This window comes from Streptomyces sp. NPDC004134 (assembly GCF_042874195.1).
Lineage (GTDB): Bacteria > Actinomycetota > Actinomycetes > Streptomycetales > Streptomycetaceae > Streptomyces.
Map to the genome: position 1 here is coordinate 452,051 of NZ_JBIAMS010000001.1, position 55,603 is coordinate 507,653.

Here is a 55,603-nt window from a genome sequence, read left to right on the forward strand (position 1 = left end):
TCGCCGACCTTCTGCTTGTCGATGCCCTCGACGCTGAAGTGCGTCGGGTTCTCGACCTTGAAGGTGATGCCCTCGGGGGCCTCGATGAGGATCGGGTGGCTGTAGCCCAGCGCGAACTCCAGGTTGGAGCCCTTCGCCTGGACGCGGTAGCCGACCCCGCTGATCTCCAGCTTCTTCACGTAGCCCTGGGTCACACCGGTGACCATGTTCGCCACCAGCGTGCGCGACAGGCCGTGCAGCGCCCGGCTCTTGCGCTCGTCGTTCGGGCGGCTGACGACGATCGTGCCGTCGTCGCCACGGGCGACGTCGATGGGCGCGACGACGGTGTGCGAGAGGGAGCCCTTGGGGCCCTTCACGTTGACCGTACGGCCATCGATGGTGACGTCCACGCCGGCGGGAACCTGGATGGGCAGCTTGCCAATACGCGACATGGCTTTACCTCCGTTCCCTTCCGTTACCAGACGTAGGCGAGGACTTCCCCGCCCACGCCCTTCTTGCCTGCCTGCTTGTCGGTGAGCAGCCCGTGGGAAGTGGAGATGATCGCCACGCCCAGGCCGCCGAGCACCTTCGGCAGGTTGGTGGACTTTGCATAGACCCGAAGACCCGGCTTCGAGATCCGCTTGATGCCCGCGATCGAGCGCTCGCGGTTCGGGCCGTACTTCAGCTCCAGGACGAGGCTCAGGCCCACCCGGGCCTCCTCGGTCTTCCAGCCGCTGATGTAGCCCTCCTGCTGGAGGATCTCCGCGATGTGCGTCTTGATCTTGCTGTGCGGCATCGTCACGGTGTCGTGGTACGCCGAGTTCGCGTTCCGCAGACGGGTCAGCATGTCTGCGATCGGATCGGTCATGGTCATGTGATGGCCTTCGGCCTCTCTCGCCGCGGTTTCCTGTCTGCACCGTCCCTCTCCCTCGGTACGAGGACGGGTGTGGTGCGGGGACCTACGGCGTAGTAGTCGGTCAAAGCGTCCCGGTGATCCGGCGGATCACCAGGAGCTCTTGGTCACGCCCGGCAGCTCGCCCCGGTGCGCCATCTCACGCAGGCACACGCGGCACAGGCCGAACTTGCGGTACACGGAGTGCGGACGGCCGCAGCGCTGGCAGCGCGTGTAACCGCGCACCTTGAACTTCGGCTTACGGCCGGCCTTCGCGATCAGGGCCTTCTTTGCCACGGCTCATGCCTCCTTGAACGGGAAGCCGAGGAGACGAAGCAGGGCGCGGCCCTCGTCGTCGTTGCTCGCCGTGGTGACCACGGTGATGTCCATGCCCCGGACCCGGTCGATCTTGTCAGGGTCGATCTCGTGGAACATGACCTGCTCCGTGAGACCGAAGGTGTAGTTGCCCCGGCCGTCGAACTGCTTCGGCGACAGGCCGCGGAAGTCGCGGATGCGCGGCAGCGCGAGCGACAGCAGCCGGTCGAGGAACTCCCACATCCGGTCGCCGCGGAGCGTGACGTGGGCGCCGATCGGCATGCCCTCGCGCAGCTTGAACTGCGCGATGGACTTCCGGGCCTTGGTCACGGACGGCTTCTGGCCGGTGATCGTGGCGAGGTCCTTGATGGCCCCCTCGATCAGCTTGGAGTCGCGGGCGGCATCGCCCACGCCCATGTTGACCACGATCTTGGTCAGGCCGGGGATCTGCATGACGTTCTCGTACGAGAACTCGTCCTTCAGCTTGGCCTGGATCTCGTCCCGGTAGCGCTGCTTGAGGCGCGGGGGCGTACCCGCGGCGGTCGCAGTGGTGGCAGTCATCAGATGTCCTCACCCGTCCGCTTGGCAACGCGGATCTTGTTGCCCTCGTCGTCGAAGCGGTAGCCGACCCGGGTCACGACCTTCTGGCCGTCCTTCTCCACCACCAACTGAACGTTGCTGATGTGAATCGGGGCCTCGGTCGTGATGATCCCGCCGGTCTTGGACCCGCGGGCCGTCTGGCCGGCCTTGGTGTGCTTCTTGACCCGGTTGACACCCTCGACCAGGACCCGGTCCTCGCGCGGGAAGGCCGCGATGACCTTGCCCTGCTTGCCCCTGTCCTTGCCGGTGATGACCTGAACCAGGTCGCCCTTCTTGATCTTCATGTGCTACAGCACCTCCGGCGCGAGCGAGATGATCTTCATGAACCTCTTCTCGCGCAGCTCACGGCCGACCGGGCCGAAGATACGGGTGCCGCGGGGGTCACCATCCGCCTTGAGGATGACGGCGGCGTTCTCGTCGAAGCGGATGTACGAACCGTCCGGCCGGCGGCGCTCCTTGACGGTGCGCACGACGACCGCCTTGACGACGTCGCCCTTCTTGACGTTGCCACCCGGGATCGCATCCTTGACGGTGGCGACGACCACGTCACCGATACCCGCGTAGCGGCGGCCCGATCCGCCGAGCACACGGATGCAAAGAATCTCCTTTGCACCCGTGTTGTCGGCGACCTTGAGTCGCGACTCCTGCTGGATCACGTCTATCTCCTGATCGTCTGCCGGTTCCCGGCGGGACCCGTGTTGCGCGGGGACCCGCCGAGCCTGGCGGAACCGTCCTGGGGGCTCCCCCCAGGAATACTTACTTGGCCTTCTCGAGGATCTCGACGACGCGCCAGCGCTTGGTCGCCGACAGCGGCCGGGTCTCCATGAGGAGGACGCGGTCGCCGACGCCGCAGGCGTTCTGCTCGTCGTGCGCCTTGAGCTTGTTCGTACGGCGGATGACCTTGCCGTACAGCGCGTGCTTGACGCGGTCCTCGACGGCGACGACGACGGTCTTGTCCATCTTGTCGCTGACGACGAGACCCTCACGGGTCTTGCGGAAGCCGCGTTCGGTCGTGGTCTCTTCGGTCACATTCGTCTCGCTCATGAGGCGCTCTCCACCGTGTCGATGCCCAGCTCACGCTCGCGCATCAGGGTGTAGATCCGGGCGATGTCCTTGCGGACGGCCTTCAGCCGGCCGTGGTTCTCAAGCTGTCCGGTCGCCGCCTGGAAGCGGAGGTTGAACAGCTCTTCCTTGGCCTCGCGGAGCTTCTCCACGAGGTCATCGTTGGAGAGCTCACGCAGCTCGGTCGCCTTGGTACCGGCGGCCATCACGACTCACCACCCTCGCGCCGGACGATCCGGCACTTCATCGGAAGCTTGTGAGCCGCACGGGTCAGCGCCTCACGAGCGGTCTTCTCGTTCGGGTACGACAGCTCGAACATCACGCGCCCCGGCTTGACGTTCGCGACCCACCACTCCGGCGAGCCCTTGCCGGAGCCCATGCGGGTCTCGGCGGGCTTCTTCGTCAGCGGACGGTCCGGGTAGATGTTGATCCACACCTTGCCGCCACGCTTGATGTGCCGCGTCATGGCGATACGCGCGGCCTCGATCTGCCGGTTGGTGACGTAGGCGGCCGTGGCGGCCTGGATGCCGTAGTCGCCGAACGCCAGCTCGGTGCCGCCCTTGGCGAGACCGCGGCGCTTCGGGTGGTGCTGCTTGCGGTGCTTGACCCTGCGAGGGATGAGCATGGGTCAGCCCTCCGTTCCGGTGCTTTCGGCAGCGGGAGCGGCGGTGCTCGCGGCCTCGGCCTTGGGGGCCTCGGCAGCCGGAGCCTGCTGCTGCTCGCGCTGCGGACGACGGCCGCGGCCACCGCGCTCACCGCCGCGACGCGGACGGTCGCCGCCACCGCCGCCGCCCCCACGGGACGGGCGGTTGCCGGCGCGGGCCGCGGCGTTCTCGGCGCGGACCTCGGCGATGTTCTTCACGTCGCCCTTGTAGATCCAGACCTTCACACCGATGCGGCCGAAGGTCGTACGGGCCTCGAAGAAGCCGTAGTCGACGTTGGCGCGCAGGGTGTGCAGGGGCACACGGCCCTCGCGGTAGAACTCCGAGCGGGACATCTCGGCGCCGCCGAGCCGCCCGCCGCACTGGATCTTGATGCCCTTCGCGCCCGCCTTCATCGCGGACTGCATGCTCTTGCGCATGGCCCGGCGGAAGGAGACACGCGAGGAGAGCTGCTCGGCGACGGCCTGGGCCACGAGCTGCGCGTCGGTCTCGGGGTTCTTGACCTCAAGGATGTTGAGCTGCACCTGCTTGCCGGTGAGCTTCTCCAGGTCGCCGCGGATACGGTCGGCCTCCGCGCCGCGGCGGCCGATGACGATGCCCGGCCGGGCGGTGTGGATGTCGACGCGGACGCGGTCACGGGTGCGCTCGATCTCCACCTTGGAGATGCCGGCGCGCTCCATGCCCTGCGTCATCATCCGGCGGATGGCGACGTCTTCCTTGATGTAGTCCTTGTACAGCTTGTCGGCATACCAGCGCGACTTGAAGTCGGTGGTGATGCCAAGCCGGAACCCGTGCGGGTTTACCTTCTGGCCCATTACCGGGTCCCTTCCTTGCTGCCGACGACCAGCGTGATGTGGCTGGTGCGCTTGCGGATCCGGTACGCCCGGCCCTGCGCGCGGGGCCGGAACCGCTTCCAGGTCGGGCCCTCGTCGACGTACGCCTCCTTGACGAAGAGGCTGTCGACGTCGGTGTGGTCGTAGTTGTGCGCCGCGTTGGCGATGGCGCTGTCCAGCACCTTGCCGACGGGCTCGCTCGCGGCCTGCGGGGCGAAACGCAGGACCGCCTGAGCCTCCGTGGCATTCATGCCACGGATGAGGTCCACCACACGGCGGGCCTTCATGGGCGTGACGCGCACATAGCGCGCGGAGGCCCTGGCTTCCATGGTTGTCCCTTCGGTGTGAGTCATGGTCTTCGCACTCCGCAGGTCAGCGACGACGCGACTTGCGGTCGTCCTTGACGTGGCCCTTGAAGGTGCGGGTAGGCGCGAACTCGCCGAGCTTGTGCCCGACCATCGACTCGGTGACGAACACCGGGACGTGCTTCTTGCCGTCATGCACCGCGATCGTGTGCCCCAGCATGGCCGGGATGATCATCGAGCGGCGGGACCAGGTCTTGATGACGTTCTTGGTGCCTGCTTCGTTCTGCGTGTCCACCTTCTTGATGAGGTGGTCGTCGACGAAGGGCCCCTTCTTCAGACTGCGCGGCATCTCTACTCCACCCGCTCCTAGCGCTTCTTGTTCGTCTTGCGGCGGCGGACGATGTACTTGTTGCTCGCCTTCTTCGGCGAGCGCGTACGGCCTTCCTTCTGGCCCCAGGGCGAGACCGGGTGGCGACCACCGGAGGTCCTGCCCTCGCCACCGCCGTGCGGGTGGTCGATCGGGTTCATCACGACACCGCGGACGGTCGGGCGCACGCCCTTCCAGCGCATGCGGCCGGCCTTGCCCCAGTTGATGTTCGACTGCTCGGCGTTGCCGACCTCGCCGATGGTGGCGCGGCAGCGGATGTCGACCAGGCGAATCTCGCCGGACGGCATCCGCAGGTGGGCCATGCGGCCCTCCTTCGCCAGCAACTGCACGTGCGCACCGGCGGAGCGGGCGAACTTGGCGCCGCCGCCGGGCTGCAGCTCGATGGCGTGGATGACGGTACCGACCGGGATGTTGCGCAGCGACATCGCGTTGCCCGGCTTGATGTCCGCACCCGGACCGTTCTCGATCCGGTCGCCCTGCTTCAGGCCGGCCGGCGCGAGGATGTAGCGCTTCTCGCCGTCGGCGTAGTGCAGCAGCGCGATGCGCGCGGTGCGGTTCGGGTCGTACTCGATGTGCGCGACCCGGGCGGGGACGCCGTCCTTGTCGTGCCGACGGAAGTCGATCACGCGGAAGGCGCGCTTGTGGCCACCGCCCTGGTGGCGGACGGTCACACGACCGGAATTGTTTCGGCCGCCCTTGCTGTGCAGCGGGCGGACCAGCGACTTCTCCGGCGTGGACCGCGTTACCTCGACGAAGTCGGCGACGCTGGCGCCACGACGGCCAGGAGTCGTCGGCTTGTACTTGCGGATACCCATTTCTTCAGTCCTCGTCCGTGACGGACAGCCTTGTCGGTCCCCGTCAGGAGACCGGGCCGCCGAAGATGTCGATGCGCTCGCCCTCGGCGACGGTCACGATGGCGCGCTTGGTGTCGGCGCGCTTGCCGTAGCCGGTGCGGGTGCGCTTGCGCTTGCCCTGGCGGTTGATCGTGTTGACCCCGATGACCTTGACCTGGAAGACCTTCTCCACGGCCTGCCGGATCTGGGTCTTGTTCGCCCGCGGGTCGACGATGAACGTGTACTTGTTCTCGTCGAGCAGCGCGTAGCTCTTCTCCGAGACGACGGGCTTGAGCAGCACGTCGCGCGGGTCGTCGTAGGTCTTGCTGGTGACGGTGAACCCGGTCGCCGTCTCGTCCGCGGCCTCGGCCTCGGTCTTGTCCATGTCGACCATCAGGCGTCGCTCCCTTCAGCCTTCTGGAGCTCGACCTCGTCGGCCACGGCCTTGCCGCCCTTGACGGGGCCGGACACGAACCGCTCGAAGGCGGCCTGCGTGAAGACCACGTCGTCGGAGACGAGCACGTCGTACGTGTTGAGCTGACCGGCGTCCAGGATGTGCACGTCGGGCAGGTTCCGGGCGGACAGCATCGACAGGTCGTCGTCCCGCTCGATGACCAGCAGCACGTTCTTGCGCTCGCTGACCTTGCCGAGGAGGAGCCTGGCGGCCTTCGTCGAGACCTCGCCGTCGACCACGCCGGTGACGACGTGGATCCGGCCGAGGCGCGCCCGGTCCGAGAGGGCACCGCGCAGCGCGGCGGCCTTCATCTTCTTCGGGGTCCGCTGCGAGTAGTCGCGCGGCACGGGGCCGTGCACGACGCCGCCGCCCGCGAACTGCGGGGCGCGGATCGAGCCCTGCCGGGCGCGGCCGGTGCCCTTCTGGCGGTACGGCTTCTTGCCGCCGCCGCGGACCTCGCCGCGGGTCTTCACTTTGTGCGTGCCCTGGCGGGCAGCGGCCAACTGGGCGGTGACGACCTGGTGGATCAGCGGAATGCTGACCTGCGCGTCGAAGATCTCCGCGGGGAGTTCGACGGTCCCGGCCTTCTCGCCGGCCGGCGAAAGGATGTCAACGGTGCTCATTACCTCAGGCCCCCTTGGCCGCACTACGGACCAGGACGAGGCCGCCGTTCGGACCGGGGACGGCGCCCTTGATGAGCAGCAGTCCCTTCTCCGCGTCAACGGCGTGGACGGTCAGGTTCTGGGTGGTGACCCGCTGGTTGCCCATCCGGCCGGCCATCCGCATGCCCTTGAACACGCGGCCCGGGGTGGCGCAGCCACCGATGGAGCCCGGCTTGCGGTGCACGCGGTGGGCGCCGTGGCTGGCCTTGCCGCCGGCGAAGCCGTGGCGCTTCATGACACCGGCGAAGCCCTTGCCCTTGCTCTTGCCGGTCACGTCGACCCGCACGCCGGCCTCGAAGGTCTCGGCGGTCACCTCCTGGCCGAGGGTGTACTCGGAGGCATCCGCGGTGCGGATCTCCACCAGGTGGCGGCGGGGAGTGACGTCGGCCTTGGCGAAGTGGCCCTTGAGGGGCTTGTTCACCTTGCGCGGGTCGATCTCGCCGAAGGCGATCTGGACGGCGTCGTAGCCGTCGGAGTCTGCGGTGTGGACCTGGGTGACGACACAGGGGCCGGCCTTGACCACGGTCACGGGGACGACACGGTTGTTCTCGTCCCAGACCTGGGTCATGCCGAGCTTCTCGCCCAGGACACCCTTGATCTGCTTAGCCATCTCTTCGCGACCTCTCAGAGCTTGATCTCGATGTCGACGCCGGCCGGGAGGTCCAGCCGCATCAGCGAGTCAACGGTCTTGGGGGTCGGGTCGAGGATGTCGATCAGACGCTTGTGGGTACGCATCTCGAAGTGCTCGCGCGCGTCCTTGTACTTGTGCGGCGACTTGATGACGCAGTACACGTTCTTCTCAGTGGGCAGCGGCACCGGGCCCGCGACCGACGCACCAGTGCGGGTCACCGTCTCGACGATCTTCTTCGCCGAGGAGTCGATGACCTCGTGGTCGTAGGCCTTGAGCCGGATGCGGATCTTCTGTCCCGCCATGGCTTCTCAGCAGTCCTGTTCTCGTAGCGCTCCGGCGCCCGGCGGTCTCGCTGCGTACCCGTTCCCCGACCCACGCGGTCGGGCGTGTCGCAACCCTCCCCGCATTTCTCCCGCGAAAGCATTCCTCCCACGGACGTCCGCGGGGGTCCGCGGTCCGCAGGGGTTTTCCTTGCAGGAAGAGGGGGAAGATCCCACCGAGTGCCCTGGCCTGCACCCCGCTGACGCTTCCCGGAAGATTCCCGTACTTCCGCCCCTGATGAGGGGCGACGAATACGTGGGACTCGCTTCCGGTCCTCCCGGCGGGAGGCGCGCAGCATCGACGCTCAGCCGAGCAACCCGGATAGTGTGCCATACGGCGCTCGGCTCGCGCCAATCGGCCCAAATACCACACGGCCCCGGCGGCCGCCCCGGGACCGGGCGCGTGCCTGCGCCTGGGGCGCTCCTACGTACTGACCGGGCCCCGGCCGCGTACCGGCGCGTGGTAGCACTCGACTTCCCAGTATGCGTCCTGCGGGGAGCGCCCGCGGGGCAGGATGCGGATGCCGGAGGCGAAGGTCACGTTGCGGTCGGCGGACAGGGCGAGGAGCACCGTGAGGTGCCGGTGGGTGAACTCGGTCTCCTCCTCGTAGTCCCAGTCGGAGACGACGCCGTGGGAGTCGCCGTGCAGGAAGGGGCGCTGGAGGAAGTCCTGTACGGCGGGGGGAAAGTTCCCGAGGACGGCGGTGGTCTCGGCGTCGAGCCCGAGGTCGGCGGTGGGGAGGGAGCCGGCACCGCGGGCGCCGCCTGCGCCGGGGGGCGGCGCCGGGGGCGTACGGGTGTCGAAGGTCTGGCGGCGCAGCGCGCGGGGTTCGAGCTGGAGCCGCTCGACGAGGTGGGCGTGCCTGCCGTGCCGGATGAGGGGCTTGGCCTTGCAGAGCCCGTTGGGCCCGAGGACGACGGCGCGGGGCCGCCCGGTGTGGTCGAGGCGGGCCCACCACTCCAGGATGGTGCCGGCCTTGGCCTGGAGCCGGGCCCGTACATCGGAGCCGAGCATGTCCCAGCACTCTTCGCGGGTGGGGCCGTCTTCGAAAGGCAGCTCGCCGGGCGGGTGGATCCGGGCGGCGGCTTCCTCGCCGCCACGCCGGGCGGGGAGGGAGACACCGTCGCGGCCGGCTAACTCTCGCGGTGCCCGGCCGGACACCTGCCGGGGCACCAGCCGGTGCCGCTCACGGTCGGAATTCCCGGGGATCTCTGCCCGCGCCATCTCTGTTCCCCCCCTCGAATGGACACCTACGTGCAGTATCCACCGACGAGCGGTACGCAGCCACGGCGTGCCGGAAGCCGGGAGCCGAACACAAAAGCAAGCGGCCGCACGCGAACACGCATGCAGCGGCGCTCCTCCCCCGCGCTCCCGGCGGTCCCCCGCCCCTCGGCACACCCGGAACCCGCTACTCGACCGCCGGCGGACCCGCCTCCACCCGACGCAGCACCGCGGACAGACTGTCCAGACCGGGGCCGGTCTGAACCTGGCGCTCGTCCCACCACGTGGCGCCCTCGTCCCTCAGGGGGCCGACGATGTCCTTGGCCTTGGCCCCGTCCGGCGGCGTGGCACCACCGAGTACGTACTCGAAGGGCCCTTCGGCCCCGGCCGCCGCGCGGTGTTCGCGCACGTACGCGAAGAGATCCCGCACCTCGGCGGGATCCGGTACGTATCCGTGGCGGGCCGACTCGAACAACGGCACCGCGCCGTCCCACCGCGCTGCCCGGCGCATGGGAGGGCGGCGGGGCCAGAAGCCGCCGATCCACACCGGCGGACGGGGCTGCTGGACGGTTGCGGGCAGGAGGGTCACGTCCCCGGCCTCGTAGTGCCGGCCGTGGTGGGTCACGGACTCACCGGACCAGAAGCGCTGGAGCAGGTCCAGGCCCTCGTCCAGGCGCTCGCCGAGCACCCGCGGCTCGGCGGTGTCGCCGAAGCTGCGGTACTCGTCCTCGATGGGACCGCCCAGGCCGGCGCCGAAGATCACGCGCCCGCCGCTGAGCTGGTCGAGGGTGGCGACCTGGCGCGCGAGTTGCTGCGGGAGGTAGCGGGGGACGGGGGTGAGCAGGGGACCAAGCCGGAGCCGGGAGGTCGCCAGCGCCGCCGCGGTCAGCAGCATCCAGGGGTCGCCGAAAGGACGGCCCAGGTGGCGTCGGTGCAGGACGTGGTCCCAGACGAAGAGCCCGTCCCAGCCGGCCTGTTCGGCGGCTGCCGCGACGGTGGCGACGTTGCGGGGGGCGGCGAAATCACCGAAGTTCGGGATGTTGACGGAGAAGCGCATCCCCGCAGGATGCGCAGCGTACGGCGCGGTGGCAATGACCTGGCCTACGAGTCGGCCGCACGACGGACCGGCGACGAGCGTACGTGCAGTCGTCCCGCTCGTAGACGTGCCGCGTGGCCTGCCGCCCGTCCCGCAGGCCGGACGGGCGGCAGGTCGGAGCCCGCGAAAGGTGCGCGACGCCCATCAGAAAATGACATCAATGCAGGTCGGAATCGAGTCAGCCGGGCCGGAGCCGTAGCCGGTGGTACGTTCTCGGCGAGATTTTCGTGCTCCCGAGGAGATGGCGATTGCCGTGAGCTTCAGCGAAACTCTTCCACTGGCTTTCGTGATGATCGCGGGACCGCAGATCGTCACGTCGTTCTTCCTGGCGACGAGCGGGCGCTGGGCTGCGAATTCCCTTGCTTATGTCCTCGGCGCCGCGATCTCCGTCACCACGACGGTCACGGTCGCCTACTTCGTCGCCAAAAGCGTCAACAACTCGGCCAGCGGGCACAAGGCGACCTTCGACCGCAGCATCGACGGGATCGTGCTCGTACTGATGCTGTTCCTGATCGTGCGCGTATACCTCACCCGCGAAAAGTCCCAGCCGCCGAAGTGGATGGGCAAGCTGCAGGCGGCAGAACCGAAGTTCGCCCTTCTGATGGGCGTCGCCCTCATGGGCGTCTTCCCGACGGACATCGCAAGCTCAGTCGCCGCCGGTTTCCATGTCGAACGCAGCGGCGACCCCTGGTGGCAGTGCCTTCCCTTCGTGGCACTGACCCTGCTGTTCCTGGCGGTGCCCGCGCTGTGCGTCGTGTTCCTCGGGAGACGGGCCCAGGTCGTCCTGCCGAAGATCCGCGACTGGATGAACTCCCACTCCTGGGTCATCAGCGAGATCGTCCTGGTGTTCTTCGCCGCGATCGCGATCAAGGGCCTCATCACAGGCTAGCCAGGCGGCAGACGGTCTCTGACCCCGCACCGGAGTCGGTATCGCCACGATGGACGCCTGTGCCCTCTGCGGCACATCGTCCTCCGGGATGAGGTACGGAAACGCACTGGCGAATACATCAGCCTTCCCGCACAGGCCGCGATCCCCACGTTCCGTTACACCACCTCCCGCAGGACCTCGTCCACCGCCGTGGCGGTCGCGCCGAGGACCTTTTCGGTCTCGGAGTAGTCGACGACGAAGGGGTGGCCGGGCTTCAGGAGGACCTCGTGCATTTCCGCCCAGAAGGGCTCCGAAAGCGCGAGCAAGGAGATCTCCCGTTCGGTCATCTCCGCCAGCCGGGGTTCCGGGGCGCCGGCGAGGGTGGCGAGGCGCGTGGCGAGTTCGCGTAGGGACAGGGTCGCGGTCGGGGCGTGCCAGGCGCGCCCGTACGCGCGCTCCTCGCGGCTTGCCGCGACCAGCGTGCGGGCCGTGTCGCCGATCGCCGAGTAGCTGTGCGGCACGTCGAGCGGTTGCGGTACGAGTACCGGCCTGCCGCCCAGGACCTGTCCCTGCACCATGAGGCTGAACACCGAGTACGCCCCGGCGCCGTAGAACTGCCCCGCGCGCACCTCCGTCACCCGCACCCCCGAGGCAGCCGCCTCCGCGGCCTCCTCCCAGACCCGGGCCCTGGCTCGGCCCTTGGGGCCGGTCGCGGCCAGCGGGAGGTCCGGCGTGAGCGTTCCGGCGACCGGGCCGTACGCGTAGAGGTTGCCGAGCATGACGTACGCCGCCCCCGTCCGCCGCACCGCGCCCAGCAGCGACGCCGACAGGGCCGGGAACTGCTCCGGCCAGAGGTGGTACGGCGGGGCGGCGGTGGTGAACAGCGTGTCCGCGCCCTCCGTCAGACCGGTGAGCCGGTCGGTGTCGGTCGCGTCCGCGGCGATCCGCTCGACGAGCGGGTGCTCGGGACCGCCGCCGGTCCGGCTGATCATCCGTACCCGCTCGCCGTCCCCGGCCAGCAGCAGCGCGGTCTTCGTGGCGGTGGCTCCGCGCCCCACGATCACATGAGTTTTCATACGGACGACGGTGCCGCCCCGCGGGCTCGTACGATACTGGCTGGAATGCCAAGTGTCCGGAGGATCAGGCCATGCACCGCATCGCCGTCGTCGCCGTGCAGCCCGTGCTGAGCTTCGATGTCTCGATCCCGCTGATGATCTTCAACAGCGTTCCGCAGTACGAGGTGCGCGTCTGCGCGGTACGCCCCGGGCCGATGCCGACCGTCGGCGGGCCCGACATCGTCGTGCCGTACGGCCTGGAGGGGCCGGCGGGCGCCGACACGGTGATCGCCGTCGGCAGCGGTGGCGCGGAGGCGCCCGCGGAGGTCCTGGACGCGCTGCGGACCGCGGCGGCCGGCGGCGTACGTATCGCGTCGCTGTGCACGGGGGCGTTCGTACTCGCCCAGGCCGGTCTGCTCGACGGGCGCCGCGCGACCACCCATTGGGGGCTCGCCGACGATCTCGCCGCCCGCTTTCCGGCCGTCGACGTACAGCCCGACCGCCTGTTCGTCGAGGACGGCGGCATCTACACCTCGGCGGGCGCGGCCGCCGCGATCGATCTCTGCCTGCACCTGGTCAGGGTCGACTACGGCGCGTCGGTCGCGAACACGGTCGCGCGGCTCGCGGTCGTCCCTCCCGTACGGCCCGGCGGCCAGTCCCAGTTCATCGAGACCCCGCTGCCGCCGGAACGCGGCACTTCGCTCGCCCCCACGCGCGCGTGGGCGCTCGAACGCCTCGATCTCCCGCTCACGCTCGCGGATCTGGCCCGCCACGCGGGCACCAGCGTGCGCACGCTGACCCGCCGCTTCCGCGCGGAGACGGGGCTGAGCCCGCTGCAGTGGCTGCTCCAGCGACGCATCCACCGGGCGCGGGAGCTGCTGGAGACGACCGGGCTGCCGATGGATCTGGTGGCGGAGAAGAGCGGACTGGGCAGCTCGGACTCGCTGCGCAAGCACATGGCGGCGCAGGTCGGGGTCACACCCACGGCGTACCGCGCGAGCTTCAACCGGGCCCGCACGGGCATCCGCTGAGGCCGCCCGCCGTGCGGGGGCTGGGGCGGGTGGGGGGCCGCGGTCAGGAGCCGGCCGCGCCGGGGAGGGTCTGCCGCTCGCCGGGGAGGGTCTGCCGCTCGCCGGGGGCCGCGTCCAGCAGCGCTTGGCGGCAGAGCCTGTCCGCGACACGCGTCGTCTCGGGGAGCCGATACCGCCGCGCCAGCCGGAGCGTGAGCGCACAGGCGTCGTCCACGTCGACCAGGTGGCCGGCGGACACGTACACGGGCTTCACCCCGGCCTGCGTACGAAGCGCGCGCCCCACCGCCTCCGTACCGTCCAGAAGCGGCGTCGACGCACCCCGCTCGGCTCCCGGCACCTCGCACCGGAAATACAGCGGATTCTTCGCCACCCCGAACGACGGAATCCCCGTCAGCACCCCCAGGTGACTCGCCAGACCTACGCGACGGGGATGAGCAATGCCGTAGCCGTCGCACACGAACACATCGGGCGGATCACCGAGTTTGCGCAGCGCCGCGGCGACAGCGGGAATCTCCCGAAAGGCCAGCAGGCCGGAGACATACGGGAACTCGATCCGCGAAACGGCGGTCACGGAATCCAGGATGTCCAGACTCGCCACCTCCAGCACGACGACCGCCGCCGCGCACACCCCCGACTCGTCGTCGTACGCCACGTCGACCCCGGCCGCCGTACGCCACTGCGCTACGTCCTGCGCCGACTCGACCCGTACGAGCCCCCGCAACCGCTCCTGCTCCGCCACCGCCTCCTCGACGGTCCGCGGATGGCGAAGCCCGCCGGCCAGTTCCACGCACACCCCTTTGCGGTTCTCCGGCGGTCGCACGGTCACCGGCCGGAGTCACACCTGCCGGGCCTGGTCCTCAGTGACGTGGACGACCACCCCGAACGGGCCACGCTACCCGCCCTTCCCTGACCGGAGGCCACCCCCGCACCGCCCCCGCGGCACCTCTGCCGCCCCGTCCGGCCCGGCGCCGCACAACGCGCCGCCTCCCGGGCCCGCCCCCGCCGCCCTCCGCACCGCCCGGTCGCCCTCCCCGCCGCCCGGGCCGGCCAGGTGGCCGCAGGAAGAGAAGCCAGCGCCCCCGCCTCGTCCCGCAGCGCCTGCCGCTCGGCCCCGGCGCCGACGTCGGCGCCGGGAACGCGGGCGACGCGAGTGACCCGGGTGGCAGAGGACTCGGCCGCGGACGCGGGGAATGGCAATGCGGCCAAGATACCCACCACGAACAACGCGGCCAGAACCTCTCGCAAAAACCTCACGGCTGGCACGGTTCCACCAACTCCCGGGTAGAGCGACGATGCGCAAGGAGACTCGACGTTATAGGAGCCCCGACGGCACGCACCACCCCACAATCACGGCCGTTGACAATAGCCGCGTGTGGAATTCCATTCGGCACTGCGAATTCGGCTACGTGCCCGAACGAGCAGGCGCGAACGTCAGCGGACGACGGACTGGATCTCGTCGACTTCCACCTCGGTGGTCGTACCGAAGGAGCCGTCGGGGAGGTCGCCACCCGTGTCGCCCGAGCCCGTCCATTCGATGGACCACGTGATCGTCGCCCGGAGCGGGTAGGTCTCGCCGTCCGGCGTGGCACGCAGGTACGTCAGCCCGCACGGCGGGGTCTCCTCCGCCGACCCGGCGGTGTACGGGGTGCCGATGGAGCCGTCGTCATCGATGGGGCAGGTGCCCGAGGAGGGGTGCAACTCGGCGTCGCCGGTGCCGGGTTCGAGGGTGAGCGACACCGGGGTGGCGGTGGTTCTGGCCCATATATCGAGCACCGGCACCCGGGCGGTGACCGCGACGGGCTCGAAGGTGGCGGCGTCAAGCCAGGCCCAGGTGGGGAGGTTCACCTTCTGCGCGTTCTCGGCGTCGGGCTTGAGGCTGATCTCCGTATCCGGCACCCGGATACGGTTGTACGCGATCTCGGAGAGGATCTGCGGCGTCACGGCGTCCTGGTACTCCGCCGGCGGCGGATCGCCCTTGTCCAGCCAGAACGGCCCGTCGTCGCAGTCCAGGGCGCCGGGGACACCCGCGCCGCCGTCCGGCACGTAGCCGTCCCACCAGTAGCCGTCGTCGGACTTCGCCATGTTGAAGTCCTCGTACGTGCCGGGCTTGTCGCCGCCCTGGGAGTACTTCGCGCGCTGCTCAGCGTCCCACTGGTAGCCGGTGGACTCCAGGGACCAGATGTGCTCCATCTCTTGCTTCAGTTGCTTGGGCGTATAGAGCGGCGCGTACCAGCAGGGCGGCGGCGACCAGTCCCCCACAGGCGCCAACGCCCCGGCTCCCCCGGAACCGCCCCCACCCCCGCCCCCGTTCTCGGACTCATCGAACACCACCCCACCGGCCTCAGCGTTCAGGTTCTGCCCCTCGGCACCGCCGCCCGGGCCGCTCGGTGGCTCTTCCACGTTGCCGGTGCCATTGCCGATCTCCCCTTCCGCGTGCGCCACGAAACTACTGCTCGTGACAGCGGTGACAAGTAACGCCACGGCTAACGTCCTGCGCGCGAATTTCAGGGCTGACATGATGAAGCCCCCTGTGTGGATACGTCCGTCATCGTGACCCACGTGCCCTGCTCGTCCTTCCGAAGCGTGGCACCGTGACTGAAGTAGCTGTTCTTCGTGACCGGGGTCTTGTTGACTTCGCCGGTCTTCAGATACTTGTCGAACGCTTTGCTCTGGTCTTCGCAATAGACCAGTGTGGCAGTGCCATCGTCCCTCATCGTCACGGTCGGCTGGTACAACCGGATCGTTCCGGTGAGGCGCGCCTCCTCATCCACATACGCCTTCACGTACTCCTCTGTGGCAGCGGCAGCCTCCCCCTCCGAGTAGAAGCGGAACGCCTCGTGCGTCGGATCCTGTTCGGCGAGAGCCATCTCGATCGCCGCGATGCGCTGCTCCGTGTCTCGCAGTATCGCGTCCTCGGCTGCAGTGCCGGTCTCCGACCAGTCGGCAACGACCTGGACGTCCTTCGGGAGCTTGATCTCCGGTCTGCCCGTCGCCTCCTCCTCCGCGCTCGGTGACGGGGTCGTCTCCGGCTTGTCCGCGCCCTGGATCTTGTCGTCCGGCTTGGCGTCGCCGTCCTCCTCGTCGCTGCCGCAGGCGGTCAGCAGCAGGCTCAGGGCGGCGGCGGCCGCCAGTGCGGCGGCGGAAAGGGCGCGGGGGGACACGATCAACTCCCGGTTACGGTGACGATACGTTAGGAAGCCGACGCTATAGGAGTCCCCGCAGCGTTCACCACCCCCGCTTTCGTGGCTGTGGATAACTCCGCTCGTTGACGCATTTCACACCGCCCCCATCAGGCAATTGGAATTCCATTGCCTCTCCCCCAAAGGCACCCTTGCCTGAACAGGCATACTCCCCCCGCCCACGCCAAAGGCCCCGGTCCGCCGCAAGGCGGGCCGGGGCCCCTGGAACGCAGTACCGTCAGGTCACTTGAGGATCTTCGTGACCTGGCCGGCGCCCACCGTCCGGCCACCCTCGCGGATGGCGAACTTCAGGCCCTCCTCCATGGCGATGGGCTGGATCAGCTCCACCTTCATGTCGGTGTTGTCGCCCGGCATGACCATCTCCGTGCCCTCGGGGAGGTGCACGACGCCGGTCACGTCGGTGGTGCGGAAGTAGAACTGCGGGCGGTAGTTGTTGAAGAACGGGGTGTGCCGACCGCCCTCGTCCTTCGACAGGATGTACGCCGTCGCCTCGAACTCGGTGTGCGGGGTGACGGTGCCCGGCTTGATGATGACCTGGCCGCGCTCGACGTCCTCGCGCTTGATGCCGCGGAGGAGGAGGCCGACGTTCTCACCGGCCTGGCCCTCGTCCAGCAGCTTGCGGAACATCTCGATGCCCGTGACCGTGGTCTTGGTCGTCTCTTCCTTGATGCCGATGATCGCGACTTCCTCGTTCACCTTGAGGATGCCGCGCTCGATGCGGCCGGTGACGACGGTTCCACGACCGGTGATCGTGAAAACGTCCTCGATCGGCATCAGGAACGGCTTGTCGATCTCGCGGACCGGCTCCGGGATGGACTCGTCGACGGCCTTCATCAGGTCGAGGACGGTCTTGCCCCACTCGGCGTCACCCTCCAGCGCCTTCAGCGCGGAGACCTTGACGACCGGGACGTCGTCGCCCGGGAACTCGTACTCGGAGAGAAGCTCACGGACCTCGAGCTCGACGAGCTCCATGATCTCCTCGTCGTCCACCATGTCGGCCTTGTTCAGCGCGACGACGATGTACGGCACGCCGACCTGGCGGGCGAGCAGCACGTGCTCCTTGGTCTGCGGCATCGGGCCGTCGGTGGCGGCGACCACGAGGATCGCGCCGTCCATCTGGGCGGCACCGGTGATCATGTTCTTGATGTAGTCCGCGTGACCGGGGCAGTCGACGTGCGCATAGTGCCGCGACTCGGTCTGGTATTCGACGTGCGCGATGGAGATCGTGATACCGCGCTGCTTCTCTTCCGGAGCCTTGTCGATCTGGTCGAAGGCCGAAGCCTCGTTGATGTCCGGATAAGCGTCGTGCAGCACCTTGGTGATCGCCGCGGTAAGAGTGGTCTTGCCGTGGTCGATGTGACCGATGGTGCCGATGTTGACGTGCGGCTTAGTCCGCTCGAACTTCGCCTTCGCCACTGGGGTCCTCCTGTGGACTGGTGCTGTACGCCCCCCGCCTTCTACGGAGGGGTTCAGGTGGTCGTTCCGGACCGGTCAGGACCCCTAGGGGGATGCCCTTGACCTGTCCGCCTGTGATCGGCAGCCGGGGCACCCGCCGCAGCTCCCGGGGGATCTGCGGCGGAATGACCCGTATGCCGTTTGCTACAGCCTACGGCTTCACTCGCCCTTGGCCTTCGCGATGATCTCCTCGGCGACGTTCTTGGGAACCTCGGCGTAGGAGTCGAACTGCATGGAGTAGCTCGCCCGGCCGGACGTCTTGCTGCGCAAGTCGCCGACGTAGCCGAACATCTCCGACAGCGGGACCAGACCGGTGACCAGCTTGGCACCACTCCGGTCCTCCATGGACTGAATCTGTCCACGGCGCGAGTTGATGTCGCCGATCACGTCGCCCATGTAGTCCTCGGGCGTCGTGACCTCGACCTTCATCATCGGCTCCAGCAGGACCGGAGCGGCCTTGCGGGCGGCCTCCTTGAAGGCCATCGAGCCGGCGATCTTGAAGGCCATCTCGGACGAGTCCACCTCGTGGTAGGCACCGTCCAGCAGGCGCACACGCACGCCCGTCAGCGGGTATCCGGCGAGGATGCCGAATTCCATGGCCTCCTGGCTGCCCGCGTCCACCGAGGGGATGTACTCCTTGGGGATACGGCCGCCGGTGACCTCGTTGACGAACTCGTAGCCGTCGCCCTCCAGCGGTTCGAGCGCGATGATGACGCGCGCGAACTGGCCGGAGCCGCCGGTCTGCTTCTTGTGCGTGTACTCGTGCTTCGCGACCGGCCGGCGCACCGTCTCGCGGTAGGCCACCTGCGGCTTACCGACGTTCGCCTCGACCTTGAACTCGCGCTTCATGCGGTCGACCAGCACGTCCAGGTGCAGTTCGCCCATGCCCGAGATAATGGTCTGGCCGGTCTCCTCGTCCGTCTTGACCCGGAACGACGGGTCCTCCTCGGCGAGGCGCTGGATCGCGACACCCAGCTTCTCCTGGTCGCCCTTGGACTTCGGCTCGATGGCGACCTCGATCACCGGGGCCGGGAAGTCCATGGACTCCAGGATGACCGGATTCGCCGGGTCGCTCAGGGTCTCGCCGGTGGTGGTCTGCTTCAGACCCATGACGGCGACGATGTCGCCGGCACCCACCGAGTCGATCTCTTCGCGCTTGTTGGCGTGCATCCGGTAGATCTTGCCGATGCGCTCCTTGCGGCCCTTGACCGAGTTCTGCACCTGCGAGCCGGAGTTCAGCCGGCCCGAGTAGACCCGGATGAAGGTCAGCTTGCCCAGGTGCGGGTCGCTGGCGATCTTGAAGGCGAGCGCGGAGAGCGGCTCCTCCTCCGAGGGCCGGCGGACGATGACCTCGTCGGGGTCGCCCACGGCGTGGCCCTCGATGGCCTCGACGTCCAGCGGCGACGGCAGGTACCGCACGATCGCGTCGAGCAGGGGCTGTACGCCCTTGTTCTTGAACGCGGTGCCGCAGAACACCGGGGTGACGGTGGTGCCCTCACCCTTGCCGGAGTTGATGGTGATACGGCGCACGGCCGCGTGGAGCTGCTCCTCGGTGGGCTCCTCGCCCTCCAGGTACAGCTCCATCATCTCCTCGTCGTTCTCGGCGACGGCTTCGAGCAGCTTGCCCCGCCACTCGTCGGCCGCCTCGAGGTGCGTCTCGGGGATGTCGACGACGTCGTACGCCTCGCCGAGCTTGGCCTCGGGCGACCAGACGAACGCCTTCATCCGGACCAGGTCGACGACGCCCTTGAAGTCGGCCTCGGTACCGATCGGGAGCTGCATCACCAGCGGGGTCGCGCCCAGCCGGTCGGTGATCATGTCGACGCAGCGGTGGAACTCGGCACCCGTACGGTCCAGCTTGTTGACGAAGCAGATACGCGGGACGCCGTACCGGTCGGCCTGACGCCACACGGTCTCGGACTGCGGCTCGACCCCGGCCACACCGTCGAACACCGTCACCGCACCGTCGAGCACGCGCAGCGAGCGCTCCACCTCGACCGTGAAGTCGACGTGGCCCGGGGTGTCGATGATGTTGATGGTGTGATCGACGTCGTCGAGCGGCCAGTGGCAGGTCGTCGCGGCGGACGTGATCGTGATGCCGCGCTCCTGCTCCTGCGCCATCCAGTCCATCGTGGCTGCGCCGTCGTGGACCTCACCGATCTTGTACGAGACACCGGTGTAGTACAGGATCCGCTCGGTGGTGGTCGTCTTGCCCGCGTCGATGTGCGCCATGATCCCGATGTTGCGGACCTTGGCCAGGTCAAGTGAAGTGGTGGCCATTTTGGCTCAGTCTTCTCTCTCGTAATACGGGGTTCTCGACTACCAGCGGTAGTGCGCGAAGGCCTTGTTGGCGTCGGCCATCTTGTGGGTGTCCTCGCGGCGCTTGACGGAGGCGCCGAGGCCGTTGCTGGCATCCAGCAGCTCGTTCATGAGCCGCTCGGTCATCGTCTTCTCACGGCGGGCGCGGGAGTAACCCACGAGCCAGCGCAGCGCGAGCGTGGCGGACCGGCCGGGCTTGACCTCGACCGGGACCTGGTACGTCGCGCCGCCGACGCGGCGGGACTTGACCTCGATGGCCGGCTTGACGTTCTCCAGGGCGCGCTTCAGCGTGATGACCGGGTCGTTGCCGGTCTTGTCGCGCAGGCCCTCCATGGCGCCGTACACGATGCGCTCGGCGGTGGAGCGCTTGCCGTGCAGCAGCACCTTGTTGATCAGGGAGGTCACCAGAGGAGAGTTGTAGACCGGGTCGATGTGCACCGGTCGCTTCGGGGCGGGGCCCTTACGAGGCATGCTTACTTCTCCTTCTTGGCGCCGTAGCGGCTGCGGGCCTGCTTGCGGTTCTTGACACCCTGGGTGTCGAGGGAACCGCGGATGATCTTGTAGCGAACGCCCGGCAGGTCCTTCACACGGCCACCGCGCACGAGCACGATCGAGTGCTCCTGCAGGTTGTGCCCCTCACCCGGGATGTAAGCGGTGACCTCGATCCCGCTGGTCAGACGCACACGCGCGACCTTACGCAGGGCCGAGTTCGGCTTCTTGGGGGTGGTGGTGAACACACGCGTGCACACGCCACGGCGCTGGGGCGAACCCTCGAGCGCGGGCGTCTTGTTCTTCTCGACCTTGTCCTGCCGGCCCTTGCGGACCAGCTGCTGGATCGTAGGCACCGTTTCTCCGGTTTCTGTGTGCCGATCTCGATACTTCTAACCTGGGGTTTTGTCCGTGAAGACCGGCCGGCCCCCGACCCACGCGGTCGGGTGTGTCGCAAGCCCCGTACGACCCCGCCAGTCTCACGGGGAAGTGCAGCTCTTCGGTGTCACAGCCTCGGCGCCTTCGCGGGAGCGCCCCCGCGCACGCGAAGACCCGGGGACACCCCAGGCACAAGGTCAGAGGGTACCTACAGCCACCCGCTCCGGTCAAAACAAAGAGACATAAGGGACTGTGGCCCTGGGTACAGTTATCCCCCGCTGCCGGCCGCAGCGGCCACGACGAGGGCGATGAAGACCGCGAAGCTGAGCGTCAGATAGCCGATGACCAGGCCCGCGAGCGCCAGCCCGTCGCCCTGCTCGCCGGTCCTGCGGATCTCGGCACGTGCCTTGTGCCCCAGGATGATCGCCGGGATGAAGGTCACGCCGAGCGTCGTCGGCACCAGCGCTCCGCAGACCATCGCGCCGATCGCCGAGCTGTTCGTGCGCCGCGGGGGCGGCAGGACGGGCACCGGATGGAACGTACGCGGCACCACGGCGGGCATCGTGGGGATGCCGGCGGGGCCCTGCGGCAAGTCGGCGACGAGTGCGTGCAGCTCGCCGTAGGTCTGCGCGTCGTACGCCTGCGCCATGCGCTGCTCGTACTCCGGCTGGGTGAGTCTGCCCTCCGCGAACCCGGCCTTGAGCACGTCGACGGTGCGCTCCCGGTCGGCGTGCGCGGCACGCATGGACGGGGGCCGGCTTGGGTCCCACGGCTGCATGGACACTCAGGAACCTCCCCACCCGCGGTATCCACCGCGTTCCTTCTATTGTGCTCGACGCACGGGACGCCGGGGGAGTTCCGGCGCGGCGCCGCGAAGTTCACCCCGCCACCGCGCGCCCCCGGCACACCACCACGTCGTCCGGTTCGCACGCTGCCCCAGCATGGCCCCGTACCGTACGGGCACCGGCCCCGGGACGCCGCCGGGCGGCCCGTGACTCGCGCGGCCGCCCAGGGGCCCCTGTAACGCCGCAGGGCGGCTCTCCCGGGGGAGAGCCGCCCTGCGGGGCGTGCGGTGACCGCGGCCGTTACTGGTTGTACGGGCCGTAGTCGTAGTCCTCCAGCGGGACCGCCTGGCCGGAGCCGGTGCCGAAGGGCGAGTAGTCGATGTCGTCGTAGCCGACGGTCGAGTACATCGCGGCCTTCGCCTCCTCGGTGGGCTCCACCCGGATGTTGCGGTAGCGGGACAGGCCCGTACCGGCCGGGATCAGCTTGCCGATGATCACGTTCTCCTTGAGGCCGATCAGGGAGTCCGACTTGGCGTTGATCGCCGCGTCGGTCAGCACCCGGGTCGTCTCCTGGAACGACGCCGCCGACAGCCACGACTCGGTGGCCAGCGACGCCTTCGTGATGCCCATGAGCTGCGGCCGGCCGGAGGCGGGCTGGCCGCCCTCGGCCACCACGCGCCGGTTCTCCTGCTCGAACTTCGAGCGCTCGACCAGCTCGCCCGGCAGCAGCTCCGCGTCGCCGGACTCGATGATCGTCACCCGGCGCAGCATCTGCCGGATGATGATCTCGATGTGCTTGTCGTGGATGGACACGCCCTGGCTGTTGTAGACCTTCTGCACCTCGCCGACCAGGTGGACCTGCACGGCCCGCTGGCCGAGGATGCGCAGCACGTCGTGCGGGTTCTCCGTACCGACGGTCAGCTTCTGGCCGACCTCGACGTGGTCGCCCTCGCCGGCGGTGAGACGGGCGCGCTTGGACACGCCGTACGCGACCTCGTCGGAACCGTCGTCGGGGGTGACGACGACCTTCTTGGTCTTCTCCGTCTCCTCGATCCGCACCCGGCCCGCGGCCTCCGAGATCGGCGCCACGCCCTTGGGCGTACGGGCCTCGAAGAGCTCGACGACACGCGGCAGACCCTGGGTGATGTCCTCACCCGCCACACCACCGGTGTGGAAGGTGCGCATCGTGAGCTGGGTGCCGGGCTCGCCGATGGACTGGGCGGCGATGATGCCCACGGCCTCGCCGATGTCGACCAGCTTGCCGGTGGCCAGCGAACGGCCGTAGCACATGGCGCAGGTGCCGACGGCGGACTCGCAGGTGAGCACCGAGCGGGTCTTGACCGTCGCCACGCCGTGGCGGATCAGCTCGTCGATGAGCACGTCGCCCAGGTCGGTGCCGGCCGGGCCGAGCACCTTGCCGTCGACGACGATGTCCTCGGCGAGGCAGCGCGCGTACACCGAGGTCTCGACGTCCTCGGCCTTGCGCAGCACGCCGTCGGCGCCGACCGACGCGATCTCCAGCTTCAGGCCGCGGTCGGTGCCGCAGTCCTCCTCGCGGATGATCACGTCCTGCGAGACGTCCACCAGACGACGGGTCAGGTAACCCGAGTCTGCGGTGCGCAGCGCGGTGTCGGCGAGACCCTTGCGGGCGCCGTGCGTGGAGATGAAGTACTCCAGCACGGACAGGCCCTCGCGGAACGAGGACTTGATCGGCCGCGGGATGGTCTCGTTCTTGGCGTTGGACACCAGGCCGCGCATACCCGCGATCTGGCGCATCTGCATCATGTTTCCGCGCGCACCCGAGTTGACCATCATGAAGATCGGGTTGGTCTTCGGGAAGTTCTCGTTCATGGCCTCGGCGACCTCGTTGGTCGCCTTGGTCCAGATCGCGATGAGTTCCTGGGTGCGCTCGTCCTTGGTGATCAGGCCGCGCTCGTACTGCTTCTGGACCTTCTCGTCCTGGGCCTCGTACCCGGCGATGATCTCCTTCTTCGCCTCCGGCACGACCACGTCCGAGATGGCGATGGTGACGCCGGAGTGGGTGGCCCAGTAGAAGCCCGAGGACTTCAGGTTGTCCAGGGTCTGCGCGACGAGGACCTTCGGGTAGCGCTCGGCGAGGTCGTTGACGATCTCGGAGAGCTGCTTCTTGCCGACGGTGTAGTGGATGAACGGGTAGTCCTCGGGCAGCAGCTCGTTGAAGAGCGCGCGGCCCAGGGTGGTACGGAGCCGGAACGGGTCGCCCGGCTGCCAGTCCGAGTCGGCCGCGGTCTCGCCCTCGGGCACCGGCGGCGTCCAGCCCCGCGGCGGCACGGAGCCGACGGGGAACCGGATGTCGACGTTCGCCTGGAGCGACAGCTCGCCGGCGTCGAAGGCCATGATCGCCTCGGCGACCGAGGCGAACGAGCGGTCCTCGCCCTTCTTCTCACCCTCGATCTCGTCGGTGGTGAGGAAGAACAGCCCGAGCACCATGTCCTGGGTGGGCATGGTCACCGGCCGGCCGTCGGCCGGCTTGAGGATGTTGTTCGAGGACAGCATGAGGATGCGGGCCTCGGCCTGGGCCTCCGCGGAGAGCGGCAGGTGCACGGCCATCTGGTCGCCGTCGAAGTCCGCGTTGAACGCGGTGCAGACGAGCGGGTGGATCTGGATGGCCTTGCCCTCGACGAGCTGCGGCTCGAACGCCTGGATGCCGAGGCGGTGCAGCGTCGGCGCGCGGTTCAGCAGCACCGGGTGCTCGGCGATGACCTCTTCCAGCACGTCGTACACGACCGTGCGGCCGCGCTCGACCATGCGCTTGGCGCTCTTGATGTTCTGCGCGTGGTTCAGGTCCACCAGGCGCTTCATCACGAACGGCTTGAAGAGCTCCAGCGCCATGGCCTTGGGCAGGCCGCACTGGTGCAGCTTGAGCTGCGGGCCGACGACGATGACGGAACGGGCCGAGTAGTCGACGCGCTTGCCGAGCAGGTTCTGCCGGAAGCGGCCCTGCTTGCCCTTGAGCATGTCGGACAGCGACTTGAGCGGGCGGTTGCCGGGCCCGGTCACCGGCCGGCCGCGGCGGCCGTTGTCGAACAGCGCGTCGACGGCCTCCTGCAGCATGCGCTTCTCGTTGTTGACGATGATCTCGGGCGCGCCGAGGTCGAGCAGCCGCTTCAGCCGGTTGTTGCGGTTGATGACGCGGCGGTACAGGTCGTTCAGGTCGGAGGTCGCGAAGCGGCCACCGTCGAGCTGCACCATCGGACGCAGGTCCGGCGGGATCACCGGGACGCAGTCCAGCACCATGCCGTTGGGGCTGTTGCGGGTGTGCTGGAACGCGGAGACGACCTTCAGCCGCTTCAGGGCGCGGGTCTTCTTCTGGCCCTTGCCGGTACGGATGATCTCGCGGAGCTTCTCCGCCTCCTCGTCCAGGTCGAAGGACTCCAGGCGCTTCTGCAGCGCCGCGGCGCCCATGCCGCCCTGGAAGTACGTGCCGAAGCGGTCGCGCAGCTCGCGGTAGAGCAGCTCGTCGCCCTCCAGGTCCTGGACCTTGAGGTTCTTGAAGCGGTTCCACACCTCGTCCAGGCGGTCCAGCTCGCGCTGGGCCCGGTCGCGGAGCTGCTTCATCTCGCGCTCGCCGCCCTCGCGCACCTTGCGGCGCACGTCGGCCTTGGCGCCCTCGGCCTCCAGCTCGGCCAGGTCGGCTTCCTGCTTCTTGGCGCGGGCCTCCAGGTCGCCGTCGCGGCGCTGCTCGATCTGCTGGCGCTCGACGGAGATCTGCGCCTCCAGCGACGACAGGTCGCGCTGGCGGCGCTCGTCGTCCACCCACGTGATCATGTAGGCGGCGAAGTAGATGACCTTCTCCAGGTCCTTCGGCGCCAGGTCGAGCAGGTAGCCGAGGCGCGAGGGAACGCCCTTGAAGTACCAGATGTGCGTGACGGGCGCGGCCAGCTCGATGTGGCCCATCCGCTCACGGCGCACCTTGGCGCGGGTCACCTCGACGCCGCAGCGCTCACAGATGATGCCCTTGAAGCGGACGCGCTTGTACTTGCCGCAGTAGCACTCCCAGTCCCGGGTGGGGCCGAAGATCTTCTCGCAGAAGAGGCCGTCCTTCTCGGGCTTGAGGGTGCGGTAGTTGATGGTCTCGGGCTTCTTGACCTCGCCGTGCGACCAGGTCCGGATGTCGTCCGCGGTCGCCAGGCCGATCCGCAGCTCGTCGAAGAAGTTGACGTCGAGCACTCTCGTCAATCCCTCTCAGGGTCGTGTGTCAATGGTCTGATCGCGGGTCGCGGGGAGGGGGTGCCTCCCGGGCCCGCTAGGGCCGAGGGGGTGGCGGGAGCTTCGAAGGAAGCCCCCGCCGGACCCGTCAGACCTCTTCGACGCTGCTCGGCTCGCGCCGGGACAGGTCGATGCCAAGCTCTTCCGCGGCACGGAAGACGTCCTCGTCCGTGTCGCGCATCTCGATGGACATGCCGTCGGAGGAGAGCACCTCCACGTTCAGGCACAGGGACTGCATCTCCTTGATGAGCACCTTGAAGGACTCGGGGATGCCCGGCTCGGGGATGTTCTCGCCCTTGACGATGGCCTCGTAGACCTTCACGCGGCCGGTCACGTCGTCCGACTTGATGGTGAGCAGTTCCTGCAGCGCGTAGGCGGCGCCGTACGCCTCCAGGGCCCACACCTCCATCTCGCCGAACCGCTGGCCGCCGAACTGCGCCTTACCGCCCAGCGGCTGCTGGGTGATCATCGAGTACGGGCCGGTGGACCGGGCGTGGAGCTTGTCGTCCACGAGGTGGTGCAGCTTGAGGATGTACATGTAGCCGACGGAGATCGGCTCCGGGAACGGCTCGCCGGAGCGGCCGTCGAAGAGCTGCGCCTTGCCGGACGGCTGCACCATGCGGTCGCCGTCGCGGTTGGGCAGCGTGTTCTGGATCAGGCCGGCCAGCTCGTCCTCACGGGCGCCGTCGAAGACCGGCGTCGCCACGTTCGTACCGGACGCGACCTGGTCGGCGCCGATGCCCTGCAGGCGCTCGGCCCACTCCTCCTTGATGCCGGAGACGTCCCAGCCCTGGGCGGCGAGCCAGCCCAGGTGGATCTCCAGCACCTGACCCGGGTTCATCCGGGAGGGCACGCCGAGCGGGTTGAGGATGATGTCGACCGGGTGGCCGTCCTCCATGAACGGCATGTCCTCGATCGGCAGGATCTTGGCGATGACGCCCTTGTTGCCGTGCCGGCCGGCGAGCTTGTCGCCGTCGGTGATCTTGCGCTTCTGGGCGACGTAGACCCGGACGAGCTGGTTCACGCCGGGCGGCAGTTCGTCGCCCTCCTCGCGGTCGAAGACGCGGACGCCGATGACGCGGCCGGTCTCGCCGTGCGGGACCTTCAGGGACGTGTCACGGACCTCGCGGGCCTTCTCGCCGAAGATCGCGCGCAGCAGCCGCTCCTCCGGGGTCAGCTCCGTCTCGCCCTTGGGCGTGACCTTGCCGACCAGGATGTCGCCGGCGACGACCTCGGCGCCGATGCGGATGATGCCGCGCTCGTCGAGGTCGGCGAGGACCTCCTCGGAGACGTTCGGGATGTCCCGGGTGATCTCCTCGGGGCCCAGCTTGGTGTCGCGGGCGTCGACCTCGTGCTCCTCGATGTGGATCGAGGACAGGACGTCGTCCTGCACGAGGCGCTGGCTGAGGATGATGGCGTCCTCGTAGTTGTGGCCCTCCCACGGCATGAACGCCACCAGGAGGTTCTTGCCGAGCGCCATCTCGCCCTCGTCGGTCGAGGGGCCGTCGGCGAGCACCTGGCCCTCGATGACGCGGGAGCCCTCGTCCACGAGCACCTTCTGGTTGAAGGAGGTGCCCTGGTTGGAGCGGTGGAACTTGTTGACGCGGTACGTGGTGTACGTGCCGTCGTCGTTGGCGACGGTGACGTAGTCCGCGGAGACCTCCTGGACCACGCCGTCCTTCTCGGCCTTGATGACGTCGCCGGCGTCGACCGCGCAGCGGTACTCCATGCCGGTGCCGACGAGCGGGGCCTCGGCCCGGATCAGCGGCACGGCCTGGCGCATCATGTTGGAGCCCATGAGCGCGCGGTTGGCGTCGTCGTGCTCGAGGAACGGGATCATCGCGGTCGCGACCGACACCATCTGGCGCGGCGAGACGTCCATGTAATCGACGTCGTCGCCGGGGATGTAGTCGACCTCGCCGCCGCGGCGGCGGACCAGGACCCGGTTCTCGGCGAAGTGCAGGTCGTTCGTCAGCGGCGCGTTGGCCTGCGCGATGACGAAGCGGTCTTCCTCGTCGGCCGTCAGGTAGTCCACGTCGTCGGTGACGACGCCGCCGACGACCTTGCGGTACGGGGTCTCGATGAAGCCGAAGGCGTTGACCCGGCCGTACGAGGCGAGCGAGCCGATGAGGCCGATGTTCGGGCCTTCCGGCGTCTCGATCGGACACATGCGGCCGTAGTGCGACGGGTGCACGTCGCGGACCTCGAAGCCGGCCCGCTCACGGGACAGACCGCCGGGGCCCAGCGCGTTGAGCCGGCGCTTGTGGGTGAGCCCGGACAGCGGGTTCGTCTGGTCCATGAACTGCGACAACTGGCTGGTGCCGAAGAACTCCTTGATGGAGGCGACGACCGGCCGGATGTTGATCAGGGTCTGCGGCGTGATCGCCTCGACGTCCTGGGTCGTCATGCGCTCGCGCACGACGCGCTCCATGCGGGCGAGGCCCGTACGCACCTGGTTCTGGATCAGCTCGCCGACGTTGCGGATGCGGCGGTTGCCGAAGTGGTCGATGTCGTCGGTCTCGACGACCACGGACTGGCCGTTGTCCCCGACGGTCTCGACCTCACCGGCGTGCAGCTTCACCAGGTACTTGATCGAGGCGATGATGTCCTCGACCGTCAGCGTGCCGGCGTCGAGCGGCGCGGCGGCGCCCAGCTTCTTGTTGATCTTGTAGCGGCCGACCTTGGCGAGGTCGTAGCGCTTGGGGTTGAAGTACAGGTTCTCCAGCAGCGTCTGCGCGGCCTCCTTGGTCGGCGGCTCGCCCGGACGCAGCTTGCGGTAGATGTCGAGCAGCGCGTCGTCCTGGCCCTGGGTGTGGTCCTTCTCCAGGGTGGCGCGCATGGACTCGTACTCGCCGAACTCCTCGAGGATCTGCTCGTTCGTCCAGCCGAGGGCCTTGAGCAGCACGGTGATCGACTGCTTGCGCTTGCGGTCGATGCGGACACCGACCATGTCGCGCTTGTCGATCTCCATCTCCAGCCAGGCGCCCCGGGAGGGGATGACCTTGACGGAGAAGATGTCCTTGTCGGAGGTCTTGTCGATGGAGGAGTCGAAGTAGACGCCCGGGGACCGGACGAGCTGCGAGACCACGACACGCTCGGTGCCGTTGATCACGAAGGTGCCCTTGTCCGTCATGAGCGGGAAGTCGCCCATGAAGACCGTCTGGGACTTGATCTCCCCGGTCTCGTTGTTGGTGAACTCGGCGGTGACGAAGAGCGGCGCGGCGTAGGTGAAGTCGCGCTCCTTGCACTCGTCGATGGAGTTCTTCGGGGGCTCGAAGCGGTGGTCGCGGAAGGTCAGCGACATCGACCCGGAGAAGTCCTCGATCGGCGAGATCTCCTCGAAGATCTCCTCGAGGCCGGACTTGGTGGGGACGTCCTGTCCATGATCCAGGGCCTCCTCGACACGAGCCTTCCAGGCGTCGTTGCCGAGGAGCCAGTCGAAGCTCTCGGTCTGGAGCGCAAGGAGGTTCGGAACCTCGAGGGGTTCCTTGATCTTCGCGAAAGAGATGCGCAGCGGGGCGGTGCTGGCGCCGTTGTTCGTACTAGCGGTCGAGGCGGTGCGCGAGGCGGCCAAGAGGGGTCCTTCCGAGGGCTCGGACTCACTACGCGCGTACCGGTCCCAAAACCCACACGGGGAGGAGAACGCCCAGGTCAAAGCGTGTCTCTCAAGATCGTACGAGCTCTGGACAGACCCCTGGTGACGGGCAGGGGGCAGTTAACAGGCAGCGCAAAGGGTCAGTGTAGCGACTCGCCACACTGATGTCCAGCGGAGGCTGGAGACCAGCAAATCGTCGATCTCTCCCTGCCTGAGGAGTGCCCGCCCTCGCGTGGGGCCTCCCCTGAAGTTATGCCGAATACCGGATGCCTTCGCGCTTGAAGCCATTCCCACTCAGTCACCGATCCATGCCTCGGAGTACGGACCGATGTGACGACCTGAGATGTGACGACCTGAGAATCGCGCGCCGCTGGCCGTTCGTCAAGGCCCCCCTGCCCCAGGGAGATCATGTCGGCCGCCCCGGCCGGTGAAGATCACCATACCCGCCGGTGCCCGCGGGGCAAGCGCTCCGGCCGGGGGCCCCGGCAACGCAGCGAGGGCGACCACCCGGATGGGTGATCGCCCTCGGTTGCGGCACAGTGGCCGTCAGCCCCGGCGGGCGGGGCTCACAGCGCCCCGACCGGCCGGGACGAGGTCACTTGACCTCGACGGAGGCGCCGGCGCTCTCGAGGGAGTCCTTGGCCTTCTCCGCGGCCTCCTTGTTGACCTTCTCCAGAACCGGCTTCGGCGTACCGTCGACCAGCTCCTTGGCCTCCTTCAGGCCGAGCGAGGTCAGCTCGCGCACGACCTTGATGACCTGGATCTTCTTCTCGCCGGCGCCGAGCAGGACGACGTCGAACTCGTCCTGCTCCGGGGCGGCCTCGGCAGCGGCGGCGCCGCCGCCCGGGGCGGCGACGACGGCGGCCGGGGCGGCAGCCTCGACGTCGAACTTCTCCTCGAACTTCTTGACGAAGTCGGAGAGCTCGAGGAGGGTCATCTCTTCGAACTGCGCGAGCAGGTCTTCCTGGCTGAGCTTCGCCATGGTGGCGGTCCTTCCACTAAGTCGGCTGGTGCCGGTTGTGCTGATGCATCGGTACGGCGGGCGTTCGCGGTGCCCGCTGAGCCCCGGAGAGCGCTTCCGCTACTCCGCGGCGTCGGCGGGAGCCGGCGTACCGGCACCGCCCTGCTCGACCTTGTCGCGCAGCGCGTCCGCGGTGCGGACGAACTTCGTGAGCGGGGCCTGGAAGGTCGCCGCGGCCTTCGCCATGGACGCCTTCATGCCGCCGGCCAGCTTGGCGAGCAGCACCTCGCGGGACTCGAGGTCCGCGAGCTTGTTGATCTCGGCGGCGGTCAGAGCCTTGCCGTCGAGCACACCGCCCTTGATGACGAGGGCGGGGTTGTCCTTGGCGAAGTTACGCAGCCCCTTGGCCGCCTCGACCGGGTCACCGGTCACGAAGGCGACCGCGGTCGAGCCCTGGAGGTGCTCGTCGAGCTGGTCGAGCCCGGCCTCCTTCGCCGCGATCTTGGTCAGCGTGTTCTTCACCACTCGGTACTGCGCGTTCTCGCCGAGAGAACGGCGCAGCTCCTTGAGCTGCGCCACGCTCAGTCCGGTGTACGCGGTCACGACGGCCGCGTTGGAGCCGCGGAGCTTGTCCGCGATCTCCTTGACGGCCTCGACCTTGTCCGGCGTCGCCATGAGCCTCAGCCTCCTTCCGGGTGATGGACCGCCCTTCGGATGCACGAGGCTCTCGCACACACGGCAAACGCCCCGGCGCAGGCGCTCGGGGCGTGACTCGACCGTACGGGCCAGGGCCCGGCGGGAGGTCTTCCTCGTTCACCTGCGCGGGCCGTCCGCGACGTACGCGGAACCTTCGGCCACCGCACTCCCCTGCGGGCGTACGGAGGCGGCCAGCGGTCTTTGGCTACGAGGAGGAAGCGTACGGCAGCGGCCGTCCCGCGGGCAAATCGCCCCCGGGACGGCCGGCCGTACGCGACGTCAAGTCCTGTGCTAGGCGCCGCCCTCGGCGCCCTCCATCTCCTCCGCCATGCCGTCCATGTCCATCGTGTCGGACGCCGGCGGGGCCTTCACCGTGACGGGCTCGTTGTAGCTGAGGAAGGTCATGGTGGTGTCCAGCGGACCCTCCGCCGTCTCGGCCTGCATGCGGAACTGCTTGGTGTGGTCCTCGCCGTCGATCCACATGTCCATGGTGAACTCGTCGACGCCCTGCTCCGCCATGTCGTCGATCTTCTCCTGGCGGTTCTTCTTCGTCTCCGCGTCCTCGCCCTTGAGCTGCTCGCGGAGGTCGTCCAGGGTGATCGTGCCGGTGTAGCGGGTGGTCTGGACGCCCTCGATCTCCTCCTCGCCGACCTTCTTGAGGTCGTCGGCGGCGTTCATCATCTGGGCTTCCTCGGCGGGGTTGTCGTCCGCCTGCTTCAGCTCCAGCAGCGGGTTCTCGCCCCCGCCCGACTCGCCCTCGGACATGCCGATCTTGAGCCAGCTCTTGCCGCCCATCCCGGCGGCGGCCTCGTCGCCGAGGTTCATGTACATGGCGTCGTCGACGAGACGTATCTCCATCTCGCCGCTCTCGTCGGGGGTCGCCCCGTCCACCGTCATCGTCATCTGCATGGCGGGTGGGTCCATGCTGATCGACCCCGTGCCCTCCATGACGCCCTCGCCGGGCACCTCGCCGGCCATCCGGTACTCGAGGGAGGTGAACTCCTCCGTCTTCTCCGTGGCCTTGCGGACGGCGGCCGCGGGCGTGACGTCGACCGGCTGGGCGGCGTTCCCGCCCTTCCCGCCGTCCGCCTTGCCGGCTCCCTCGTCGTCGCCGCAGGCGGTGAAGGCGGTCAGGGCCAGGGCGGCCGCGCCGAGCGCGGCACCGCCCCGTACGAAGGTCGAGCGCATGGTGGTCCTTTCCCTCCGGGCACGCGTGTCCCGGGACATGGAAGGGAACACGCTATCGGATCGGGGAAACCGCGGGCCGCTACTGGATTTCGGTGAAGTCGATGCTCTCCGCCGCGGAGGGCTCCTCGACCTGCACGTCGACGCCGTAGTCCGAGTAGTAGACGGTGGTGCTGAATTCGCCGCCCGTCATCTTCCCGGACTCCTCGCGCTTGATCATCAGGTCGTTCTCGTCCACCCAGATGTCGACGGTCTGCGTGGTGACGCCGGATGCCTCGAGCTGGTCCTCCAGGTCGGAAAGCTGCTGCTCGCTCAGCGTCTTGGAGGACGCGCGGGCCAGGTCGGAGACGTCCACGGTGCCGGAGTAGTGCGTGGTCTGCACGCCGCGCACCTCCTCCTGGCCGACCTCCTCGACGTCCTCGGAGGCCAGCAGGAGCTTCACGGCCTGCCCCGGGGTGCTGTTCTGCATCTGGTCCTTCATGTAGTCCCCGGACGGGCCCATGAACTCCGACAGGTCGTCGTAGTCGTAGCGGATCCACTTCTTGTCCGGGTACTGGGTCTGGAACGCACCCTCGACGCCCGCGTAGTAGGCGTCCGGCAGATAGCGGGCGTCCAGCGTGCCGTCGTCGTCCATCATCTGGATCGAGGAAGCCATCTGGCCGTCGGTGTACTTGACGGTGGCGGTGCCTATCGCGCCGTCGGCCCAGTCGAGTTCGCCCTCGTTCTCGGTGGTCATCGCCTCGCCCATGACCATGGTGCTCTCGAACTTCGACGACTCCGCGCCGGTGGTCTTCTCGTCGATCGCCTTCAGTGCGGCCTGGGCGCCCCGTATCGTCCCGCTGCCGCCGTTGCCGCCGCCGTCGCCGCCCCCGTTGCCGGAACCGCCGTCACCGCCGCCCGAGTCGGACCCGCAGGCCGCCGCGAATGCGAGCAGCAGCGCCGCCCCCAGAGAGACACCTGCGCGCTTCACGGTCGTGTGCATGGGAATCCCCGCCCCCTCGTGGTGGTCGTTCTCGTACGGGCAGGCGTTCTGCCCGTACGGGCCAGTGAACACCAGAAACGGGCCGGACCCGGTGCCCGATGGGCGTTCCGGATCCGACCCGTTGCATGGCCGTGACAGATGATGCGCGCTTGTCGAACGGGCGGCGCCCGTCAGACCGCGGTGTCCTCCGACAGGAGGTTGCGCACGCGGGCGGGGTCCACCGGGATGCCGGGGCCCATCGTCGTGGTGATCGTGGCCTTCTTGATGTAACGGCCCTTGGCGGCCGACGGCTTGAGCCGCAGCACCTCCTCCAGCGCCGCACCGTAGTTCTCCACCAGCTTCTGCTCGTCGAACGAGGTCTTGCCGATGATGAAGTGCAGGTTGGAGTGCTTGTCGGTGCGGAACTCGATCTTGCCGCCCTTGATCTCGGTGACGGCCTTCGCCACGTCGGGCGTGACCGTGCCGGTCTTCGGGTTCGGCATCAGACCGCGCGGGCCGAGGAACCGGCCGAGGCGGCCGACCTTGCCCATGAGGTCCGGGGTGGCGACGACCGCGTCGAAGTCGAGGCGGCCCTTCTGCACCTCCTCGATGAGCTCGTCGGCGCCGACGATGTCGGCGCCCGCGGCCTCCGCGGCCGCTGCACGGTCACCGGTCGCGAAGACCAGGACCCGGGCGGTCTTGCCGGTGCCGTGCGGGAGGTTCACGGTGCCGCGGACCATCTGGTCGGCCTTGCGCGGGTCGATGCCCAGGCGCATGGCGACCTCGACGGTGCCGTCGAACTTCGTCGTGGACGTCTCCTTGGCGAGGCGGACGGCCTCGAGGGGTGCGTACTGCCGCGTGCGGTCGACCTTGGCGTCGCCGCCGCGGAGTGCCTTGCTGCGCTTCACTGCTGCTCCTGATGTGTCGGTACGGAGTCGTGGTCCGGGCCGGCGCACGGCCCTGCCACAGGGTGCTGCGGGTGGCGCGGGCCGCTCAGCCCTCGACCGTGACGCCCATGGAGCGGGCCGTGCCGGCGATGATCTTCTCGGCGGCGTCCAGGTCGTTGGCGTTGAGGTCGGCCATCTTGGTGGTGGCGATCTCGCGGACCTGGTCGCGGGTGATCTTCGCGACCTTGGTCTTGTGCGGCTCGCCGGAGCCCTTCTCGACGCCCGCGGCCTTGAGGATCATCTTCGCGGCCGGCGGCGTCTTGGTGATGAAGGTGAACGAGCGGTCCTCGTAGACCGTGATCTCCACCGGGATGACCCAGCCGCGCTGCGACTCGGTCGCGGCGTTGTACGCCTTGCAGAACTCCATGATGTTCACGCCGTGCTGGCCCAGCGCGGGGCCGACCGGCGGGGCCGGGTTCGCGGCACCGGCCTGGATCTGGAGCTTGATCAGCCCCGTGACCTTCTTCTTCTTGGGAGGCATGTCTCTCCGGGTCCTTGAATGAGAGGTTTTGCGCCTCGATCCGGTGATTGCCAGATCGTCCGGATGGAGGCATACCGCACCACGATAGCCGTATCGGGTACGGGTCCTGAAACCGAGCAGGTCAGAGCGGCTGTGAAGCCCTCTGACCTGGTCGGAAGCGTGGCGGGCGGGGCGCCCTCAGTCGTTCTTCTGGATCTGGTCGAAGCTCAGCTCGACCGGGGTCTCCCGGCCGAAGATCTCCACCAGGCCCTTGACCTTCTTCGAGTCGGCGTTGATCTCGTTGATCGTCGCCTGCAGGGTCGCGAACGGGCCGTCGGTGACGGTGACCGAGTCGCCCACGGCGAAGTCGAGCACCTGCACCTCGACCTTGCGGGACGGCGCCGGCTTGCCCTCGGCCTCCGCGGCCTCGCGGGCGGCCTTCTCCTCGGCCTCCGGGGCGAGCATACGGACGATCTCGTCGAGCGTCAGCGGGTACGGGTCGTAGGCGTTGCCGACGAAGCCGGTGACGCCCGGGGTGTTGCGCACGACACCCCACGACTCGTTCGTCAGGTCCATCCGCACCAGGACGTAGCCCGGGAGCTTGTTCTGCCGGACGTTCCTGCGCTCGCCGTTCTTGATCTGGACGACTTCTTCCTCGGGCACCTCGGCCTGGTAGATGAAGTCCTCGACGTTCAGGGAGACGGCGCGCTGTTCGAGGTTGGCCTTGACCCGCTTCTCGTAGCCCGCGTAGGTGTGGATCACGTACCACTCGCCGGGCAGGCCGCGCAGGTCCTGGCGCAGTGCCTCGACCGGGTCGACGGCCTCCTCGGCCGGCTCGGCGGCTTCGCCGGTCTCGTCCTCGTCGGGCTTCTCGTCCGCCTCCGCGGCGGCCTCGTCGCCGTCCGTCCCGTCGCCGGCCCCGGTGTCGTCCGCCTCGTCCGCGGCCTCGTCGGCCGCGCTCTCGGCGCCGTCCTCGGCCTGCCCGGCCTCTTCGGCGTCGCCGGCCCGCTCGTCCGCGGCTTCCTCGGCGTCTTCGCGTCCGGCCTCCACCGCCGCCGTCTCGGCCGCCTCCACCCGCTCGGCAGGCTCAGCGCCGGCGACCTCGTCGGTCGCGACTGCGTCGTTCAGGTTCGGGTCAGACACGGTAGCTGCTTCTTCCTGGCTCAAAAGGGGATGTGCACATGCAGTCGCCTACCTTACGTACCTTACGGGGCGGCGTACGCGAATCGGTCAGCCGAAGACGTACTGCATGAGTTCGGTGAACCCGAAGTCGATCACCGTCACGATGCCGATCATGACCACCACGAAGATGATCACGACGGTCGTGTACGTCGTGAGCTGGTTCCGCGTCGGCCAGACGACCTTGCGCAGCTCCGCGACGATCTGGCGGTAGAAGAGCGCCAGGCGGGCGAACGGGCCCTTCCGGCCGCGCTTGCCGCCGCGGCGAGCGGGTCGCGCGTCGCCTTCGGGGCGGTCAGGCGTCGCGGTGGAGGCTTCCGTCACTCGTCCCTCACCTGGATCCCGGTTCGTTGACCTGCCGCGCCCGGTGGTGCAGCACGGCGGGGCTGCTGTGAACTGCGTACGCACCCCCAGAAGGAGATGCGCGTAGCAGGGCCGGAGGGACTTGAACCCCCAACCGCTGGTTTTGGAGACCAGTGCTCTACCAATTGAGCTACGACCCTTTGTGTCATCCCAACCTAACGCATTCTTGCAGGGGCTTCACGAGCGCGTGCAAGATCTGCACCAGGGCTGGCACGGTGGTTGAGTGTACGGGTTTCACGCCCTGCCGTCGAACGAGTACGCCGCGCGCCCCGCGTACGAGCCGTGCAACCCACGTGCCCGGCCCCCCGCCCGTCTGGAACGATGGGCGTCATGACCGCTGCAAACACCGCGTCCCAGTCCCCGACCGAACGACGGGTGTCGGCCCGCGTCGGCGCCATCTCCGAGTCCGCGACGCTCGCCGTGGACGCCAAGGCCAAGGCCCTGAAGGCGGCCGGCCGGCCGGTGATCGGCTTCGGCGCAGGCGAGCCCGACTTCCCGACGCCCGACTACATCGTCGAGGCCGCGATCGCAGCGTGCACCAACCCGACGTACCACCGGTACACGCCCGCGGGCGGGCTGCCCGAGCTGAAGGCCGCCATCGCCGCGAAGACCGCGCGCGACTCCGGGTACGAGGTGGAACCGGCCCAGGTGCTCGTCACCAACGGCGGGAAGCAGGCGATCTACGAGTCGTTCGCGGCCCTGCTCGACCCGGGCGACGAGGTCATCGTCCCGACGCCGTACTGGACCACCTACCCCGAGTCGATCCGGCTGGCCGGCGGCGTGCCCGTCGACGTCGTCGCCGACGAGACCACGGGCTACCGGGTCTCCGTCGAGCAGCTCGAAGCCGCGCGCACCCCGCGCTCGAAGGTGCTGCTGTTCGTCTCCCCGTCCAACCCGACCGGCGCGGTCTACTCGCGCGAGCAGGTCGAGGAGATCGGCCGCTGGGCCGCGGAGCACGGGCTGTGGGTGCTGACCGACGAGATCTACGAGCACCTGGTGTACGGGACCGCCGAGTTCCACTCGCTGCCGGTGGTGGTGCCGGAGCTGCGCGACAAGTGCGTCGTCGTCAACGGCGTGGCCAAGACGTACGCGATGACCGGCTGGCGGGTCGGCTGGGCCATCGGCCCGAAGGACGTGATCAAGGCCGCGGCGAACCTGCAGTCGCACGCCACGTCCAACGTCTCCAACGTCGCGCAGGCCGCCGCGCTGGCGGCCGTCTCGGGCGACCTGGACGCGGTGGCGAAGATGCGCGAGGCGTTCGACCGGCGGCGGCGCACGATCGTGCGGATGCTGAACGAGATCGAGGGCGTGGATTGCCCGGAGCCGGAGGGCGCGTTCTACGCGTACCCGTCGGTGAAGGGGCTGCTCGGCAAGGAGATCCGCGGCCGGCGGCCGGCGAACTCGGTGGAGCTGGCCGAGGTGATCCTGGAGGAGGCCGAGGTGGCCGTGGTCCCGGGTGAGGCGTTCGGGACGCCGGGGTACCTGCGGCTGTCGTACGCGCTGGGGGACGAGGACCTGGTCGAGGGCGTCTCGCGGATGCAGAAGCTGCTGGCGGAGGCGGAGTAGCCGGGCACGTGGAGCAGGCGGGGCTTGCCCGGACACCAGTCCGGGCAAGCCCTCGTTCGTAGGTGCCGGTGTCGCCACCCCCCGCCGATGCGGCAAGATCTCTCCATGGAGCACGACCACCGCCCCGCCGCGCGAGACGTACGCCGCCTGCCGAAGGCACATCTCCACCTGCACTTCACCGGCTCCATGCGCTCCGCCACGCTCATCGAGCTGGCCGAGAAGTACGGCGTGCACCTGCCCGAGGCGCTGAGCAGCGGCGAGCCGCCCAGGCTGCGCGCGACCGACGAGCGCGGCTGGTTCCGCTTCCAGCGGCTGTACGACCTGGCCCGCTCCTGTCTGCGTACGCCCGAGGACATCCAGCGGCTGGTGCGCGAGGCCGCGGAAGAGGACCTCGCGGACGGCTCGGGGTGGCTGGAGATCCAGGTCGACCCCACCTCGTACGCGCCCCGCCTCGGCGGGCTCATCCCGGCGCTGGAGATCATCCTCGACGCGGTCGAGACCACGGCCAGGGACACCGGCCTCGGGATGCGCGTGCTGGTCGCCGCGAACCGGATGAAGCACCCGCTCGACGCCCGTACCCTCGCCCGGCTCGCCGTGCGCTACGCGGACCGCGGCGTCGTCGGCTTCGGGCTCTCCAACGACGAGCGCCGCGGCTTCGCCCGCGACTTCGACCGGGCCTTCGCCATCGCCCGCGACGGCGGCCTGCTGGCCGCCCCGCACGGCGGCGAGCTGGCGGGTCCGACGAGCGTCCGCGACTGCCTGGACGACCTGGACGCGGGCCGCATCGGGCACGGCATCCGCGCCGCCGAGGACCCGCGGCTGCTGTCGCGGCTCGCGGCGGCGGGGGTGACGTGCGAGGTGTGCCCGTCGTCGAACGTCGCCCTGGGGGTCTACGAGCGGCCGGAGGACGTGCCGCTGCGGGCGCTGTGGGACGCCGGGGTGCCGATGGCGCTGGGAGCGGACGACCCGCTCCTCTTCGGCTCCCGGCTGGCGGCGCAGTACGAACTGGCGCGGACGTACCACGGGTTCACGGACGAGGAGTTGGCGGAGCTGGCGCGGCAGTCGGTACGGGCCTCGGTGGCGCCGGAGGACGTGCGGCGGGGGCTGCTGGCGCGGGTGGACGACTGGCTGTCGGGAGAGCCTGAGGCCGGCCGTCAGGCGGCGGGCGGGGGCGCCGCGGGCGGGGCTGCCGGAGGCGCGGCCGCCGCGGGCGGCGGGGCGAGCGCGGCCCAGAGCGTACGGGACAGCGCCGCGGCGAAGTCGTCCGCCGGCTGAACCGCCGCGGGCCCGCCGAAGGCCACGAAGAACGCCCGCTGGAAGCACGCGCCGATCAGCATCCCGGCCGCGGCCCGCGGGTCCGCGTCGGCGCGGATCCGGCCGCGCTCGCGCTCCCGCACCAGGTAGTCGGTGAGCGCGTCGCCGGCCTCGTACGGCCCCTTGCGCCCGACCGCGGCGAGCCCTTCCGCGAACCGCGCGAGCAGCCCCGGCTCCGCGAGCAGCGCGCCCACCATCGGCAGCATCTCCTCGTAGAACTCCGCGGCCTTGCGCGCGACGGCCGTCAGGCACTCCTCGACGCCGCGCCCGCCCGGGTCGTCGGTCAGCTCGGTGAACAGCGCGGTCAGGCGGGGCAGCCGCTCGATGAGGACGCGGAGGAAGATGTCCTCCTTGTTGACGAAGTGCTTGTAGAGCAGCGCCTCCGAGCAGCCCGCCTCGCGCGCGATCTCCTTGGTGGTCGCGTGCACGAACCCGGCGGTGCGGATGAGCCGCTCCGCGGCGTCGACGATGCGCTCGGGAGCCGGCCTTGACGGGGAGGTGGGCATTCACTCACCCTAACAGGGGGTGGGTGAGCACCCACTTACGGGAGGGACCATGAAGCTCACGGTCTTGGGCGCGTCCGGCGGGACCGGCCGGGAGGTGGTCCGGCAGGCCCTCGCCGCCGGGCACGAGGTGACAGCAGTGGTGCGCAAGGGGGCGCGGAGCCTGGCCGCGGTGGCGGGCGCGGACCCCGGGGACGGCGCGGCAGCGGGCGGGAAGGGCCGTAGCGGCGCGGCGGACGGCTCGCGGCGGGGCGGACAGGGCGGCGGGCGCGGGCGGTTGACGGTGATGACCGTCGAGGACCTGACGAACCCCGCGGCTCTGGGCCCCGTCGTCAGGGGCCGCGACGCGCTGCTGTTCTGCCCGGGGCTGCCGGGCGGCGGCCGGCCCACGGGCCGCCTCGGCGCCGCCGCGCACGCGCTGGTACGGGCCGCGCGGGCGGCCGGCGTACGGCGGCTGCTGGTCGTCAGCACGGCGCCGGTCGGGCCGCTGCCGCCGGACGAGGGGGTGCTGGGGCGGGCGGTGTCGCCGGTGCTGCGGACGGTGTTCAAGGACGTGTACGCGGAGGCCGCCGCGATGGAGTCGGAGCTGGCGCACAGCGGTCTCGACTGGACGGTGCTGCGGCCGGGCAAGCTGACGAACCGGCGCGGCAAGGGGCGTTACCGGCGCCGGGTCGGCGGCAACGTGCCCGGTACGGGGACGCTGGCGCGGGCGGACCTGGCGCGGGCGGTGCTCGACCTGGTGGACGACCCCGCGGTGCGGGGGCGGACGGTGGGGCTGGGGTCGGCGCGGGGGTGAGGTCCCGTACGGCGGCCGCGGGCCGACGCCGGCGGCCGGCCTCGGGGTGCCCTCGAACCTCCGCTACAGGCGGCGCCCGACCGTCGGCTACAGGCTGACGCCGATCGTCACCGGCTCGTTGACCAGCGTGACGCCGAAGGCGTCCCGTACGCCGTCGCGCACCTCGCGGGCGAGCGCGAGCAGGTCCTCGGTGGTCGCCGAGCCGCGGTTGGTCAGGGCCAGGGTGTGCTTGCTGGAGATGCGGGCCGGGCCCGTGCCGTAGCCGCGGGTGAAGCCGGCGCGGTCGATGAGCCAGGCCGCGGACGTCTTCGTCAGCCCCTCCCCCGCCGGGAACGCCGGCGGGCGCGCGTCGGGGCCGAGGCGGTCGGCGACGCGGCCGAGGAAGGCGGCGTGCGCCTGCTCGTCGAGGATCGGGTTGGTGAAGAAGGAGCCGGCCGACCACGTGTCGTGGTCCTCCGGGTCGAGCACCATGCCCTTGCCCGCGCGCAGCTTCAGCACCGCGTCGCGCGCCTGGGCGGCCGGCACCCGCCCGCCGGGCGCGACGCCGAGCATGCGCGCCGTCTCCCCGTACCGGATGGGCGCGGAGAGCCCGCCCTCGTCGGCGAGCCGGAAGCGGACGCGGAGCACCACGAAGCGGTCGGGGTCGGCCTTGAAGCGGCTGTGCCGGTACGAGAAGCCGCAGTCGGCGCCGGGGACGGTGACGGTCTCGCCGGTGGTGCGGTCGTACGCGACGACCTCGGTGATCGTCTCCGCGACCTCCTGGCCGTACGCGCCGACGTTCTGGATCGGCGTCGCCCCGGCCGAGCCGGGGATGCCGGCCAGGCACTCGACGCCGGCGAGTCCGGCGTCGACGGTGCGGGCGACGGCGTCGGACCAGTTCTCGCCCGCGGCCAGTTCGAGCGCGGTGCCGTCGAGGGCGAAGCCGGTGGTGGCGATGCGCAGCGCGGTGCCGGGGAAGCCGGCGTCGGAGACGACGAGGTTGCTGCCGCCGCCGACGATCAGCAGCGGCGTCCCGGCCTCGTCGGCCGCGCGCACGGCGTCGACCACCTCGGCGTCGGTCGTGGCGGTGACGAGCCGGGCGGCGGGGCCGCCGAGGCGGAGGGTGGTCAGCGGGGCGAGGGGGGCGTCGTGGCGTACCTGCACGGGGCCAAGGTTACGGGCCGGGGGTGACAGCGCCCGTAGGCGGTGCCGGGAGGCCGAGGGCGGGAAGCAGCTCGCGCTCCTCGTACGCGAAGTGGGCGTCGAGGCGGCCGGCGAGGGCGTGCAGCTCGGCGAGGGCGGGGGCGGCGGCCCGGGCGGCAGCCCCTTGCGGCACCGCGGCGGCCAGGTCGCGTACGCGCTCCAGCATCGCGGTGACCTCGTGGTGCTCCTCGCGGATGCGGGCGACGGCGGGCGCGAGGTGGGGGAACTGCCGCTCCATGGCGCCGAGGGCGCCGTCCTCCGCGCCGTGGTGCTCTTCGAGGGACCCGCAGTAGGCCAGGCAGTGGCGGCGGAGGTCGCGGAGGACGGGGTCCCCTTCCGTGTCCGCGGGTGCCCCTTCGGCGGCGGCCAGCACTCCTGCCAGCTCGCGGCGCAGCTCTTCGTGCGCCTTGAGAAGTTGCTCCCCGGCGGCCAGGCGGCGCCGCGGGTCGGCGAAGGGGTTGGCGTCCGGGGAAGGGGCGGGGTGCAGGGAGACGACGGGGATGGTGCGTGCGGTGCCGCGCTCGTACGCGGCGAAGGCCGGGTCCAGTCCGGCCTGCACCGCGTACATCCGGTCGCGCTCCGCGGCGGGCAGCGGGACCGCGTCGGCCTCGTACGCCGTCGTGCCGCCGGGGGCGTCGGCGTCGCGGATCTCGACGGTGACGCGGGGGTGGGCGAGGAGGTTGTGGTACCAGGCGGGGTGGTGGTCTGCGCCGCCGTTGGAGCCGAAGACGAGCAGGCGGGCGCCGTCGCGGAGGTAGACGACGGGGTTGGTGCGCCGGGTGCCGCTGCGGGCGCCGGTGGTGGTGAGCAGCACGAGGGGCGCGCCCTCGAACATGCCGCCGACGCGGCCGCCGTTCGCCCGGAACTCCTCGATGACCCGCCGGTTGAACTCCGCCGGGCCGGGCTGCTGCTGTTCGGTCGTCACGGGGATCGCCTCTCGCGCTCGCGGGTAGCATCGCGCTCACGCCGCAGAAGATTTTGCTTTGAAAGCAAAGTTTCTTTGAGTGCAAAGCTAAAGAGGGGAGCGCCGCGGTGTCAACCGCCGGTTCTGACGTCGACGACGCCATCCGTACGCTGCTGCTGCTCATGCCGCGCATGGTCGGGCGCGCGAAACGGCTGCGGGTCCCGGAGGAGCTGCACTCCCTCGCCCTCGCCCCGCGCCACCTCTCCCTCCTCGCCTACCTGCTCTTCGACGGCGAGTCGAGCGTCAACGAGCTGGCCCAGCGGCTGGAGGTGGCCCCGACGACCGTGAGCCTCATGGTCGGCGAGCTGAGCCGCAAGGGTGTCCTGGAGCGGCGCGAGGACCCGGCGGACCGGCGGCGGAAGCTGGTCAGCATCACGGCGGAGCGCCGCCCGGCGATCGACGGGTGGCTGGGGCGGAGCGCGGCGGCGTGGCGGGTGGCGCTGGGACCGCTGACGGCGGCCGAGCGGCGGACGTTCGTGGAGACGCTGACGGCGTACGAGCGGCACCTGGGCGGCGGCGACCCGGCATAGGGCCGGACGCCCCGGCGGTACGGGCTACGCGCCCCCGCGCGGCGCCCTATGCCGGCCGCGGCCGGCGGTCACGGCCCGTACGGCGAAGAACAGCACCACCCCGAGGGCCACGACGCCCAGGACCACCTTGGAGTACACCCCGACCAGGTCGCTGATCTCGTGCCAGCGCGAGCCCAGCCAGTAGCCGGCGAGCACGAACACGGTGTTCCACAGCGCGCTGCCCGCGGCCGTGAGGCCGAGGAAGACCGGCACCCGCATCCGCTCGACGCCCGCGGGCACCGATATGAGGCTGCGGAAGATCGGGATCATGCGGCCGAAGAAGACCGCCTTGGTGCCGTGCCGGAGGAACCACGCCTCCGTACGCTCGATGTCGCGCACCTTGAGCAGCGGCAGCTTCGCCGCCAGCGCCACGGTCCGCTCGCGGCCGAGGAGCGCGCCGACCCAGTACAGCGCGAGGGCGCCGACGACCGAGCCGATGGTGGTCCAGACGAGGACCGCCGCCAGGTTCAACCCGCCCTGGCTGGCCGTGAATCCGGCGAGCGGGAGGATGACCTCGCTGGGCAGGGGCGGGAAGAGGTTCTCCAGCGCGATGGCCAGTCCGGCCCCCGGCGCCCCGAGATCCTCCATGAGCCCGGCGGCCCACCCCGCGACGCCACCACTGGGCGCCTCTCCCGCAGCGATTCCGATCATGGCGATGACGTTACGTGGCCGGTCCGACAACCGGAATCCGGGGTCCCACCCAAGCCCGTACGGAAAACCACACCCCCCGGCTGCGCCCGGCCGCACCCCGGACCATCGTGAGGAAAGCCGCAGTGCGCCCCTCCCCCGCCCGCGGTTAGCGTGACGGCATCATGCGTCCGATCCTGCTCCGCCGCCTGCGCACCGCGGCCGGGGTCCTCACCGGCGGTCTCACCGCCCTCGTCGAGCTGCCGCTGGTCGCCCTGTGCGGGCTGTGGCTCCTCGCCGCCTGGCCGTGGCAGGCCGCCGCCGGCGGCGCCCCGCGCGCGACGCGGCTGCCGTACGCGGCCGCGGCCCGGCTGGCAACGGCGGAGCGCACGCGCATGACGTACTTCTACGGCAGCGAACTCGCCCCGCCCCGCGCCACCCCCCGCGCGCTGCAGTACCTCGCGCTGCGCTGGGGCGTCGGAGCGCTCGGCGGCGCGGTGCTCTTGACGGCGCTGATCGGCGCGTTGTACGGCTCGACGCTGTTGTGGATCTGGTTCGTCGCGCGGGACGCCAACCCCTTCGTCATGCTCGCCTCCGGCCTCGGCGGCCTGTTCCTCCTCTTCCTCTCCGTCCAGGGCGTCGAAAGCGTCGCCGCGCTCGACAACCACCTCGCCCACCGCTTCCTCGGCCCCAGCCCTGCCGACCTCCTCCAGCGCCGCATCGGCGAACTCGCCGCCACCCGCGCCGGGATCGTGGCCGCCGTAGACGACGAGCGCCGCCGCATCGAACGCGACCTCCACGACGGCGTGCAGCAGCGCCTCGTCGTGCTCGGCCTCCTCCTGGGCCGCGCCCGGCGCACCGGGGCCGCCGACCCGGACAAGGCACGGGAACTGCTCCGCCAGGCCCACGAACAGTCCCAACTCGCGCTCACCGACCTGCGCGAGGTCGCCTGGCACGTCTACCCGGCGGCGCTGGACGACACCGGCCTGCGGGCGGCGCTGGAGGCGCTGGCGGAGCGCTCGGAGCTGCCCGTACGGATCGACTACGCGCTCGCGGACCCGCTGCCGGACGCGGTGCGTACGGTCGCGTACTTCACCGTCTCCGAGGCCGTCACGAACGCGATCAAGCACTCGTCCGCCACGCTCGTGACCGTCCGGCTGACACGGGATGCGACCATGGCGCGCGTGAGCATCGAGGACGACGGCACGGGCGGCGCGGACCCCGCCGGCGGCGGCCTGCTGGGCCTCGCCCGCCGCGTCGCCGCCCTCGACGGCAGGCTCGCCGTCTCCAGCCCGCCCGGCGGGCCCACCACCGTCACCGCGGAGCTGCCGTGCGCGTAGTGCTGGCCGACGACTCGACACTCCTCCGCGAGGGCCTCGCCCGCCTCCTCGCCGACGAGGGCCACGAGATCACCGCCGCCGTCGGCGACGCCCCGGCCCTGGTCGCGGCCGTCGCCGCCGACCCGCCGGACGTCGCCGTCGTCGACGTCCGCATGCCCCCGGGCCACTCCGACGACGGCCTGCGGGCGGCGCTGGAGATCCGCGAACGGTGGCCGCAGACGGGGGTGCTGGTGCTGTCGCAGTACGTGGAGCGGCGCTACGCGGCCGAGTTGGTCACCGGCAGCACGGGCGGCGTCGGCTACCTGCTGAAGGACCGCGTGGTCCAGGTCGACGAGTTCCTCGACGCCCTCGACCGCGTGGCCGCGGGCGGTACGGCCCTCGACCCCGAGGTCGTCCGCCGCCTCCTGACCCACAGCACCCGCACGGACCCCCTGGACCGCCTGACCCCGCGCGAACGCGAGGTCCTGGACCGCATGGCCCAGGGCCACACCAACGCCACGATCGCCACGCGCCTGCACATCTCGCAGAGCGCGGTGGAGAAGCACGTCAACGCGATCTTCGACAAGCTCGACCTGGGCCACACGCAGGGCTACAGCCGCCGGGTGCTGGCGATCCTGCGCTACCTGGAGCCGTGAGCCCGGGCGCGTAGGGGGCACCTCCGTCCCCGCCGCCGTCCCCGCCGTCCGTCCCCGCCGTCCCCGCCGTCGCCTTCGTACGGGCCCGGCACGCCGGGCGGAACACCTGCCGCCGTGCGACGCTGCCGCTGGGGAGGTGGCGGCATACGGGCCGGACGTACGGAGGCGACATGGGCCCTGGCGGGCAGGAGACACCGCGGCACGGCGCGGAAGGCGGACCGGTGCTGCGCCGCAGGACCCTGCTGAAGGCGGGTGCCGGACTCGTTCCCGCGATCGCCGGCGCCTGCGACGCCCCCGCCGCCGGCGAGGGCGGCGCGGCGGCCGCGCACCGGCCGGAGGACGAACGGGACCGGTCGGGGACCTCCGACTGGCGTATCCGCTCGCAGGGTCCCGCGGCGGCCGTCGCCGCGTATGCCGACCGGGTGAGCGTGCGGCCGGGCGAGGAGTGCGGCCTGTACGTCTCGACGACCGCGCCGGCCTTCAAGGTGTCGGCCTTCCGCATCGGCTGGTACGGCGGGGCGGGAGCGCGGCTGGTGTGGTCGTCCGGGCGGGTGCGGGGGCGGGCCCAGTCCGGGCCCCGGCTGGTGTCCGGCACCCGTACGATCCGGGCGGACTGGCGGCGCACGATGAGCCTCGACACGGAGGGCTGGCCGGAGGGTGCGTACCTGCTGCGGCTCGACACCCGGGACGGCCACCAGCGCTACGTCCCGCTGGTCGTGCGCTCGGAGCAGGGCGAGGGCCGGACGGTGCTGATGCACGCGCCCGCGACCTGGCAGGCGTACAACCGGTGGGGCGGCTACAACCTCTACGAGGGCCACTCCGGTTCGTACGAGAAGCGGTCCCTGGCCGTGAGCTACGACCGGCCCTACGACCGTGACGGCGCGGAGAAGTTCATGGTGTACGAGCGGCCGCTGGTGGTCCTCGCCGAACGGCTCGGCATCCGGCTGGCGTACACGACCGGGAACGACGTGCACCGCGACCCGCGGGTGCTGCGTGGGGCCGCCGCGGTCGTCTCCCTGGGCCACGACGAGTACTGGACCCCGCGGCAGCGCCGGCACCTCACCGAGGCCCGCGACGCCGGCACCAACGTGGCCTTCCTGGGCGCCAACACCTGCTACCGCCGCGTCCGCTTCGAAGAGGACAAGGTGGTCTGTTACAAGTCCTCTTTCAAAGACGACCCCTTCTACGGCACCCGCCCCGCCGCGGTGACGGCGGACTTCCGCCAGGACCCGGAGCCCGACCCGGAGTCCACGCTGACGGGCGTGCTCTACGAGGGCTACCCGACGGACGCCCCGTACGTCGTCCACACCCCGGGCCACTGGCTGTACGAGGGAACGGGCGTACGCCGCGGCGACGGCTTCGACCACCTGGTCGGCGTCGAGTACGACCGCGTCACCCCGGAGTCGCCGCACCCACGGGACATCGAGATCACCGCCCATTCCCCGCTGGTGTGCAACGGCCGCCGCAGCAGCAGCGATTCGGCGTACTACACCGTGCCGGGCGGCGCGGGCGTGTTCGCGACCGGCACCATGCGCTGGGTGGAGGCCCTGACGGCCAGGACCCGGCACGCGGGCCGCGTACACGGCATGGACGCCCGCACCCGCACCTTCGTCACCCGCACCACGGAGAACCTCCTGCACGCCTTCGCCGAGGGCCCCGCCGCCCGCCACCGGCCGAAGCCGAACCCGAACGTGAAGGAGATGTACGAGAAGGGAAGACTGCGGGACCCCCGCAAACTGCTGCGGCCCGGGTTCCGGGGCGTAGAAGTGCGGGACGCCCGTACCTGACGGCACGGGAGGGAGCCGTCAGATCCCGGAAGCCACCAGGTTCGGCTCGCCCGCCACCGCCAGGCGCCGGTGCCTGCCCTCGCCGAACAGCTCGCCGATCGCCATCCCGGGAAACTCGATGGGCTCGGTGCGCCCCTGCAGCGCCACCCGCACGCGCCACTCCTCCCCGCGATGCTCCACGAGCACGTCCGCCCACCGGCGCGAGGGGACCACCACTCCGCGGAGCGCCGGGCCACCCTCGGGGCCGTACTCCCGGAATGCCTGGACGGCCGGGAGCTCGGCGAGCAGCCACGCCAGATGCGCCCACGCCGGGGAGGCGGGCAGCGGCGCCCACTCCGTCCCGGCCCGCTCACGGTCATCGGCGGGCACGGCACCGGCCTCGCCGGCCAGGACCAGGGGATCCGGCTCGGGCGCCTTGCGGAAGGTGAACGTCTGGCCGACGGCGTCCAGGCGCGTCAGCTCGATGCCGAGCGGACCGCCCTTGAACGCCATGTCCGAGACCTGCTGGAAGAAGACCGCCACACCCTGATCGAGCGCATCCAGCCTCCCGCCGTCGTCCTCCGGCGGGCCCAGCGGCCGGTACGAGCCGAGGTACCCGATCCGGCTCTTGCCCATATCCCTCTCCCTCCGCAGGCGGCGAGCCCGAAGTGACCCGAAGTGAAGCGTATCGGCGTCCGAGACGGGGCCGTCGAAGACCATGCGCGGCGATCGCTGGGGAAGCGGGCTGCCCCGGCATGTGATCGGGCGTGGACGAGGTTTGCGGCCCGTCGGCCGCGGTGGGATCGTGGTCCGCTCGGTCGAGTATGGAATGGGGGGCGCTGATGCGTACGACGAGGTGGATCGCCTGCGTGGCGGTGGCGGGGGCGTTACTGGCGGGTTGCTCGGACTCCGGGGAGGACGAGGGGAAGCCCGGGGCGAAGGAGGGCAAGCGCACCGGCCCGTCGCCGAGTGCCGAAGCGACGCCGCCCGGCACCCAGTTGGAGGTGCCGGCGCTGTACGACACGGGGCGCGGCTGGGAGTCGACGGAGGAGGGCACGCAGATGGTGCTCCCCCGGAGCGGCGCCGTGGCGGTGTACTGGGAGCGGCCGGGCGAGAGCGGACCCGACGAGTACGGGTTCACGGTCCTGGACGCCGCGACCGGCGAGAAGCGCTGGAGCAGCGTCCCCGTCAGCCCGCTGGGCAACACGGACCTGCCCGTGATCAGGATGACGGTGGACGGCAAGGAGTATCTGGCCGCCTGGTCGTCCGGCACCACCGATGCCGACGCCGTCAACCGGGGCAAGGAGGTCGTCGCCATCGACATCTTCCCGGCCGACGCGTCGGGCGACGGGGTGAAGCCGGTCCACGTCGAGGTGGCGGGCGCGGGCAAGGTCCGCAACGGCGGCGCAGGACTGCTCGTGTCGGACGACGGCGACACCGTGGTGGCCGTCGACCCGGCGACCGGCGAGACCACCGAGTACGGCGTCGACGACCAGGAGCCGCCGGCCGACTGCCCAGAGTGCGAGAGCAGTTGGGAGGTTCGGGGACTCACGGACAACGGTCTGCTGATGGGCACCAGCATCGACATCGACTACGGCGGCTTCTGGGTCCCTGGCGGCTGGACCGCCGCCGACCTCCGGCCGAAGGGCGTCGACCCGGACGGGTCGCCCATCGCCCAGGTCATCTCCGACGACCTCCTCGTCGTCGACTGGGGCCAGGAGCGGACCTCGGACGCGATCGTGTGGAGCGCCGTCGACAGCGCCTCGGGCAAGACGCTCGCCACGGTCCGCTGCAAGGGAGATTCGACCTCCATAGACGACCACCTGTCGGCCGACGGCCGCTACCTTGCCCACGGAGGCCGCGTGTTCGACCTCGAAGAGGGCACGGGCGTGTGCTACGAGCGCACCGACTCGACCAACGCGGTCGAGTTCCAGAACGTCACCGACGAGGGCGTGGTGTTCGGGTACGCCATCTCGTCGGAGGGCTTCAGCTCGGCGGAGGAGCCGGTGCAACTCGACATGAGGACCGGCGAGATCGAGGAGTTCGACGACGTCAACACCGAGTTCCCCTTCGGCGACACCGCCGGATTCGGCCTGTTCTGGGACGAGGCGTCGAACACGATGGTCGCGTACCCGCACACGAGCTGAACCGCGGCACGGGCCGCCCTGCGGCGGTGCCGGAGGCCGCGACGACGCACGGCCTCCGGCACTTCTCGGTCTCAGCGCTGATCGGGCAAGGGGAGCGGGTGAAGACCGCTCAGAGGCGGCCCGGCCGGGCCGTCGATCACGCCCGACATTCGCACCGGCCTCCGGCCGGAAGCCGGAGAGCCGCCCCGTAACGAAATCTTCGCAGGTCAGCGGCCTACCTCAACGATAGTTGACGAACTGGACGGCGAAGTCGAGGTCCTTGCCCTTGATGAGGTTGATGACCTCCTGGAGCGCGTCCCGGCTCTTGGAGGTCACGCGCAACTCGTCCCCCTGCACCTGGGCCTTGACCCCCTTGGGCCCCTCGTCGCGGACGATCTTCGCGAGCTTCTTCGCGTCGTCCTGGGAGATGCCCTCCTTGACGGTGGAGTACAGCTTGTACTCCTTCCCGGACGCCTGCGGCTCCCCCGACTCCAGGGCCTTCAGCGAGATCCCCCGCTTGACCAGCTTGGACTGGAAGATGTCCAGCACGGCCTTGGCCCGCTCCTCGGCGTTCGCCCGGATCTCGATCCGCTCCCCCGACCAGGCGATGGCGGCGCCGACGCCCTTGAAGTCGTAGCGCTGCGAGATCTCCTTGGCCGCCTGGTTGAGAGCGTTGTCGACCTCCTGCCGATCGACCTTCGAGACGATGTCGAAACTGGAGTCGGCCATCTTCGGTGCGCTCCTCGTGCACTGGTTCCCTGATACCGCACCCCGGTCCCCGGGGCCGTGGCCCAGCCTAGCCACCCCACCCGACCCACGAGCCCCACAACCGAGTGGCGAACCACCCCCGGCCATCGGGTATGGTTTACGACGTTGCCAGGCAGCCCCAGCGGCCGGACCAGGCGACATCCCTAGGCGGTGTGCCCGAGTGGCCAAAGGGAGCAGACTGTAAATCTGCCGGCTCAGCCTTCCCAGGTTCGAATCCTGGCGCCGCCACACTTCGGTTAACCCCCTTCAACCTGCGAATACGCGGGGCGAGGGGGGTTTCGTTGTGCTCAACGATCCATGCTCAGCCGAAGACCGATACGAGCGCTTTGTCTCATTCTGTCTCACGCGACGCCCAACCCTGGTCGGCGCGCCTCCCCCAGACGTCCCCCAGGGCAAGCCCTTCGCGGAGGAACGCACGTAGCTGCCCGCACCTGATCAGCCATGCCAATCCCAGCACGTGAAAGGCAGGCACATCGTCGGCACTGTACGTGACGACACCTCATGTGTGCCGCCCCTTCGACGCACGTCATCACCAAGATCTCATACGCATTCCAAGTTGATCACCTGCCTCCGGCTCAGTCCATTTGCGAACGCAGCACCCACTTCGCCCCCCGCTCGCAACTGTGCGCCGCGTCGCGGTCTTGTGGGGCGAAGTCCGGCGTGGAGGTCCGGCTGAAGGGGACTCTTCAGAGTCCCTGGCATGCGCCGTGCTGCTGCCTTCGGTACCTGAAACGTCACGCGCCCCGCCGACGGCACGTTCCACGCTTGACGCAAGCAGCAAGATGCTCACCTCCGAACCAGCCTGTAACAGCCCGTCAACTTGCTATCCTGGTTGCGTCTTGCGGACGTAATAGACGACAGCGATCCATCGAACAACTGCCACGTCGCAGGCTGGGCAGCGCACCAGTTTCCTCAGCTTCTCGGGTGGTTGGCGAGCGGAGGGGCCGAGGATGACGTATTACTATGAGCAGTTGGATCCTGAGCGCTTTCAACACTTCGCACAAGCCCTGATTTCGCGCGAGTTCCCGGGAACCCAGTGTTTTCCAGTCGGCCAGCGGGATGGCGGCCGAGATGCGGTGCAGTACCTCAACACGCAATCAGACAGCTACCGACTGTTCCAGGTGAAGTTCGTCAGGAATCCATTCTCCGTAGAGGATGCCCATAAATGGCTTGTCGATACGATGCAAGAGGAGCTCAAAAAACTCACCCCCCTCCTGGAGGCGAACCCAAACGTTCTGGAGTACATTCTTGTCACTAACGTGGCAGGTACCGCATATCCTGGCTCGGGGTCGATCGATACGCTAAACACCGCCCTGAAAACAAAACTGCCAGTACCCATCCGTGCATGGTGGCGGGATGATCTGGATCGCCGCTGTGACACCGCTGCAGATATCAAATGGGCATATCCTGACATTCTTAGAGGCGTTGACGTTCTTCAAGCGCTGGCGGATTCTATCGGGTCCGATCTAGAGGGCCACAGGCTGGACGTGCTGCGTAGCTTCATCGCCGATCAGTACGACATGGATAACGAGGTACGTTTCAAACAGGTAGAACTCAGCAATGACATCCTCAGTCTCTTCGTCGACGTTCCCGTTGAGGTTAGGGTCGAGCCGGAAGCAGGGCGGCGCAGGGACGATAGAAGAGCTATGGAGATCTATCACATCGCGCAACAACTCGCGGGGCGTGACCCGTGGGATATTCATCAGGATAGCGGGGTCGGCGCTGCGACACTTCTACTCAACGAACGCGTCGCCCAACTAGGGGACGCAGTCGTTCTGGAGGGTGGACCTGGCCAGGGCAAGTCCACACTGGCTCAGTACATTTGCCAGGTTCATAGAATGAAAATCCTTAGCTCCGATGACTTCGAGGTTCTTCCGAAGAGTCATAGGCCCTCGGCTGCACGGTTTCCCATCAAGGTTGATCTGCGCGAGTATGCAACTTGGCTAGCTGGCAGGGATCCCTTCTCGCAGGAGGGTAAAGAGCCAAGACCTCGGCACATGAGTAAGTCTCTCGAATCTTTTATCAGCGCCCTGATCAGCGAGCGTTCGGGTGGTCGCACCTTTACGCCCGACGACCTGAGCGCCGTTGCCCATTCAAGCGCCCTTCTGATTGTTCTCGACGGGCTGGACGAAGTGGCGGAGGTGAAAATCCGCAATGATGTGGTTCGTGAGATCACGGCTGCCGCGAGACGCTTGAGGGAGACAGCGGCCTCTTTGCAGATGCTCGTAACAACGCGTCCCTCAGCTCTAGCTGAAGTCAGTGATTTCCCGACGCGAAGGTTCAATCGCTGGATGTTGACCAGCCTGAATCGACCGCTAATCGAGGAATACACTGAGCGTTGGGCGAGATCCCGCAGATTGTCCGGAAAAGAAGTTGCTGATCTGCGAAGGGTTCTTTCCGACAGACTGGGGCAGGCACATATGCGAGATCTTGCCCGCAACCCGATGCAGCTTGCAATCCTGCTCAGTGTTATCCATACGCGCGGAAGTAGTCTTCCCGACAAGCGTACAGCACTCTACGATATTTACGTCGAGCTCTTTCTTGCGAGAGAGGCAGAGAAGAGCGAGGTTGTAAAAAAGCGGCAGGAAATTCTCATCGACATCCATCGATATCTAGCGTGGACTCTGCACAGCGAAGCGGAGACTGGTAGAGCACTTGGGAAGATGGATACGCATCGACTGCGTGAATTGATTGGAGAATATCTCCTCACGGAGGGGAGAGATCCTGGGCTGGCTGGCGAACTGTTCACCGGACTGGCGCAGCGGGTTGTATTCCTCGTCGGCGCGGTGGAAGGATTATTTGAATTCGAGGTTCAGCCCTTGCGGGAATATTTCGCTGGCCGTTTTCTTTACGAGACTGCCCCATACAGCCCAGTGGGTTCCCCCCGCTCCGGCACCAAAGACGAACGCTTCGATGCCATTGCTAGAAACACTTACTGGCAGAACGTAACAAGATTCTATGCTGGATGCTTCAGTAAGGGAGAGTTGCCTTCCCTAGTGGATCGATTGGAGGTGCTCTGCACAGACGTCGACCTCGGCCTGACGTCGCATCCTCGAGCCTTGGCAGCAACATTGGTTGCCGATTGGGTGTTTAGCCAAAATGCCCGTAGCCTCAAGAAGGTCATCAATCTCATCCTCGACCGCGATGGTTACCGATCGCTGCTTGGTGACGAGCGTGTCGGCGCAGCAGGAAGAGAGTCATTTACTCTGCCCGAAGGATGCGGGCGAGTGGAACTGCTGGAGCGATGCTTTGAAGTACTTAAAACGGCACCGCCACGTGACATACAAACATCCTTGACTCAATTGGCCCAGCAAAATGGTTCAAAGGATGAGTTGCGGGAGCATTGGCTCAATGGCTTTCCGGCACTCACCGAATATTCTCAAAAGGTCTCGTGGGTCTGGACCGGCTATTACACTGGCGTACTCAGCGCTATCTCTACCAACGCCATTGAGAAAGTGTTGATCCAACACTCCGTTACGATAAATGATGAAATCCAGAGCGCGTTAATGGCTGCCACGCACGCTGATTACTTTACACGAAGCAGGCGACTAACTGGTGAGTTTGCAGATCGAATCCTCGATGGTTTCGTGACAGGGGCCAGGGTTCCTCGTGCGGTGAACAATCGTATGGATATTTTCTGCGTAGCCCTGAATCCTTCCTCTATTTCACGGGCATACCGTAATCCGCGGAGTTCTCTTTCAGAAAACATTTCGCGGCATCTTGGTGTCCGTTGGCCAGAAGAACTCCCCCCGCCCACTGGCAACCCAGCCATCGACCTCGTCGTAGAGGACTTTATCGGTGCGCTCAGCAGTACCGGGGAGGATGCCCTCACGGCCCGGTATGAAACGTACATTGAAGGTATCGCATCAGCCGTGGGAGTCCGATGGGCCGTTTGGGTAATGGCCCTTGGTTATGCTACATCCACCTCACGCGCGAAACGGGAATCTGTTGGGCGACCGGACCTGTTTGATGACTCAGTTGGTATCGTCAAACGATTGCAATATGCCCGCCTCCAGGCAGGCGCAGCAACGTGGTGGAAGCGACAACTGTTGCTGTGCGATGATGAGACGTCTCGTCAACTTTGGGCTCTGACGTCTCTCTTGCTGTGCGGTCCTGCTACCGTAGCGAAGTTGTGCCCTGAGATCGAAGATGTGATCGAGGGTACGGACGATCGTCAAAGCCGACGTCTATTTGAAGCGGTTGATTCTACGCGCAGTTGGTCAGGCACCGCTCGTGCAGTTCGAGTGAGCGCCCTCCCGAGCTCTTTGAGCCCACGCGTGGCAGCCATCTTTGCGAATGTGGCTGAGCGAGATGATCACATTGCCATCGTCGATAAGTATCTGTCGAACTACTTGGGTAGTGACCCAGTAGTCCATGATGTGATTGTGTTTGCCGTGGCCTTCAAGCTCCAGCATACTGACGAGCATGTGGATTGGGCGAATGCTGTGGAGGTAACCCGAAGGGCCTACCGAACTTCAGACGCAGATTTCAGGCTCGGCCCTCGTCGCTCACAGAATCAGATGCCGGTCGACATTGCCAAAAAAGTTGCGGCCAATTCGAGTGCTTACCCTCGCTTTATGGTCAGGCTCGCGGAAGCAAGCATGAGGAGGGCGATTGCTCGGAAGACCGTTCCACTATCGCAGGTAGCCGAAGACAACGGTTGGTTCGAGGAGGAGTAGACACGCTGCGGCATCCCGGATAGCGAGATTTGGTGGGCAGAACCCCTTCGAGCTGGGAAAACAGCCTGATGGGGTTCGTAATCACCCATTCTGATAAGGAGTCAGAGTGTTCCCCCGTTAAAAAGTCGGCCACGGGAGAACTGCGGTTGGCCGAATGCTATTCCTCTGATCCCTCCCACTCTTTCAAAGCTGCCTCGATGCGGCCGTTCGCCCGGTCTTCGGCCTGCGCCAAGACCTTGGCGTAGACCCGGAAGAGCACGGCGAGGCTGTGGCCGGCCCGGCGGGCGCACTCTGCGGGGTCGACGCCAGAGCTGAGCCAAAGGGAGACGCCGGCGTGGC

Annotated in this window: 55 protein-coding genes, 2 tRNA genes and 1 pseudogene (2 of these 58 cut by a window edge); 12 read left to right on the forward strand and 46 right to left on the reverse strand. The window is 68.8% G+C overall.

The window, feature by feature from the left end; translation table 11 throughout:
* The 19 genes from rplF to ACFYVJ_RS02105 form a co-directional block, all read right to left on the reverse strand.
* Nucleotides 1–431, reverse strand: the 5' portion of a protein-coding gene (gene rplF / locus ACFYVJ_RS02015) for a 50S ribosomal protein L6 (protein ID WP_018834833.1). The gene continues 109 nt to the left of window position 1, outside the view; the window shows 431 of its 540 coding nt (coding positions 1–431); it begins with the start codon at nt 429–431; the stop codon falls past the left edge of the window.
* A 23-nt stretch (nt 432–454) separates the two neighbouring features.
* Entirely contained in the window at nt 455–853 is a 399-nt protein-coding gene (gene rpsH, locus ACFYVJ_RS02020) for a 30S ribosomal protein S8 (protein ID WP_388885598.1), read from the reverse strand.
* Nucleotides 854–982: 129 nt separating this feature from the next.
* Complete coding sequence (locus ACFYVJ_RS02025; protein WP_018834835.1) at nt 983–1,168, reverse strand: type Z 30S ribosomal protein S14; 186 nt, start codon at nt 1,166–1,168, stop codon at nt 983–985.
* A gap of 3 nt (nt 1,169–1,171) precedes the next feature.
* Complete coding sequence (gene rplE / locus ACFYVJ_RS02030; protein WP_047017572.1) at nt 1,172–1,747, reverse strand: 50S ribosomal protein L5; 576 nt, start codon at nt 1,745–1,747, stop codon at nt 1,172–1,174.
* A complete protein-coding gene (gene rplX, locus ACFYVJ_RS02035; protein WP_388885601.1) occupies nt 1,747–2,070 on the reverse strand; it encodes a 50S ribosomal protein L24 in 324 nt (107 codons plus the stop codon). Before rplX ends, rplE begins: the two co-directional genes overlap by 1 nt.
* Nucleotides 2,071–2,073: 3 nt before the next feature.
* Nucleotides 2,074–2,442 carry a 50S ribosomal protein L14 gene (gene rplN, locus ACFYVJ_RS02040; protein WP_018834838.1) on the reverse strand — a complete coding sequence of 123 codons (369 nt, stop codon included), beginning with the start codon at nt 2,440–2,442 and terminating at the stop codon, nt 2,074–2,076.
* 100 nt (nt 2,443–2,542) lie between these two features.
* Complete coding sequence (gene rpsQ / locus ACFYVJ_RS02045) at nt 2,543–2,830, reverse strand: 30S ribosomal protein S17 (protein WP_388885603.1); 288 nt, start codon at nt 2,828–2,830, stop codon at nt 2,543–2,545.
* On the reverse strand, nt 2,827–3,054 hold the full coding sequence (rpmC, locus tag ACFYVJ_RS02050) for a 50S ribosomal protein L29 (RefSeq protein WP_047017569.1): 228 nt from the start codon (nt 3,052–3,054) through the stop codon (nt 2,827–2,829). Before rpmC ends, rpsQ begins: the two co-directional genes overlap by 4 nt.
* Nucleotides 3,054–3,473 carry a 50S ribosomal protein L16 gene (rplP, locus tag ACFYVJ_RS02055; protein ID WP_027754754.1) on the reverse strand — a complete coding sequence of 140 codons (420 nt, stop codon included), beginning with the start codon at nt 3,471–3,473 and terminating at the stop codon, nt 3,054–3,056. The genes rpmC and rplP overlap by 1 nt, the downstream gene beginning before the upstream one ends.
* Nucleotides 3,474–3,476: 3 nt before the next feature.
* Nucleotides 3,477–4,325, reverse strand: a complete 849-nt coding sequence (rpsC, locus tag ACFYVJ_RS02060) for a 30S ribosomal protein S3 (protein ID WP_388885607.1) — start codon at nt 4,323–4,325, stop codon at nt 3,477–3,479.
* The gene (gene rplV / locus ACFYVJ_RS02065) at nt 4,325–4,672 is read right to left on the reverse strand and encodes a 50S ribosomal protein L22 (protein ID WP_388885609.1); all 348 of its coding nucleotides are present in this window, start codon (nt 4,670–4,672) and stop codon (nt 4,325–4,327) included. The genes rpsC and rplV overlap by 1 nt, the downstream gene beginning before the upstream one ends.
* A gap of 43 nt (nt 4,673–4,715) precedes the next feature.
* On the reverse strand, nt 4,716–4,997 hold the full coding sequence (rpsS, locus tag ACFYVJ_RS02070) for a 30S ribosomal protein S19 (protein WP_018834844.1): 282 nt from the start codon (nt 4,995–4,997) through the stop codon (nt 4,716–4,718).
* Between the two features lie 17 nt (nt 4,998–5,014).
* Nucleotides 5,015–5,851 (reverse strand): 50S ribosomal protein L2, encoded by an 837-nt coding sequence (gene rplB, locus ACFYVJ_RS02075; RefSeq protein WP_388885612.1) that lies wholly within the window; start codon nt 5,849–5,851, stop codon nt 5,015–5,017.
* Nucleotides 5,852–5,894: 43 nt separating this feature from the next.
* Nucleotides 5,895–6,263 carry a 50S ribosomal protein L23 gene (gene rplW, locus ACFYVJ_RS02080; RefSeq protein ID WP_018834846.1) on the reverse strand — a complete coding sequence of 123 codons (369 nt, stop codon included), beginning with the start codon at nt 6,261–6,263 and terminating at the stop codon, nt 5,895–5,897.
* Entirely contained in the window at nt 6,263–6,946 is a 684-nt protein-coding gene (gene rplD, locus ACFYVJ_RS02085) for a 50S ribosomal protein L4 (RefSeq protein WP_388885615.1), read from the reverse strand. The genes rplW and rplD overlap by 1 nt, the downstream gene beginning before the upstream one ends.
* Before the next feature lie 4 nt (nt 6,947–6,950).
* A complete protein-coding gene (gene rplC / locus ACFYVJ_RS02090) occupies nt 6,951–7,595 on the reverse strand; it encodes a 50S ribosomal protein L3 (protein WP_181785222.1) in 645 nt (214 codons plus the stop codon).
* A 14-nt stretch (nt 7,596–7,609) separates the two neighbouring features.
* Nucleotides 7,610–7,918: a 30S ribosomal protein S10 gene (gene rpsJ / locus ACFYVJ_RS02095; RefSeq protein WP_014054162.1), complete on the reverse strand. Its 309-nt coding sequence runs from the start codon at nt 7,916–7,918 to the stop codon at nt 7,610–7,612.
* Between the two features lie 442 nt (nt 7,919–8,360).
* Nucleotides 8,361–9,161, reverse strand: coding sequence for a hypothetical protein (locus tag ACFYVJ_RS02100; protein ID WP_388885620.1), 801 nt, complete (start codon nt 9,159–9,161; stop codon nt 8,361–8,363).
* Nucleotides 9,162–9,345: 184 nt separating this feature from the next.
* On the reverse strand, nt 9,346–10,215 hold the full coding sequence (locus tag ACFYVJ_RS02105) for an LLM class flavin-dependent oxidoreductase (protein WP_388885623.1): 870 nt from the start codon (nt 10,213–10,215) through the stop codon (nt 9,346–9,348).
* A gap of 292 nt (nt 10,216–10,507) precedes the next feature.
* Between ACFYVJ_RS02105 and ACFYVJ_RS02110 the strand changes: the two genes are divergently transcribed.
* On the forward strand, nt 10,508–11,143 hold the full coding sequence (locus tag ACFYVJ_RS02110; protein WP_388885625.1) for a GAP family protein: 636 nt from the start codon (nt 10,508–10,510) through the stop codon (nt 11,141–11,143).
* Between the two features lie 155 nt (nt 11,144–11,298).
* On the opposite strand, the gene ACFYVJ_RS02115 is transcribed toward ACFYVJ_RS02110, so the two are convergent.
* Nucleotides 11,299–12,198 carry an NAD-dependent epimerase/dehydratase family protein gene (locus ACFYVJ_RS02115; protein WP_388885628.1) on the reverse strand — a complete coding sequence of 300 codons (900 nt, stop codon included), beginning with the start codon at nt 12,196–12,198 and terminating at the stop codon, nt 11,299–11,301.
* A 71-nt stretch (nt 12,199–12,269) separates the two neighbouring features.
* Between ACFYVJ_RS02115 and ACFYVJ_RS02120 the strand changes: the two genes are divergently transcribed.
* Nucleotides 12,270–13,208, forward strand: coding sequence for a GlxA family transcriptional regulator (locus tag ACFYVJ_RS02120; protein ID WP_388885631.1), 939 nt, complete (start codon nt 12,270–12,272; stop codon nt 13,206–13,208).
* 43 nt (nt 13,209–13,251) lie between these two features.
* On the opposite strand, the gene ACFYVJ_RS02125 is transcribed toward ACFYVJ_RS02120, so the two are convergent.
* The 19 genes from ACFYVJ_RS02125 to ACFYVJ_RS02215 all read right to left on the reverse strand — a co-directional run bounded on the left by ACFYVJ_RS02125 (nt 13,252) and on the right by ACFYVJ_RS02215 (nt 36,569).
* On the reverse strand, nt 13,252–13,995 hold the full coding sequence (locus ACFYVJ_RS02125) for an endonuclease V (protein WP_388886138.1): 744 nt from the start codon (nt 13,993–13,995) through the stop codon (nt 13,252–13,254).
* 644 nt (nt 13,996–14,639) lie between these two features.
* Nucleotides 14,640–15,725, reverse strand: a complete 1,086-nt coding sequence (locus ACFYVJ_RS02130) for a hypothetical protein (protein ID WP_388885634.1) — start codon at nt 15,723–15,725, stop codon at nt 14,640–14,642.
* On the reverse strand, nt 15,713–16,369 hold the full coding sequence (locus tag ACFYVJ_RS02135) for a hypothetical protein (protein WP_388885637.1): 657 nt from the start codon (nt 16,367–16,369) through the stop codon (nt 15,713–15,715). Before ACFYVJ_RS02135 ends, ACFYVJ_RS02130 begins: the two co-directional genes overlap by 13 nt.
* A gap of 261 nt (nt 16,370–16,630) precedes the next feature.
* Nucleotides 16,631–17,824: an elongation factor Tu gene (tuf, locus tag ACFYVJ_RS02140; protein ID WP_347581111.1), complete on the reverse strand. Its 1,194-nt coding sequence runs from the start codon at nt 17,822–17,824 to the stop codon at nt 16,631–16,633.
* Nucleotides 17,825–18,022: 198 nt separating this feature from the next.
* Nucleotides 18,023–20,143: an elongation factor G gene (gene fusA / locus ACFYVJ_RS02145; protein WP_388885641.1), complete on the reverse strand. Its 2,121-nt coding sequence runs from the start codon at nt 20,141–20,143 to the stop codon at nt 18,023–18,025.
* A gap of 39 nt (nt 20,144–20,182) precedes the next feature.
* Nucleotides 20,183–20,653: a 30S ribosomal protein S7 gene (rpsG, locus tag ACFYVJ_RS02150; protein WP_101422300.1), complete on the reverse strand. Its 471-nt coding sequence runs from the start codon at nt 20,651–20,653 to the stop codon at nt 20,183–20,185.
* A 2-nt stretch (nt 20,654–20,655) separates the two neighbouring features.
* Nucleotides 20,656–21,027: a 30S ribosomal protein S12 gene (gene rpsL, locus ACFYVJ_RS02155; RefSeq protein ID WP_003948652.1), complete on the reverse strand. Its 372-nt coding sequence runs from the start codon at nt 21,025–21,027 to the stop codon at nt 20,656–20,658.
* Between the two features lie 290 nt (nt 21,028–21,317).
* A complete protein-coding gene (locus tag ACFYVJ_RS02160) occupies nt 21,318–21,794 on the reverse strand; it encodes a DUF1707 and DUF4190 domain-containing protein (protein ID WP_388885644.1) in 477 nt (158 codons plus the stop codon).
* A 340-nt stretch (nt 21,795–22,134) separates the two neighbouring features.
* Nucleotides 22,135–26,043, reverse strand: coding sequence for a DNA-directed RNA polymerase subunit beta' (locus ACFYVJ_RS02165; protein WP_388885647.1), 3,909 nt, complete (start codon nt 26,041–26,043; stop codon nt 22,135–22,137).
* 127 nt (nt 26,044–26,170) lie between these two features.
* Nucleotides 26,171–29,656, reverse strand: a complete 3,486-nt coding sequence (gene rpoB / locus ACFYVJ_RS02170; RefSeq protein ID WP_326797820.1) for a DNA-directed RNA polymerase subunit beta — start codon at nt 29,654–29,656, stop codon at nt 26,171–26,173.
* Between the two features lie 616 nt (nt 29,657–30,272).
* Complete coding sequence (gene rplL / locus ACFYVJ_RS02175; protein WP_388885650.1) at nt 30,273–30,659, reverse strand: 50S ribosomal protein L7/L12; 387 nt, start codon at nt 30,657–30,659, stop codon at nt 30,273–30,275.
* Between the two features lie 99 nt (nt 30,660–30,758).
* Nucleotides 30,759–31,313 (reverse strand): 50S ribosomal protein L10, encoded by a 555-nt coding sequence (rplJ, locus tag ACFYVJ_RS02180; protein ID WP_388885653.1) that lies wholly within the window; start codon nt 31,311–31,313, stop codon nt 30,759–30,761.
* A 312-nt stretch (nt 31,314–31,625) separates the two neighbouring features.
* Entirely contained in the window at nt 31,626–32,522 is an 897-nt protein-coding gene (locus ACFYVJ_RS02185; protein WP_388885656.1) for a DUF1396 domain-containing protein, read from the reverse strand.
* A gap of 79 nt (nt 32,523–32,601) precedes the next feature.
* Nucleotides 32,602–33,501, reverse strand: a complete 900-nt coding sequence (locus tag ACFYVJ_RS02190) for a hypothetical protein (RefSeq protein ID WP_101426352.1) — start codon at nt 33,499–33,501, stop codon at nt 32,602–32,604.
* 170 nt (nt 33,502–33,671) lie between these two features.
* Nucleotides 33,672–34,388, reverse strand: coding sequence for a 50S ribosomal protein L1 (rplA, locus tag ACFYVJ_RS02195; protein ID WP_388885658.1), 717 nt, complete (start codon nt 34,386–34,388; stop codon nt 33,672–33,674).
* Between the two features lie 85 nt (nt 34,389–34,473).
* Nucleotides 34,474–34,908 (reverse strand): 50S ribosomal protein L11, encoded by a 435-nt coding sequence (gene rplK, locus ACFYVJ_RS02200; protein ID WP_018834878.1) that lies wholly within the window; start codon nt 34,906–34,908, stop codon nt 34,474–34,476.
* A 177-nt stretch (nt 34,909–35,085) separates the two neighbouring features.
* Nucleotides 35,086–36,030, reverse strand: coding sequence for a transcription termination/antitermination protein NusG (gene nusG, locus ACFYVJ_RS02205; protein ID WP_388885662.1), 945 nt, complete (start codon nt 36,028–36,030; stop codon nt 35,086–35,088).
* A gap of 87 nt (nt 36,031–36,117) precedes the next feature.
* Entirely contained in the window at nt 36,118–36,390 is a 273-nt protein-coding gene (secE, locus tag ACFYVJ_RS02210; RefSeq protein ID WP_027771083.1) for a preprotein translocase subunit SecE, read from the reverse strand.
* 106 nt (nt 36,391–36,496) lie between these two features.
* Nucleotides 36,497–36,569 (reverse strand) — tRNA-Trp (locus ACFYVJ_RS02215).
* A gap of 190 nt (nt 36,570–36,759) precedes the next feature.
* On the opposite strand from ACFYVJ_RS02215, the gene ACFYVJ_RS02220 reads away from it, so the two are divergent.
* Nucleotides 36,760–37,995, forward strand: coding sequence for a pyridoxal phosphate-dependent aminotransferase (locus ACFYVJ_RS02220; protein ID WP_388885665.1), 1,236 nt, complete (start codon nt 36,760–36,762; stop codon nt 37,993–37,995).
* A gap of 105 nt (nt 37,996–38,100) precedes the next feature.
* Nucleotides 38,101–39,270, forward strand: coding sequence for an adenosine deaminase (locus ACFYVJ_RS02225; RefSeq protein WP_388885668.1), 1,170 nt, complete (start codon nt 38,101–38,103; stop codon nt 39,268–39,270).
* 380 nt (nt 39,271–39,650) lie between these two features.
* On the opposite strand, the pseudogene ACFYVJ_RS02230 reads toward ACFYVJ_RS02225, so the two are convergent.
* Nucleotides 39,651–39,815 (reverse strand): annotated as a pseudogene (locus tag ACFYVJ_RS02230) (TetR/AcrR family transcriptional regulator); the annotation flags it as partial.
* Nucleotides 39,816–39,864: 49 nt separating this feature from the next.
* Here ACFYVJ_RS02230 and ACFYVJ_RS02235 point away from each other — a divergent pair.
* Nucleotides 39,865–40,608 carry an NAD(P)-dependent oxidoreductase gene (locus ACFYVJ_RS02235; RefSeq protein WP_388885670.1) on the forward strand — a complete coding sequence of 248 codons (744 nt, stop codon included), beginning with the start codon at nt 39,865–39,867 and terminating at the stop codon, nt 40,606–40,608.
* An 87-nt stretch (nt 40,609–40,695) separates the two neighbouring features.
* Here ACFYVJ_RS02235 and ACFYVJ_RS02240 read toward each other — a convergent pair whose 3' ends face one another.
* Together ACFYVJ_RS02240 and ACFYVJ_RS02245 are read right to left on the reverse strand one after the other, a co-directional pair.
* The gene (locus tag ACFYVJ_RS02240; RefSeq protein WP_388885672.1) at nt 40,696–41,751 is read right to left on the reverse strand and encodes a UDP-N-acetylmuramate dehydrogenase; all 1,056 of its coding nucleotides are present in this window, start codon (nt 41,749–41,751) and stop codon (nt 40,696–40,698) included.
* Nucleotides 41,752–41,761: 10 nt separating this feature from the next.
* Entirely contained in the window at nt 41,762–42,715 is a 954-nt protein-coding gene (locus ACFYVJ_RS02245) for a nitroreductase/quinone reductase family protein (RefSeq protein ID WP_388885674.1), read from the reverse strand.
* 107 nt (nt 42,716–42,822) lie between these two features.
* On the opposite strand from ACFYVJ_RS02245, the gene ACFYVJ_RS02250 reads away from it, so the two are divergent.
* Nucleotides 42,823–43,284, forward strand: coding sequence for a MarR family winged helix-turn-helix transcriptional regulator (locus tag ACFYVJ_RS02250; RefSeq protein ID WP_388885676.1), 462 nt, complete (start codon nt 42,823–42,825; stop codon nt 43,282–43,284).
* Between the two features lie 24 nt (nt 43,285–43,308).
* Here the strand turns inward: ACFYVJ_RS02250 and ACFYVJ_RS02255 are convergent, their stop codons facing one another.
* Complete coding sequence (locus ACFYVJ_RS02255) at nt 43,309–43,911, reverse strand: DedA family protein (RefSeq protein ID WP_388886139.1); 603 nt, start codon at nt 43,909–43,911, stop codon at nt 43,309–43,311.
* 224 nt (nt 43,912–44,135) lie between these two features.
* Here ACFYVJ_RS02255 and ACFYVJ_RS02260 point away from each other — a divergent pair, with 224 nt between their 5' ends.
* From ACFYVJ_RS02260 to ACFYVJ_RS02270, 3 genes are all read left to right on the forward strand, one after another.
* Nucleotides 44,136–45,290 carry a sensor histidine kinase gene (locus tag ACFYVJ_RS02260; protein WP_388885679.1) on the forward strand — a complete coding sequence of 385 codons (1,155 nt, stop codon included), beginning with the start codon at nt 44,136–44,138 and terminating at the stop codon, nt 45,288–45,290.
* Entirely contained in the window at nt 45,290–45,925 is a 636-nt protein-coding gene (locus ACFYVJ_RS02265) for a response regulator (RefSeq protein ID WP_388886141.1), read from the forward strand. The genes ACFYVJ_RS02260 and ACFYVJ_RS02265 overlap by 1 nt, the downstream gene beginning before the upstream one ends.
* A 170-nt stretch (nt 45,926–46,095) precedes the next feature.
* Nucleotides 46,096–47,712 carry a N,N-dimethylformamidase beta subunit family domain-containing protein gene (locus ACFYVJ_RS02270; protein WP_388885682.1) on the forward strand — a complete coding sequence of 539 codons (1,617 nt, stop codon included), beginning with the start codon at nt 46,096–46,098 and terminating at the stop codon, nt 47,710–47,712.
* Between the two features lie 18 nt (nt 47,713–47,730).
* Here the strand turns inward: ACFYVJ_RS02270 and ACFYVJ_RS02275 are convergent, their stop codons facing one another.
* Nucleotides 47,731–48,327: a hypothetical protein gene (locus ACFYVJ_RS02275; protein WP_388885685.1), complete on the reverse strand. Its 597-nt coding sequence runs from the start codon at nt 48,325–48,327 to the stop codon at nt 47,731–47,733.
* Between the two features lie 206 nt (nt 48,328–48,533).
* On the opposite strand from ACFYVJ_RS02275, the gene ACFYVJ_RS02280 reads away from it, so the two are divergent.
* On the forward strand, nt 48,534–49,838 hold the full coding sequence (locus ACFYVJ_RS02280) for a hypothetical protein (RefSeq protein WP_388885688.1): 1,305 nt from the start codon (nt 48,534–48,536) through the stop codon (nt 49,836–49,838).
* Nucleotides 49,839–50,057: 219 nt separating this feature from the next.
* Here the strand turns inward: ACFYVJ_RS02280 and ACFYVJ_RS02285 are convergent, their stop codons facing one another.
* On the reverse strand, nt 50,058–50,546 hold the full coding sequence (locus ACFYVJ_RS02285; RefSeq protein WP_388885690.1) for a YajQ family cyclic di-GMP-binding protein: 489 nt from the start codon (nt 50,544–50,546) through the stop codon (nt 50,058–50,060).
* Nucleotides 50,547–50,731: 185 nt separating this feature from the next.
* On the opposite strand from ACFYVJ_RS02285, the gene ACFYVJ_RS02290 reads away from it, so the two are divergent.
* Nucleotides 50,732–50,813 (forward strand) — tRNA-Tyr (locus ACFYVJ_RS02290).
* Between the two features lie 722 nt (nt 50,814–51,535).
* A complete protein-coding gene (locus ACFYVJ_RS02295) occupies nt 51,536–55,264 on the forward strand; it encodes an NACHT domain-containing protein (RefSeq protein ID WP_388885693.1) in 3,729 nt (1,242 codons plus the stop codon).
* A 157-nt stretch (nt 55,265–55,421) separates the two neighbouring features.
* Here the strand turns inward: ACFYVJ_RS02295 and ACFYVJ_RS02300 are convergent, their stop codons facing one another.
* Nucleotides 55,422–55,603 carry the final stretch of a site-specific integrase gene (locus ACFYVJ_RS02300; protein WP_388886143.1) on the reverse strand. It continues 1,213 nt past the right edge of the window, so the window shows 182 of its 1,395 coding nt (coding positions 1,214–1,395); the start codon falls outside the window, past its right edge; it ends in the stop codon at nt 55,422–55,424.

Bases quoted from the DNA above. Each gene is read 5' to 3' on its own strand.
- rpsH (WP_388885598.1), bottom strand. From the start codon at position 853: ATGACCATGACCGATCCGATCGCAGACATGCTGACCCGTCTGCGGAAC.
- rplE (WP_047017572.1), bottom strand. From the start codon at position 1,747: ATGACTGCCACCACTGCGACCGCCGCGGGTACGCCCCCGCGCCTCAAG.
- rplX (WP_388885601.1), bottom strand. From the start codon at position 2,070: ATGAAGATCAAGAAGGGCGACCTGGTTCAGGTCATCACCGGCAAGGAC.
- rpsQ (WP_388885603.1), bottom strand. From the start codon at position 2,830: ATGAGCGAGACGAATGTGACCGAAGAGACCACGACCGAACGCGGCTTC.
- rpmC (WP_047017569.1), bottom strand. From the start codon at position 3,054: ATGGCCGCCGGTACCAAGGCGACCGAGCTGCGTGAGCTCTCCAACGAT.
- rplP (WP_027754754.1), bottom strand. From the start codon at position 3,473: ATGCTCATCCCTCGCAGGGTCAAGCACCGCAAGCAGCACCACCCGAAG.
- rpsC (WP_388885607.1), bottom strand. From the start codon at position 4,325: ATGGGCCAGAAGGTAAACCCGCACGGGTTCCGGCTTGGCATCACCACC.
- rplV (WP_388885609.1), bottom strand. From the start codon at position 4,672: ATGGAAGCCAGGGCCTCCGCGCGCTATGTGCGCGTCACGCCCATGAAG.
- rpsS (WP_018834844.1), bottom strand. From the start codon at position 4,997: ATGCCGCGCAGTCTGAAGAAGGGGCCCTTCGTCGACGACCACCTCATC.
- rplB (WP_388885612.1), bottom strand. From the start codon at position 5,851: ATGGGTATCCGCAAGTACAAGCCGACGACTCCTGGCCGTCGTGGCGCC.
- rplW (WP_018834846.1), bottom strand. From the start codon at position 6,263: ATGGTCGACATGGACAAGACCGAGGCCGAGGCCGCGGACGAGACGGCG.
- rplD (WP_388885615.1), bottom strand. From the start codon at position 6,946: ATGAGCACCGTTGACATCCTTTCGCCGGCCGGCGAGAAGGCCGGGACC.
- rplC (WP_181785222.1), bottom strand. From the start codon at position 7,595: ATGGCTAAGCAGATCAAGGGTGTCCTGGGCGAGAAGCTCGGCATGACC.
- rpsJ (WP_014054162.1), bottom strand. From the start codon at position 7,918: ATGGCGGGACAGAAGATCCGCATCCGGCTCAAGGCCTACGACCACGAG.
- ACFYVJ_RS02100 (WP_388885620.1), bottom strand. From the start codon at position 9,161: ATGGCGCGGGCAGAGATCCCCGGGAATTCCGACCGTGAGCGGCACCGG.
- ACFYVJ_RS02105 (WP_388885623.1), bottom strand. From the start codon at position 10,215: ATGCGCTTCTCCGTCAACATCCCGAACTTCGGTGATTTCGCCGCCCCC.
- ACFYVJ_RS02115 (WP_388885628.1), bottom strand. From the start codon at position 12,198: ATGAAAACTCATGTGATCGTGGGGCGCGGAGCCACCGCCACGAAGACC.
- ACFYVJ_RS02120 (WP_388885631.1), top strand. From the start codon at position 12,270: ATGCACCGCATCGCCGTCGTCGCCGTGCAGCCCGTGCTGAGCTTCGAT.
- ACFYVJ_RS02130 (WP_388885634.1), bottom strand. From the start codon at position 15,725: ATGTCAGCCCTGAAATTCGCGCGCAGGACGTTAGCCGTGGCGTTACTT.
- fusA (WP_388885641.1), bottom strand. From the start codon at position 20,143: ATGGCCACCACTTCACTTGACCTGGCCAAGGTCCGCAACATCGGGATC.
- rpsG (WP_101422300.1), bottom strand. From the start codon at position 20,653: ATGCCTCGTAAGGGCCCCGCCCCGAAGCGACCGGTGCACATCGACCCG.
- ACFYVJ_RS02160 (WP_388885644.1), bottom strand. From the start codon at position 21,794: ATGCGTGCCGCGCACGCCGACCGGGAGCGCACCGTCGACGTGCTCAAG.
- rplL (WP_388885650.1), bottom strand. From the start codon at position 30,659: ATGGCGAAGCTCAGCCAGGAAGACCTGCTCGCGCAGTTCGAAGAGATG.
- rplJ (WP_388885653.1), bottom strand. From the start codon at position 31,313: ATGGCGACGCCGGACAAGGTCGAGGCCGTCAAGGAGATCGCGGACAAG.
- ACFYVJ_RS02185 (WP_388885656.1), bottom strand. From the start codon at position 32,522: ATGCGCTCGACCTTCGTACGGGGCGGTGCCGCGCTCGGCGCGGCCGCC.
- ACFYVJ_RS02190 (WP_101426352.1), bottom strand. From the start codon at position 33,501: ATGCACACGACCGTGAAGCGCGCAGGTGTCTCTCTGGGGGCGGCGCTG.
- rplK (WP_018834878.1), bottom strand. From the start codon at position 34,908: ATGCCTCCCAAGAAGAAGAAGGTCACGGGGCTGATCAAGCTCCAGATC.
- ACFYVJ_RS02220 (WP_388885665.1), top strand. From the start codon at position 36,760: ATGACCGCTGCAAACACCGCGTCCCAGTCCCCGACCGAACGACGGGTG.
- ACFYVJ_RS02225 (WP_388885668.1), top strand. From the start codon at position 38,101: ATGGAGCACGACCACCGCCCCGCCGCGCGAGACGTACGCCGCCTGCCG.
- ACFYVJ_RS02235 (WP_388885670.1), top strand. From the start codon at position 39,865: ATGAAGCTCACGGTCTTGGGCGCGTCCGGCGGGACCGGCCGGGAGGTG.
- ACFYVJ_RS02255 (WP_388886139.1), bottom strand. From the start codon at position 43,911: ATGGAGGATCTCGGGGCGCCGGGGGCCGGACTGGCCATCGCGCTGGAG.
- ACFYVJ_RS02260 (WP_388885679.1), top strand. From the start codon at position 44,136: ATGCGTCCGATCCTGCTCCGCCGCCTGCGCACCGCGGCCGGGGTCCTC.
- ACFYVJ_RS02270 (WP_388885682.1), top strand. From the start codon at position 46,096: ATGGGCCCTGGCGGGCAGGAGACACCGCGGCACGGCGCGGAAGGCGGA.
- ACFYVJ_RS02275 (WP_388885685.1), bottom strand. From the start codon at position 48,327: ATGGGCAAGAGCCGGATCGGGTACCTCGGCTCGTACCGGCCGCTGGGC.
- ACFYVJ_RS02280 (WP_388885688.1), top strand. From the start codon at position 48,534: ATGCGTACGACGAGGTGGATCGCCTGCGTGGCGGTGGCGGGGGCGTTA.
- ACFYVJ_RS02285 (WP_388885690.1), bottom strand. From the start codon at position 50,546: ATGGCCGACTCCAGTTTCGACATCGTCTCGAAGGTCGATCGGCAGGAG.
- ACFYVJ_RS02295 (WP_388885693.1), top strand. From the start codon at position 51,536: ATGACGTATTACTATGAGCAGTTGGATCCTGAGCGCTTTCAACACTTC.